This is a genomic window from Ralstonia sp. 24A2, assembly GCF_051783885.1.
In the GTDB taxonomy this organism is placed as follows: domain Bacteria; phylum Pseudomonadota; class Gammaproteobacteria; order Burkholderiales; family Burkholderiaceae; genus Ralstonia.
Genome location: NZ_JBPVZD010000003.1, coordinates 1815551 through 1864148, shown reverse-complemented (window position 1 = coordinate 1864148; position 48598 = coordinate 1815551). Strand labels below are relative to the sequence as shown.

37 protein-coding genes and 3 pseudogenes (1 of these 40 only partly in view) are annotated in these 48598 nt (G+C 59.9%); 30 read left to right on the top strand and 10 right to left on the bottom strand.

Features of this window, described 5'->3' with window-relative positions:
* Positions 1 to 96: 96 nt before the first annotated feature.
* From ACS13N_RS25870 to ACS13N_RS25855, 4 genes and pseudogenes are all read left to right on the top strand, one after another.
* Positions 97 to 480: pseudogene (locus tag ACS13N_RS25870) on the top strand (3-deoxy-7-phosphoheptulonate synthase); the annotation flags it as partial.
* Between the two features lie 184 nt (positions 481 to 664).
* Positions 665 to 895: a hypothetical protein gene (locus tag ACS13N_RS25865; protein WP_438934438.1), complete on the top strand. Its 231-nt coding sequence runs from the start codon at positions 665 to 667 to the stop codon at positions 893 to 895.
* Positions 896 to 1102: 207 nt separating this feature from the next.
* Positions 1103 to 1774, top strand: coding sequence for a response regulator transcription factor (locus ACS13N_RS25860; RefSeq protein ID WP_438934437.1), 672 nt, complete (start codon positions 1103 to 1105; stop codon positions 1772 to 1774).
* Complete coding sequence (locus ACS13N_RS25855) at positions 1771 to 3144, top strand: sensor histidine kinase (RefSeq protein ID WP_438934436.1); 1374 nt, start codon at positions 1771 to 1773, stop codon at positions 3142 to 3144. The genes ACS13N_RS25860 and ACS13N_RS25855 overlap by 4 nt, the downstream gene beginning before the upstream one ends.
* Before the next feature lie 65 nt (positions 3145 to 3209).
* Here the strand turns inward: ACS13N_RS25855 and ACS13N_RS25850 are convergent, their stop codons facing one another.
* From ACS13N_RS25850 to ACS13N_RS25840, 3 genes are read right to left on the bottom strand one after another with little or no spacing between them, the layout of a single operon-like run.
* Positions 3210 to 5054 carry a TRAP transporter large permease gene (locus ACS13N_RS25850; RefSeq protein ID WP_438934435.1) on the bottom strand — a complete coding sequence of 615 codons (1845 nt, stop codon included), beginning with the start codon at positions 5052 to 5054 and terminating at the stop codon, positions 3210 to 3212.
* Positions 5051 to 6088 carry a TRAP transporter substrate-binding protein gene (locus tag ACS13N_RS25845; RefSeq protein ID WP_438934434.1) on the bottom strand — a complete coding sequence of 346 codons (1038 nt, stop codon included), beginning with the start codon at positions 6086 to 6088 and terminating at the stop codon, positions 5051 to 5053. The genes ACS13N_RS25850 and ACS13N_RS25845 overlap by 4 nt, the downstream gene beginning before the upstream one ends.
* Positions 6089 to 6120: 32 nt before the next feature.
* The gene (locus tag ACS13N_RS25840) at positions 6121 to 7023 is read right to left on the bottom strand and encodes a TRAP transporter TatT component family protein (RefSeq protein ID WP_438934433.1); all 903 of its coding nucleotides are present in this window, start codon (positions 7021 to 7023) and stop codon (positions 6121 to 6123) included.
* Between the two features lie 346 nt (positions 7024 to 7369).
* Here ACS13N_RS25840 and ACS13N_RS25835 point away from each other — a divergent pair, with 346 nt between their 5' ends.
* The gene (locus ACS13N_RS25835; protein ID WP_438934432.1) at positions 7370 to 8248 is read left to right on the top strand and encodes a GNAT family N-acetyltransferase; all 879 of its coding nucleotides are present in this window, start codon (positions 7370 to 7372) and stop codon (positions 8246 to 8248) included.
* 237 nt (positions 8249 to 8485) lie between these two features.
* Here ACS13N_RS25835 and ACS13N_RS25830 read toward each other — a convergent pair whose 3' ends face one another.
* Positions 8486 to 9763 carry a serine hydrolase domain-containing protein gene (locus ACS13N_RS25830; protein WP_438934431.1) on the bottom strand — a complete coding sequence of 426 codons (1278 nt, stop codon included), beginning with the start codon at positions 9761 to 9763 and terminating at the stop codon, positions 8486 to 8488.
* A gap of 213 nt (positions 9764 to 9976) precedes the next feature.
* Between ACS13N_RS25830 and ACS13N_RS25825 the strand changes: the two genes are divergently transcribed.
* The 6 genes from ACS13N_RS25825 (at position 9977) to ACS13N_RS25800 (ending at position 17428) form a co-directional block, all read left to right on the top strand.
* Positions 9977 to 10606 carry a DUF2975 domain-containing protein gene (locus tag ACS13N_RS25825; protein WP_438934430.1) on the top strand — a complete coding sequence of 210 codons (630 nt, stop codon included), beginning with the start codon at positions 9977 to 9979 and terminating at the stop codon, positions 10604 to 10606.
* Between the two features lie 13 nt (positions 10607 to 10619).
* Complete coding sequence (locus ACS13N_RS25820) at positions 10620 to 10826, top strand: helix-turn-helix domain-containing protein (RefSeq protein WP_438934429.1); 207 nt, start codon at positions 10620 to 10622, stop codon at positions 10824 to 10826.
* A 590-nt stretch (positions 10827 to 11416) separates the two neighbouring features.
* Positions 11417 to 12793 (top strand): fosfomycin efflux MFS transporter AbaF, encoded by a 1377-nt coding sequence (gene abaF / locus ACS13N_RS25815; protein ID WP_438934428.1) that lies wholly within the window; start codon positions 11417 to 11419, stop codon positions 12791 to 12793.
* Between the two features lie 298 nt (positions 12794 to 13091).
* Entirely contained in the window at positions 13092 to 13772 is a 681-nt protein-coding gene (locus ACS13N_RS25810) for a GntR family transcriptional regulator (protein ID WP_438934427.1), read from the top strand.
* A gap of 647 nt (positions 13773 to 14419) precedes the next feature.
* Positions 14420 to 16012: an aldehyde dehydrogenase (NADP(+)) gene (locus ACS13N_RS25805; protein ID WP_438934426.1), complete on the top strand. Its 1593-nt coding sequence runs from the start codon at positions 14420 to 14422 to the stop codon at positions 16010 to 16012.
* Between the two features lie 474 nt (positions 16013 to 16486).
* Complete coding sequence (locus ACS13N_RS25800; RefSeq protein ID WP_438934425.1) at positions 16487 to 17428, top strand: dihydrodipicolinate synthase family protein; 942 nt, start codon at positions 16487 to 16489, stop codon at positions 17426 to 17428.
* 177 nt (positions 17429 to 17605) lie between these two features.
* On the opposite strand, the gene ACS13N_RS25795 is transcribed toward ACS13N_RS25800, so the two are convergent.
* Positions 17606 to 18970, bottom strand: coding sequence for a PLP-dependent aminotransferase family protein (locus ACS13N_RS25795; protein WP_438934424.1), 1365 nt, complete (start codon positions 18968 to 18970; stop codon positions 17606 to 17608).
* A 237-nt stretch (positions 18971 to 19207) separates the two neighbouring features.
* On the opposite strand from ACS13N_RS25795, the gene cyoA reads away from it, so the two are divergent.
* From cyoA to ACS13N_RS25755, 8 genes are all read left to right on the top strand, one after another.
* Positions 19208 to 20203, top strand: a complete 996-nt coding sequence (gene cyoA, locus ACS13N_RS25790) for a ubiquinol oxidase subunit II (protein ID WP_438934423.1) — start codon at positions 19208 to 19210, stop codon at positions 20201 to 20203.
* A 3-nt stretch (positions 20204 to 20206) separates the two neighbouring features.
* A complete protein-coding gene (gene cyoB, locus ACS13N_RS25785; protein ID WP_316682936.1) occupies positions 20207 to 22183 on the top strand; it encodes a cytochrome o ubiquinol oxidase subunit I in 1977 nt (658 codons plus the stop codon).
* Between the two features lie 2 nt (positions 22184 to 22185).
* On the top strand, positions 22186 to 22824 hold the full coding sequence (cyoC, locus tag ACS13N_RS25780; protein WP_438934422.1) for a cytochrome o ubiquinol oxidase subunit III: 639 nt from the start codon (positions 22186 to 22188) through the stop codon (positions 22822 to 22824).
* Positions 22821 to 23207: a cytochrome o ubiquinol oxidase subunit IV gene (cyoD, locus tag ACS13N_RS25775; RefSeq protein ID WP_438934421.1), complete on the top strand. Its 387-nt coding sequence runs from the start codon at positions 22821 to 22823 to the stop codon at positions 23205 to 23207. Before cyoC ends, cyoD begins: the two co-directional genes overlap by 4 nt.
* Before the next feature lie 686 nt (positions 23208 to 23893).
* On the top strand, positions 23894 to 24766 hold the full coding sequence (locus tag ACS13N_RS25770) for a putative bifunctional diguanylate cyclase/phosphodiesterase (protein WP_438934420.1): 873 nt from the start codon (positions 23894 to 23896) through the stop codon (positions 24764 to 24766).
* Between the two features lie 26 nt (positions 24767 to 24792).
* Entirely contained in the window at positions 24793 to 26193 is a 1401-nt protein-coding gene (locus tag ACS13N_RS25765; protein WP_438934419.1) for a glycosyltransferase family 9 protein, read from the top strand.
* 231 nt (positions 26194 to 26424) lie between these two features.
* Positions 26425 to 27351, top strand: a complete 927-nt coding sequence (locus tag ACS13N_RS25760) for a LysR family transcriptional regulator (protein WP_438934418.1) — start codon at positions 26425 to 26427, stop codon at positions 27349 to 27351.
* Positions 27352 to 27867: 516 nt separating this feature from the next.
* A complete protein-coding gene (locus tag ACS13N_RS25755; RefSeq protein ID WP_438934417.1) occupies positions 27868 to 28587 on the top strand; it encodes a response regulator transcription factor in 720 nt (239 codons plus the stop codon).
* Positions 28588 to 28633: 46 nt separating this feature from the next.
* Here ACS13N_RS25755 and ACS13N_RS25750 read toward each other — a convergent pair whose 3' ends face one another.
* Together ACS13N_RS25750 and ACS13N_RS25745 are read right to left on the bottom strand one after the other, a co-directional pair.
* Positions 28634 to 28933 carry a DUF7696 family protein gene (locus ACS13N_RS25750; protein WP_438934416.1) on the bottom strand — a complete coding sequence of 100 codons (300 nt, stop codon included), beginning with the start codon at positions 28931 to 28933 and terminating at the stop codon, positions 28634 to 28636.
* Positions 28930 to 29118 (bottom strand): hypothetical protein, encoded by a 189-nt coding sequence (locus ACS13N_RS25745; RefSeq protein WP_316682944.1) that lies wholly within the window; start codon positions 29116 to 29118, stop codon positions 28930 to 28932. The genes ACS13N_RS25750 and ACS13N_RS25745 overlap by 4 nt, the downstream gene beginning before the upstream one ends.
* A gap of 726 nt (positions 29119 to 29844) precedes the next feature.
* Between ACS13N_RS25745 and ACS13N_RS25740 the strand changes: the two are divergent.
* The 10 genes and pseudogenes from ACS13N_RS25740 (at position 29845) to ACS13N_RS25695 (ending at position 44728) form a co-directional block, all read left to right on the top strand.
* Positions 29845 to 35501 (top strand): annotated as a pseudogene (locus ACS13N_RS25740) (ESPR-type extended signal peptide-containing protein).
* A gap of 40 nt (positions 35502 to 35541) precedes the next feature.
* Positions 35542 to 36657, top strand: a complete 1116-nt coding sequence (locus ACS13N_RS25735; RefSeq protein ID WP_438934415.1) for a DUF2827 domain-containing protein — start codon at positions 35542 to 35544, stop codon at positions 36655 to 36657.
* A gap of 45 nt (positions 36658 to 36702) precedes the next feature.
* Positions 36703 to 37821, top strand: a complete 1119-nt coding sequence (locus ACS13N_RS25730; RefSeq protein ID WP_438934414.1) for a DUF2827 domain-containing protein — start codon at positions 36703 to 36705, stop codon at positions 37819 to 37821.
* Between the two features lie 20 nt (positions 37822 to 37841).
* Positions 37842 to 38996, top strand: coding sequence for a DUF2827 domain-containing protein (locus tag ACS13N_RS25725; RefSeq protein WP_438934413.1), 1155 nt, complete (start codon positions 37842 to 37844; stop codon positions 38994 to 38996).
* Positions 38997 to 39187: 191 nt separating this feature from the next.
* Positions 39188 to 39883 (top strand): response regulator transcription factor, encoded by a 696-nt coding sequence (locus tag ACS13N_RS25720; protein ID WP_438934412.1) that lies wholly within the window; start codon positions 39188 to 39190, stop codon positions 39881 to 39883.
* Positions 39884 to 39988: 105 nt separating this feature from the next.
* Positions 39989 to 40726 (top strand): class I SAM-dependent methyltransferase, encoded by a 738-nt coding sequence (locus tag ACS13N_RS25715; RefSeq protein ID WP_438934411.1) that lies wholly within the window; start codon positions 39989 to 39991, stop codon positions 40724 to 40726.
* Between the two features lie 236 nt (positions 40727 to 40962).
* Positions 40963 to 42045, top strand: coding sequence for an ABC transporter substrate-binding protein (locus ACS13N_RS25710; RefSeq protein WP_438934410.1), 1083 nt, complete (start codon positions 40963 to 40965; stop codon positions 42043 to 42045).
* 10 nt (positions 42046 to 42055) lie between these two features.
* Positions 42056 to 42970: an ABC transporter ATP-binding protein gene (locus ACS13N_RS25705; RefSeq protein WP_438934409.1), complete on the top strand. Its 915-nt coding sequence runs from the start codon at positions 42056 to 42058 to the stop codon at positions 42968 to 42970.
* Entirely contained in the window at positions 42967 to 43755 is a 789-nt protein-coding gene (locus ACS13N_RS25700; RefSeq protein ID WP_438934408.1) for an ABC transporter permease, read from the top strand. Before ACS13N_RS25705 ends, ACS13N_RS25700 begins: the two co-directional genes overlap by 4 nt.
* An 85-nt stretch (positions 43756 to 43840) precedes the next feature.
* Positions 43841 to 44728, top strand: coding sequence for an ABC transporter substrate-binding protein (locus ACS13N_RS25695; RefSeq protein ID WP_438934407.1), 888 nt, complete (start codon positions 43841 to 43843; stop codon positions 44726 to 44728).
* A 20-nt stretch (positions 44729 to 44748) separates the two neighbouring features.
* On the opposite strand, the gene ACS13N_RS25690 is transcribed toward ACS13N_RS25695, so the two are convergent.
* The 3 genes and pseudogenes from ACS13N_RS25690 to ACS13N_RS25680 form a co-directional block, all read right to left on the bottom strand.
* Positions 44749 to 45393, bottom strand: a complete 645-nt coding sequence (locus tag ACS13N_RS25690; RefSeq protein ID WP_438934406.1) for a methionine ABC transporter permease — start codon at positions 45391 to 45393, stop codon at positions 44749 to 44751.
* Between the two features lie 88 nt (positions 45394 to 45481).
* A pseudogene (locus tag ACS13N_RS25685) lies at positions 45482 to 46249 on the bottom strand (methionine ABC transporter ATP-binding protein); the annotation flags it as partial.
* Between the two features lie 44 nt (positions 46250 to 46293).
* Positions 46294 to 47106, bottom strand: coding sequence for a MetQ/NlpA family ABC transporter substrate-binding protein (locus ACS13N_RS25680; protein ID WP_438934405.1), 813 nt, complete (start codon positions 47104 to 47106; stop codon positions 46294 to 46296).
* Between the two features lie 216 nt (positions 47107 to 47322).
* On the opposite strand from ACS13N_RS25680, the gene ACS13N_RS25675 reads away from it, so the two are divergent.
* On the top strand, positions 47323 to 48598 hold the 5' portion of the coding sequence (locus tag ACS13N_RS25675) for an LLM class flavin-dependent oxidoreductase (protein ID WP_438934404.1). Its footprint extends 68 nt past the window's final position; 1276 of the gene's 1344 nt are visible here — the first part of the coding sequence; it begins with the start codon at positions 47323 to 47325; its stop codon lies beyond the right edge, outside the window.

Sequence of the window (48598 nt, the reverse complement as noted above, 5' to 3'; positions counted from 1 at the left end):
TCGGTTGTCGAACCGGGTGTTTAACCATGGACTTTGGTAACTTCCTGCGTGTTTTCGCATTTATCGTGAAACGCTTTCGCGTTTTTCGTGCGCCGCTTCAACGATGCGCATGTCATTCTTCGCGGTGGCAAGAAGGGGCCAAACTACGACGCGTCAGCGATTGAAGACTGCTGCGCGATTCTCCGAACGGCTGGGCTGCGCGAGCAAGTGATGGTCGACTGCTCGCACGCGAACTCGGGTAAGTCGCATGCCCGTCAGGTCGACGTGGGGCATGACCTGGCTCACCAATTGTCCTCAGGTGAGCAGCGCATCATCGGCGTCATGATCGAAAGCCATCTGGAGGAGGGGCGCCAGGACCTGAAGCTTGGCGTGCCATTGCTGCGTGGCGTGTCAATTACCGATGCCTGCCTTGGCTGGTCCCAGACTGAACCATTGCTGGATACGCTTGCTGCAGCCGTGCGCGCACGACGGCGCGGCTAAACGGCCCGCCCCGTCCGCTAGGGCCAGATGGTCAAATTGAGCGCAAGACTGGCTCCTTGCTCAAGGGAACATCAATCACGACTTGCGCAGGCGACATCACCGCGATCAGAGCGTACGGGCGAATGGTTTCGAGCGAACCGACATCATCACCAGTGATGTGTGTGGCAAGAGTCTAAGGAACTGGATGGCGATTGATGATTCGGCTTATGAGGCCGACCACTTTGGCTGCAAGCCCGGTGAGCTGCTCGATCGCTTCGTTCTCCTTGAGTTGTTGCGAGGCGTCAACGACGAAGAAGCACAGCGTCGCGTTCGAGCCTGGCTGGCTACTACTCATGTGGCCAACACTCCCAAGATGCTGGGTTGCCGCATCCTTCGCGACAGCCCGAATTTGTGGTCACGCATCTTGAAACAATGACCAAGCCCAAATCAGCGCTGGTGTCCGGACGGCTTCGAGTTCCGGTGCGGCGATGGCACACCGCCGTGCATCACGTTTGCGCCGGACTGCTGCGACCGTAAGGCCGTCGTCGGGCCGCCACGACTGGCCCGGCCAAGAGCGCCATGCTCGAGACAGGCAGCCTGTGTATAAGGTCTGCTACGAGCGTGCGAATTTAGGAAGGTCAATATGAGAGTGCTATTGGTGGAGGACGAGCCTGAAATGGCGTCTGCGCTCAGCGACGCGCTGGCTCGCCATAACATCCTCGTGGATCACGCGGCCAACCTTGCTCAGGCCACAGCTGCGGTTGCCACTTGCGCGTACAGCCTCATCGTGCTGGATAGGCAACTGCCTGATGGTGACGGGTTGACATTGATTCCAAAGTTGCGCGCCGAGAAAAATGTCGTTCCCGTGCTTGTGTTGACGGCGCGCGGAGATATTTCCGAGAAGGTGGCGGGGTTGAATCACGGCGCGGACGACTATCTAGCCAAACCATTTGCGGTCGAAGAGCTTCTTGCCCGGATACGCGCTCTGGTTCGGCGCCCGGCCAATTTGGAGAGCGACGTCATCACGGCTGGGCTGCTTTCCTACGAGCACGTCAACAGTGAAGCCAGGGTTGGCGAAACAGTGCTTGATCTGACGCGCAGAGAAATCCTCGTGCTCGAAGCATTGCTGCGGCGGTACGGCAGAATGGTCCCTCGCTCCGTGTTGATGGAGGCTGTTTTCGCGCTGGATGATGACGTGCAACCGAACGCGTTGGACACGCACGTCTCACGGTTGCGAAGGAAACTCGCAGACTCTGGGAGTGGCTTGGTTATCAGCGGTGTGCGAGGGGTTGGATATCTCTTGCGAGAGGCATGATGAGCCTGATTCAACCCAAATCCCTCCGCTGGCAGCTCGTTCGCAGACTGATTTGGACGCAAGCAGTGGTGGCCGTCACCATCAGCGTGGCCACATTCGGGATTGTCAGTGGGCTTTGGTTTAGCGGTGTATTGCTGGGCGGAAACTATGAGCTCACTACGATTGACGCTCTGAAGGACGCGATAGGGCGCGACGCTGATGGGAGGTTGAGTGTCGCAAACACTCAGCAAATCAACTACTGGCGCACGGAAACTCCAGATTTTTGGTTCATTATCCGAGACGCCGAGGGTCACGAAATTAGAGAAGGCACGCCTCCTTCTGAGATCTCCACAATTTACCCAAACCTACATAGCTTGATCGATGCTCGCTTCGGTGTCGATTCCAAGGGTTTGGTTTTGCCATCAAGCATTGTTAAGTGGGTCAGTACCCCAGTTGGTCGCGTTCAAATGATCACCAGCGGAAGAGGGCGAGCTTCCCTTTGGCAGGTGATTACCAGCGTGCGCCCGGCCTATGAGTTGACGGTGTACCTGATATTTCACATGACAATTGCCACGTTGCTGGTGACGCCGTTCGTCGTACGTAGGACGCTAAAGAAACTCGATGCCGCAGCTGATGATGCGAAAAAAATCAACATCAATGAAATTGTGGTGCGACTTAGCTCCGCAGGCGTGCCTCTGGAGGTGCTCCCTCTTGTCAGCGCCGTAAACGATGCGCTTGATAGATTGGAAAAGGGGTATGAAAGTCACAAGAGATTTCTGGTCGATGCAGCGCATGAGCTGCGCACGCCTATCGCGATCTTGACGACGCGGCTATCAGGCCTACCTCCAGGACAGATAAAAAATAGACTACTGGAAGATTCGGCACGACTGACGGCTTTGACGGGGCAACTGCTGGATCTGCAGCGCTTGGAGCAGCAGAACATTTCGTTCGACAAGATTGACCTTGTCGCACTCGCCGAGCGGGTGGTGTCGGACCTTGCTCCGTTAGCTTTTGGCGCCGGCTATGAGATGGATTTCGACGCAGAGGCAGCAGAGATTTTTGTGTCGGGCGACCAGATGGCCATCGAGCGCGCTTTGACCAATCTTCTGCAAAACGCGATCAACTACGGCGGGCGCCAAGGGACCATCACGGTACGTGTCTCATCTGCGGCCTGGATCGAGGTTTCAGACGAAGGGCCAGGCGTTCCAGCGGGTGCGCGCGAAACGATCTTTGAGCCTTTTCATCGACTCAAGCAGGATGGCAGAGGCGTAGGCCTCGGGCTTGACCTGGTGCAGAAGATCATGCGGTTGCACGGGGGACGCGTGGAGCTGGTAGAGGGGCGATCCTCGCCTGGAGCCTGCTTTCGATTGACTTTCCCCCAGCAGAACTGAGCTCTGATTCTCGATGTAGCGCCGCGCTGAGCCAACGACGCCTCCGGTTGGAGGCGTGCGTTGGCTCAGAGGCGCTTCGAGAGTAGCCAATCTGGCAGTGCAGTAGACAGGGCTGGCAGCATGGCGATGATCACGGTACCAACAAAGATCGCCAGCATGGCCGGCAGTACAGCCCGAGCCACGTACCGGATCGGTTTGCCAAACATCGCGGAGGCGAAGTAGATGTTCATCCCAGCAGGAGGGCAAAGAAAGCCTGCTTCCATGGCAGCCAGAAAGATGATGCCGAAGTGCAGTGGCGCAATGCCGTAGCTCAGGGCCAGTGGTAGAAGCAGGGGCACCAGCACCGCGATTGCGGCAAAGATCTCCATCAGGGCTGCCGCCACAAACAGGAAGGCGCATAGGATCAGGAGAAACAGGTACTTGTTGGGAACAGCAGCTTGAACCCAATCCACGGCACGCTCCGGGATGCTGGCATACACCATGAAGTTGGTGAGCGCTAAAGCCATGCCCAAGATCACCATCACGCCGCCGATGAGCTGAACGCATTCAACGAGGCAGCGCCCCAGAATTTTCCAGGTGAGCTCGCGGTGTATCAGCCCTTGCGTCAACACCGCATACGCAGCGGTCAGGGCGGCACTCTCAGTCGGCGTGGCAAAGCCGCTGACGAGAGCCCCGATGGCCACGAGAGGGGCAGCGATTTCCCATTTGCTGGTCCATATTGCTGAGGCGATCTTGCGACTTGCGGGCTGAGAGCTTGCAGATGTCGAGCCATCCTTGCGGAGATAGCCGCCGAGCAGCAGCAGACACCCCACCATGACCAACGCTGGAATCACGCCGGCAAGAAACATCGCCTCAATAGGTACGCGTGCGATCACCGCGTACATGATCAAAGGGACCGACGGCGCCAGCAACACACCCAGAGCACTGGAGCTGGTCACCATGCCGATCCCGCGTTGCTCTGGATAGCCAGCCTTGCGCAGCAAAGGCAGTAGCAAGCCGCCCAGTGCCAGGATGGTCACGCCGCTACCTCCCGTGAATGCCGTGAATGCCGAGCACAGTGCGGCGGTAGCGAGTCCTGTTCCACGCAAGCCGCTGCCAAATACTTGAACGAACAGATCTCCCAGGCGTGCCGCAGCACGCGTATGCGCAAAGATCAAGCCAGCCAAGGTAAACAGCGGCAGCGCCGGCAGCGACGGATTGACGGTGATCTGGTAGTGGGAAACGGCGATCGATGCCAGAGGGAGGCCTTCGCTCCAAAACAGGGCCAGTGCCAATCCCCCCAGAACTGCGAACACTGGAGCGCCTGCCAGCAGAAGTGCCGTCAGTGCCATCAACGCCGGGAGAAGAGGGACGGCGAGGCCTTCCCAGCAGAAGGCCACCATCCAGCCGGCAAGCGGCAGTAGGGCCGTGATCAACCTTTGTAGGGGAATGCCTCCAGACGCGCGTGCTCCCAATCGCAAGCCCAACAGTGCGAAGCCAACTGGCATGCTTAATTGCACCCACCAGGTTTGCACCCCGTATGCGAGCACCTGACCTGCCTGGCGCTCTGCCAAGACAAGCTGCCAGCCAGCATAGGCCAAGGCTCCGCACACCAGAGCCGAGCCACCTGTAGCAAACGCGCGTATCCGCGCTTGCGCGGAGGCACTGCCAATGCGATCCAAGCTACTACCCAGGGTAGCAAGATGACCGGTACGCTCGGCAGCGAGAGCACCGAACATCGCAAGGACAAGGCCCAGATGCTGCACAACCACGGGGGCGTTCTCTATGCCACGCCCCATAACCGGTCGCATGATCATTTCGATCACCGGTATGCACATCATCAAGACCAGCGCGGTCGCAGCAGGCGGGCTATCCAGCGCTGGAAGTTGCAGAAGTCTTTGTGACATCCAGCTTTGTTGGCGTGCTGTCATTTTGACTGACCTCGCCATGTCCGATAGACCTTGAGGTGCATGAACACCTCATCAAAAACGTCCGCGGGAACCATGGTGCCGCGAATGCGGGGGTATAGGTTTTCAGCCAGGTCGGTCCATTGGCGCCACTGTTCGGGGCTCGGCTTGTTGACCTTCAGGCCGCGCTTCTGCATGGCAGTCACGGCATCGTCGACTTCCTGTCGCGCTTTGATGCGCATCTGAATCGATGCTTTTTCTGCTTCCGTACGCAGGGTCCGCTGCGCGGCAGGCGTCATCTCGTCCCAGGCATTCTTGGTGACGACCAACGCACCGACGATGGGTGCCCAGTTGATGTCCAGCATGTTCGGCGCAGCGGTGTAAATCTGGCTCGCCAAAGCAAAGTAAGGGGTGGAGGGTACGACGTTGATCATGCCGGTCTGGATCGATGGCAATACATCAGCGGTTTCCAGCGGCACGGGCGTGTACCCGAAGCTTTTCATGATGGCCTGCTGCTCGGGTTCCGAACCCCAGGAAAAAAACTTCATCGGCTTGAAGTCATCGGGGGCAAAGGCGGGATCCTTGGAGAAGAAGCGAACCCAACCGGCATCTCCCCAGCCCAGGATCACAAATCCTTTATCCATGAAGCGTTTCTCGATCCCGGGCCGCATTTTCTCGCGCACGTAGTCCACTTCCTCCCAACTGCGGAACAGCAAGGGAAGGTTCTGCAGCGCGTAGATGCTGCGGTCGATTTCGCGCAAACCGACCACCGACATCAACGCACCTTGGAGCTGGCCGATACGCATGCGACGAGCCAGTTCCGTTTCACCGCCTTGGCTTCCATCGGTGAACACGACAAACTTTGCATTGCCGCCTTGCACGTTTCTCCAGGCCTCACCCATTTCCATCAGCTTCTGGTGATAGATGGAGTTCCTGGGCACCACCGTTCCGATGCGTAGCTGCATGGTTTGGGCCAAAGCCGTACCGTTCAGACCAAGGGCCAGTAACAGCCCGATCAAGCTGGAGCGGCGACGTTGAGACTGCAATTGAGAAGTCATAGGTTGTGATTTGCAGTGCATGGGGTTGAGGCTCAGAAGCGTTCGTCCATGGTTTTGAGGAGCCATGTACAGCGGTCATGGACGAGTTGGTTGGCAAGACTGGGGTGTTCTGTCGAAACACGAAGCGCCTCGCGTAGCAGTCGCTCGTATTCGTCACGGTCGGATTCGTGCAGGGCTTCTGCGCGAGCCACATAGATGCCCGCATTGCGTTCGCTGCCGATCTTTTCCGCTTGGTCAAAAATACGTTCCGCCTCCGCACGGCTGCCACCAGGACGTGCCATCTCCAGCGTTGCGACCAAACTGGCGAGCGAACCGTCGGCGTAGTTGGGTTCCCGTGCCCAGGCCAAGCGAGCCAAACGAACTACCAGAGGTAGGTCCGCCACGACATCCGGCTTGTCCTTGGACAGAGATATGTAAGCACCCCATGAGGCAGCGGCCCAGTACGCCAAGCCGACCTCGCCAACGTCGAGCGAGAGAGAGGATGTCGAGTCAGCGAGCGCCTGAGAGAAGCCACGGTGGCGATACTCCAACACTGACATAGCGTGCCTGTGCGCGCGCAGGTACAGCCGTGCAGCGCGTTGCCTCAGACGCAGGGCGGCATTCGCATCTCGGCCTGCTGTGCGTTCAGCGTCAAAGTTCACAAAGGCGTAGGCGTACTGCGTGAATCCGCTCGCGACCGATTCACCCAAGGCAACATGCCCGGGAGTCTGTTCGAGCAATGATTCGGAGAACTTCAAATAGAAGGCGCTTGCTTCTCGCGCCAAAACCAGATCGTCCTCCTGGGCCATTGATTGGGAAGACCATTCATCTGCAATTTTATTCACCACAAAATTCTTTGGCGAACATGCGGCAAGTGAGACGATGACTACCAGTGTTAACAATCGGAAAACTAACGGATATCTCTTGCTCGCCACGAGTCGATAGAAAAACACCATAAGCACTCCATGCCGACGACCTAGAAAATCGCCATTGCATTTTTTCTAAGGAGTGATCACCTATGATTGCTGCGAATGGCCGTCCATTTTTGTGCCAACACTCTGTCGCTAACATTGCGATACCAGAGTGTTTTGATGTTTTTATCGACATTTGACGACAGATTGCAGACAGCTTGATCGTGTATGGACGAGAAAGCTTCCTGGGAGAATGGATCCTGCCGTTGTATTTCTTAAGTTCGTCCTCGTAGGACGACTCAACTTCATGTCGTGAACATTGCGCCGACAGAGTTTTGGCTAGTCTTACCTCATCCGCTCCGACAGGTTGCTGACAGGAAGCGTGGCTAGCATGGATAATGGAAATATGACCGTTCTATGTGCTATTTTTGAAAAATACTCATATATGGGAACCTCAGTAAATTCTGTACAAACCGCAGGCGCCACTTTGTCTACGCAGGAGATCTACGAGCGTGTCGCCGAGTTCAAGAGCGCAAGTCCGGGTAATGGCATATCCGTCAGTTGGGCTCAGCATCTGGACGAGGTGAGGGAAGTACAACGACTTCGGTACGAAGTCTTTGCGAAAGAAATGGGCGCTCACCTGGAGACGCCCATTCCCAATCATGACGTCGATACCTTTGATGATTACTGCGAACACCTGATCGTTCGAGAGCCTCTTGGGGGCGCCGTCATCGGCACTTATCGCGTTTTGACCCCGGCACAGGCAAAGCGCTGTGGCAGCACCTACACGGAGACTGAGTTTGATATTTCGTCTTTGAGGCCACTGCTACCCAGGATGCTGGAGGTCGGGCGCAGTTGCGTGCATCGTGATCATCGACATGGTGGTGTGATCATGGCGCTTTGGCGCGCGTTAGGCGCATTCATGGCAAGCAATGCTCTCGATGCCATGATGGGGTGCGCAAGTATTCCTATGGTAGAAAACGGTCGAGTCAGTGGAGATGCAGCCGCAAGCCTTTGGAGAAAATTGCAAGCCACTCATTTGGCGCCCACCGAGCTTCAGGTAAAACCTCTGGTCAGATTGCCGATCGAGGAGTTCAACAGCACGCTGGATGTCAAACCTCCAGCGTTGATTCAAGGCTATCTTCGCTTGGGAGCCCAGGTGCTTGGCGCTCCGGCATGGGATCCCTGTTTCAATACGGCGGACCTGCCCATCTTGATGCGCACTCAGAATCTAGCTCCACGCTATCGCAGCCATTTTCTTGGTGAGTAGATGATTCTGAGCATGCGGTTCACACGGAACGCGCATCCTGGCAGCTGTGACCTCAGTTGGATATGGAATGTGCCCGCGCGCCATACCAAGAGGGCGCGGGTATAGCGAGATTCTGTAAATCGGGATTCTTCGACGGGTTTCTCGGCGGAGATCAAACTCATCATGTCCACCGCTGATGGAACTCAACCCCAGGGGGATGTCACCGAATTTCGCGACGCATTGAACGATCGTCTGAGTTCAGTGGTATCTATGTGTTGTTCTCCATTGCGCAAGTACGTCGAGCAGTGCGTTGCCGACAGCGGCGGCTGAGACTTCGTTGTTCACTGCAACAGCAACGTAGGCACCAATGGACACGTCATAAGCGACCATTGCGTTTGCGCTCGGGACGCCACCAAGATGGCCCAGCCATGAATGGGTCACGTTGGATCCGTCGATCCACTCCATCAACATGACGCCTTGCCCGAACCAGGTGCGCGCAATGTTTGGAGCTGCGCTTCCGCTGTCCAGGATGGGATACAACGCTGACCATTGGCGGGACACCGTCTCGCGTCGCAACAGCTTGCCTTCGAGAAGGGCACGCCAGACCGCCGCCACATCTTGCGCGCTGGCGACTACATTGCCTGTACCCAAGCGCAGCCACTCGCCTGGGTCGGCGGTCGGTTCGCGGCCATTGTGTGGCGTAGCCAAATTTGCGACCTGTTCTTCGTCTGTGCGCAGCGCGCGCAATTGCGCGAGCCCCAGTGGCGCAGCAATTCGTCTTTGCAGTACTGCATCAAACGGCTGCTTCTCGACCGCCTGCACAATGCGCCCCAGCAACGCGTAGCCGATGTTCGAGTAGCTGGCGATGGTGCCTGGGCATGCTACGGCTGGCGTGGCATTGGCGGCCGCGAGCCACGCATCCAAGGTTGCAGGCACTGGAAGTGTCGTCGCTGGGTTGGTGGCGAGACCACTGGTGTGCGTTAGCAGTTGCCCGATGGTGATGAGGTCGGCGTTCGGCACCTGCGGATACCACGTCGAAAGCCGGTCATCGAGTCTGAGGCGGCCCTCATCCACCAATTGAAGTACTAGGACCGCTGTCAGCGATTTGGCAACACTGGCCCAATAGAACCACGTTGCGTCAGTGGCTGCCTGCGGGGGTGAGATGCGTGCTAGACCGCGCGTCAATGTCCAATGACCGCGCCCAGGGACATCTATGGCGGCATTGATCGCCGGGGCTCCGGTCTGCAAAAGCAATTGGTCAACTCGCGCGTCCAGCGACGCGGCGAGGTCATGCGGCATAGGTTCGACCATCGGGTTTGGAGGCGTCGAAACCGGCATGACTGGTGGGAGGACGCCGGCAGGCAAAGGCGTATGCAGCGCTGGCCCCGCATACACATGGTCTGACGAGCACGCTGGTGCGCCTCCATGATCGACGGCGCTTGTTCCGCCGCACCCAGCTAGCACCAGTGAAGAGAGCAGCGCCAGAACCTTAGCTAGCTGGTTCATGTTCATGGCGAGATCGTCGGTGAGCTGCACTAGTCGGCTCCGCGGTTGCGTGCGATTGCTCGATCGGACTCGTATTCGCTATAGGCGGGCAACGTGGCGCAATGTGCCGTTGTCGGGTTATGCGACAAGCGGCAACTATCGGAGGACCTTCGCAACCCTTCATAGAAGCCTCTCTCCCAATTCACGCTCGCACAGCCTTGGAACACGAGCATCAAGCTCGCAACAGCCAGCAGTCTTCGCACCATGATCCCCATGAGTTCTGTAAAACAGAAAGAAATTATTGTTTTGCAGAAAGTTTATGATGGGATAAGATGTTGCGCAAGGAGTCATATGAGCCAGCTACACTCGCGCCCCGACATACGTGCCATCACAACGTCCAGGCTTCTCGCCTGGGCTTGCCGGCTCCTTGCTATCGCGTTGCCGCTGCTGTGCGGCTACGCCTTGCTCGATCTGCCTGCCCAGGGATGGCTTGCACGCATCAATGTTCAGCCGTCGATGCCCGTGGCGGTTTGGCAAATGCGCCTAGCAGGCGTGCTCGGCCTGCTGCCCGTGGGCGCGATGGCTTACGGGCTGCTGCGGGCAAGCCAGTGTCTGCAGGGTTTCGTACGTGGCGAGACATTTGCGCTGTCGACGGTCAAGCGTCTACGCAGTTTTGCGGCGGCCGCCTTGACTTCCGCTGTGCTTGGCTTGGTTACGCCTTCGCTGATCAGTCTTGTGCTGACCCTGCATGCCGCGCCTGGTCAGCATGCGATGACCCTGAACATCGGCTCAAGTGACCTGCTGATGGCCGTCGTGGCAGGCGTCGTTTGGCAGATTGCAGCCGTGTACACACGCGCGATTGAATTGGCGGAGGAGAACGCCCAGTTCATCTGAGCGCTGAGTTGCGATGCCTATTGTTGTCAAACTTGATCTCGTGCTCGCAGATCGCAAGGTCAAGTCAAAAGATCTGGCCGAGTACATCGGCATTACAGAAGCGAACCTATCCCTGCTGAAGCAGGGCAAGGTCAAGGGCGTTCGCTTTGACACATTGCAGCGGATCTGCGAATTCCTCGATTGCCAGCCTGCCGATCTATTGGTGTCGGTTCCAGATTGACTGGCCCTGGCTCTACACTGGAATTCGTACCGTCCAGAAGTGGAGATTCAGGCGTCGTTGAATCGACCGTCGAGGCGCTTTTCCTTGCCTGACGGGCGAGTTCGGCGGGTGTCGCCCACTGAGCCCGGGCATCGCCCAGGCTCAGGTCCGCCACCAAACGCCTGAGCGTCGCATTGTCTTCCTCGAGTTGCCGCATCTGGCACAACTCCGAAGGGCCGGCGCCCCTTTGCCTCTTCTTCCGGTTGCAGAGGGTCGCTTTGCTGATGCCCAGCTTGCGGCCCCCCCTTCGACCTTCGTGCCCAGCTTCGCTTGCTTGAACGCGAACGCTATCTGCGCTTCGGTGAACTTGCGCGTCTTCGTGACAGGTCTGCCATTTCAAATCTTGACGTAGGACCAAGATGCCTCGACTGGCGCGATGCCTCCCGGTCCCGCTTGTCCATCTCCTTGCTTCCGTTCTTGCGCATCGCCACCCCAAGAATCGATCCAAATTCATGTAGATTGTGTATTGGATATTGTATAAAATCTGGCGGCGGACACGTCCGTGAACAAGTCCATAAGGGTTGCGCAGAAGACCGTGAGAGGAGATGGAGATGACTAGTCAGACCGGCGAGGTGCTTTCGCCACGCAGTGCAGCAGAACAGGACACGACTTCAAAGAGGGAGTTGAAGCGTGTTGTCGCGGCCTCGATGGTGGGGTCGGTCGCGGAATGGTACGAGTTCTTCCTCTACGGGACAGCGTCGGCGCTGGTTTTCGGAACCCACTTCTTCAAGAAGACGGGTAACCCGATTGACGGCCTGCTCGCTGCATTTGCTCTGTATGCCGTGGGTTTTGCCGCACGGCCGATCGGCGGTTTGGTGTTCGGCTACTACGGCGATAAGTTCGGGCGGAAGTATCTGCTGCAGGTGAGCTTGGTTGTTGTCGGTATCACGACCTTCCTCATGGGGTGTCTCCCCACGTTCGATGCGATCGGCTACTGGGCGCCAGTGCTCTTGGTCACGCTGCGCTTGATTCAAGGCTTCGCATTTGGTGGGGAGTGGGGTGGTGCGATCCTACTGGTCAGTGAGCACAGCCCTGACAATCGCCGCGGCTATTGGGCAAGCTGGCCGCAAGCGGGTGTACCTGCCGGCAACTTGGTCGCAACCATCATCTTGCTGGTGCTCTCAAGCACGCTCTCCGAGACTGAGTTCCTGTCGTGGGGCTGGCGTGTCGCGTTCTGGTTCTCGGCTGTGGTCGTGCTGATTGGCTTCTGGATTCGCCGTAAAGTCGACGACGCGCCAATCTTCAAGGAGGCACAAGCTCGTCGCGAGAAGAAGCAAGAGAAGCAACTGGGTGTCGCCCACGTTCTGAAGTACCACTGGCGCCAGGTCTTGATTGGTATTGGTGCGCGTTTCGCCGAGAACATCCTGTACTACATGGTGGTCACCTTCTCGCTGACCTACCTGAAGCTGGTTGTTGGTGCAGATACCACGCGCATCTTGAAACTGATGTTCGTGGCAAACGCCATCCACTTCTTCTTCATCCCACTGATGGGTTTGATGTCGGACATCATTGGCCGCAAGCCCGTGTACCTGGTGGGTGCCGTGCTGACCGCGGGTTGGGGCTTCGTCGCGTTCCCCATGATGGACACTGGCAATGACGTCATCATCATGGCTGCAATTGTCCTGGGTTTGTTCATTGAGTCCATGACTTACGCACCATACTCGGCTCTGATGACCGAAATGTTCCCGACGAACGTTCGTTACACAGCGCTGTCGCTGTGCTACCAAGTGGCGCCACTGATGGCCGGTTCGCTGGCACCGTTGATCGGTTTGTCGTTGCTCGAGCGCTATCATTCCTCAACGCCCATCGCAATCTACTTGGTTGTCGCAGCTGCCATCTCGATTGTTTGTGTCGGCCTGGCCAAGGAAACGCGCGGCAAGTCCCTACGTGAAGTCGACGCCGAGGCAAGCCAGCGGACACGTGCTTGAGTCTGACAATCGAAGTCTGATTGCTTGCACTGAAGCCACCCGAAAGGGTGGCGTTTCATCTTGGGAGCTTTGTGGTAAGGCAGGATTGCCGGCAACAAAGAGCAGGGGAGGAGGAAGGAATGCTGAACCTGGCACTCGAGTTAGTGGCACTCCAGCGCGGGAGCCCTTAGCTGAGCGGAGAAAGTTCCGACTGGCCGTTCGTTCGGCTCTCGGGCTTCTGCTAACATTGTAGAAAATATGCAATGTTCACCATTGCGCCCACGCGTGCCTAACGGCAACCCCTAGTCAAACTGGAAAAATGAACGAGAAACGCCCTGTTCTTGCATACGCGACGCGTGCAGAAGCTGCAGCTAACGAATTGCGCCGCCGCATTTTGACAGGGGAGTATGTTGACGGCTTTCAACTCCGCCAGGACGCGCTGGCCACTGAGTTAGGCATCAGCCGCATCCCTCTGCGGGAAGCGCTCGTGCAGCTTGAGAGCGAGGGGCTTGTCAAGATCCTGCCGCACAAGGGGGCAGTCGTCTCGGAACTGTCTCCCGAGGACATCACAGAACTCTTTGAGTTGCGGGCGTTGCTGGAGCCGGTGCTGTTGCGAAAGTCGATTCCGAAACTGACGGCGCAAGACTTCGCCCAACTGGACGCAATCCTTGTGGAGTACAGCGAAGTGCTCCACGCCAGCCAGTCAGGGCGTTGGGGCGAGTTGAATACTGAGCTTCACCACCTGTTGCTCTCCCGCGCCGATCAGCCTCGAACAACGGCTATCGTAGCGTCACTGCTGCAGCAGACCGACCGCTACACCCGCATGCAGCTCTCTTTGTCTCAGTCGGCCCGTGACGTGGCTGAGTCCGAGCATGCGGAGTTGGTGGCGCTGTGCCGCAAAGGTGACACACGCTCCGCGGCATCGCTGCTGAAGCGCCACATCGAGCATGCAGGGGAAGAGTTGAACGCATTTCTCCGCGAACGACGTCTCGGACGCTAGCTCGCCGTTTCCGTCTAGCTCTCCCAGCAGAACCAATTCCGTTCGCCTCGCGGCAAAGAGACACATCGCTTGGCATGTCGACGCCCCGTCAAAGGGGCGGAGATTTCCTTCGTCATGACACCACTGGATCGATCGCGCTATCGCCTGGGTTGTCATGCACACCAAAACACCGTCATGCCTTCGCTGCTCCTGACCGGTTTGCATCACGGCTGCTTCCGGCTCGCTCAGCCGTAGCGACTTCGGTCGCGTCGATCGCGACGAGATCGCTGGGCGGCATGTTGCGTTCTCAAGGCAGCTTGCGTAGCTCCACGTAACGCTCGCCAGATTCCCTTAACGAACTGGAGATTGATTGACCTGCCTTGACTGTGCTCTTGGCACGAAAAATCTCGTCATCATCGACGGTGGATTCTCCGAATCTTCACGACGACGGTCAGTTCTCTGATTGACCCATATTGGATATTGTATAAAATATATGAGAATTTGCTTGAGCCCAAGATGTCGTCGTGTGTCTTGCATGGGGAGATTCGCGCAGGGCAGTCGCGCTGCACGACCAGAGGTTAGCTGCCTTCCTGATCAACGCATTCTTGCAAGCACGCTGAGCCGCTCAGGCGCTTGGCGATCTTTTACTTATCAATGGAGGGCATCAAATGACGCTGACAGGCGATATGCTCATCGGGTTTTCGGCCCATCGTGGCACTGACGGCGTTCGTTACGCTTTTAACCCGGCGACGAATGCGGAGATATCGGAACCTCTTTTCGGTATGGGCGGCGCCACGGAAGTGGACCGTGCCGCAAAGCTGGCATCTCGCGCTTTTGATGCCTACCGGCATCTGCCACTCGAGAAGCGCGCGACCTTTCTAGAGCAGATTGCCGAGAACATCCTGGCAATCGGCGATGAGCTGATTGCTCGTGCTCATCAGGAGTCTGGCCTGCCTGTGGCTCGACTGCAGGGCGAGCGTGCCCGTACAGTGAGTCAATTGCGTATGTTTGCCAAGGTGGTGCGAGATGGGCATTTCTTGGCTGCCGCGCTCGACCATGCGCAGCCGGAACGCCAGCCGCTGCCTCGCGCCGATTTGCGTTTGGCCAAGATGCCCCTCGGTCCGGTTGCCGTCTTCGGTGCCAGCAACTTCCCGCTAGCCTTCTCGGTTGCTGGCGGCGACACGGCATCCGCGCTGGCCGCAGGTGCACCCGTTGTCGTAAAGGCTCACAGCGCTCACCTAGGTACGTCAGAGCTAGTCGGTCGTGCCATCCAGAAGGCAGCCAAAGATCTGGCGCTGCCTGAAGGCGTCTTCTCTCTGTTGATGGGCGAAGGTAACGCGCTCGGCGAAGCCTTGGTGGCGCATCCTGCTATCAAAGCAGTTGGCTTTACCGGCTCTCGCCAGGGTGGGCTTGCACTGGTGCGTATCGCGAGCGCCCGCCCCGAGCCGATTCCGGTCTATGCCGAGATGTCCAGTATCAACCCTGTGTTCCTACTGCCTGGAGCGTTGGAGGTGCGTGCTGAAGCAATCGGTAAGAGCTTCGTGGATTCTCTCACCATGGGCGCCGGTCAGTTCTGTACGAACCCGGGGCTGGTGATCGCGCTGGATGGCCCAGATCTAAACCGCTTCATGCAATCCGCCAAAGAAGCGTTGGCTACCAAGTCGGCGCAAACGATGCTGACGCCCGGCATTCATGCTGCGTACCGTGCTGGCACCGGAACTGTTGATGATCTGGACGGAGTGAAGAGGGTAGCTCAAGGCCTGTCGGCTGATGGGCTACAGAATGCTGCCGAGGCGGCGCTCTACACGACGGACGTGCAACGGCTGCTGGCCACGCCGGCGCTAGAAGCGGAAGTGTTCGGCCCCGCCTCCCTGGTTGTCCGTGCTGCGAATATCGAGGAAATGCTGGAAGTCGCGGAGCATGTGGAGGGGCAGCTTACCGTGACGCTCCACATGGAATCGAAAGATCATGCGCTGGCTCAGCGATTGCTGCCGGTGTTGGAGCGCAAAGCGGGCCGCATCTTGGCCAACGGCTACCCAACCGGTGTCGAGGTATGCCACGCAATGGTTCATGGCGGTCCATTTCCATCGACCTCCAATCCGATGTTCACATCTGTCGGTGCGACGGCTATCGAGCGCTTCCTTCGCCCGGTCTGCTATCAGGACATTCCAGATGCGCTGTTGCCCGACGCGATCAAGGAAGGCAATCCCCTAAGCCTCTCCCGCATCGTTGATGGCGAGTTGATGCTTCCCCATCAGTGATTGAACCGAGCAACGGTGAGAGAGGGCACGCCGCGGTGCTCTCTGTTTCCCACACCTGCGAAGGGATGCTCGCAGAGAGAACAGCGGTTCCGAGCTTTCGCCAGGCAGCGTGATATCACTGCGGTAATCGCTGCGCTCTGATGATATGCGCGTGCTTCAAGCGCGCTATCCCGAGCCGCGGCTGCAGGCTGCAGCAACACCTTCCCCTCTATCCCCCAATTTCCGCCGACTCAGTCTATCTGCTGTCGCCCGTTAATTTTATATTGTATAAAATATTCAATGTAGATAGAATTTCACGGTCGATGTGCGACTTTGGGGCTGAGATCGAGGCGACGTTCCGGCACAGAGGCAAACATGCGGTGCGCGCAGTCGATCTGGGCGACCAGGCTAGACGGCGATGGGTACCGATAGATGTGCACGAGCCAAGTCGTGCGCAGTAGCAATTGATCCAACCTGAATGGACGAGGAATCGCGATGAGCAACAATATTTTTACTGGCACCATTCCTGCGCTGATGACACCGTGCACTGCTGATCGTCAGCCGGATTTCGATGCGCTGGTGAAAAAGGGCAAGGAGCTTGTGGAAATCGGCATGCGCGCAGTTGTGTACTGCGGCTCGATGGGTGACTGGCCGCTGTTGACCGAAGCACAGCGCCAAGAGGGCGTCGCACGCCTGGTGGCTGCTGGCGTTCCGACCATCGTGGGCACGGGTGCCGTCAACTCGAAAGAAGCCGTTTCGCACGCCGCACACGCCGCCAAGGTTGGTGCGCACGGCCTGATGGTCATTCCACGCGTGCTTTCGCGAGGCGCCTCTCCGGCTGCTCAGAAAGCCCACTTTTCAGCCATCCTGAAGGCTGCGCCGAGCCTGCCGGCAGTGATCTACAACAGCCCATACTATGGCTTCGCAACCCGCGCGGACCTGTTCTTCGAACTGCGCCGGCAATACCCGAATCTGATTGGTTTCAAGGAATTCGGTGGCGCCGCCGACATGCGCTATGCCGCAGAGCACATTACTTCGCAGGATGACAATGTCACCCTGATGGCCGGTGTCGACACACAGGTGTTCCACGGTTTCGTGAACTGCGGCGCTGCAGGCGCCATCACTGGCATCGGTAACGCCCTACCGCGCGAGGTGCTGCAACTAGTCAGCCTGTGTGAGAAGGCGGCTCAAGGCGATGCTGTCGCACGTGCACGCGCTCAGGAACTGGAGTCAGCGCTGGCAGTTCTGTCGTCGTTTGACGAAGGCTGTGACTTGGTGCTGTTCTACAAGTATCTGATGGTGCTAAACGGCGACAAGGAATACACCTTGCATTTCAACGAAACGGACGAGCTGAGCGATGCTCAACGTCGTTATGCTGAGTCGCAATACGGTTTGTTCCGCAACTGGTACGCCAACTGGTCCAAGAGCATCAACTAAGTTGGCCGCTCTTCGCAGCGTGACGGCAACTATGCAGCGAATTGGCTACTCAAGAAAAAACCACGGATCTCTCCGTGGTTTTTTCCTTTGTGCGATTGCAGCGACAAAACACGCTCACGCGATCCGCGTGTGCAATCGCTAGTACAAGAAAGTGGCTTATCGTTGTTTGGTGAGCGGTTAGACCACGATTTGGTGATAGGCGGGTTTCCGCTCGAGCAGCGTAGCGAGTTTGCGGAGCGCAAGCGACAGTTCGGCCTTGTCCTGTACGCCGCCCAGGGAAATGCGAATCGCATTGGGCGGCGTTGGGCCATTGTAGAAAACATCCGACGGCGTCACCCGCAGGGCTTCCGCCAGGGCGGCTTTGGTCAGCTGCTCCGCCGACCAGTGATCAGGAAGCGTGTGCCAGACGTGGATGCCCGTCGGCGGCAGTTGCCCGATGCCGCTCAACCACCGGTTTGCAATGTCTTTCCGTGCGCGGGCTTCGGTGCGGATGCCGTCGAGCAGTGCCTGCGCCGAGCCGTCGTGGATCCATTGCGTCGACAAGGCCACGGCCAGCGGCATCGACATGAGCGCGAAGGAGCGCAGCGCGGCGAGGAACCCCTCGCCGGTGACCCCATCTTCAGGCAACAGCACGTAGGCGGTACGCAAACCTGGGCTCAGTGTTTTCGAGAGCGTCGCCACGTAGCAGGTCAGTTCGGGCGCAATGCTGGCGATGGGCGGTGGTGCATCCGTCGATAGCAGCCAGTAGGGGTCGTCCTCGATGATCCGCGCCTTGTATTTCGCCGCGACCCGCGCGAGTTCTCTGCGGCGCGACATCGGCATGGTGTGCGTGGTCGGGTTCTGCATGGTCGGGTTCAGGTAGATCAGCCTGACGCCACCAGCGCATGCGGCCGCCAGCGCGTCCGGCCGCATCCCGGCGGCATCGCACTCGATGGCCACCACCTTGCGATCGAGCTGCAGCGCTGCCGAGCGCAGTCCGGGGTAAGCGAGGGGCTCGGCCGCGATGCCATCCCCAGGACGCGTCAGGCTCTGGATGAGCGCGGCAAGCGCCGCCTGCGCCCCTGGGCACACCACGACTCTGGACGGTTCGATCGGGCCCATCATCTGCCCGAGCCAGCGCGCACCCGCGACCCGGTCCGCAGGACTGCCACCGCCCAGGTGATACGTCATCAGCAGATGCGGGTCACTGCGCAGCAGAACTTGAGAGAGCCCGCGACGCAGCATGTCGTCAAAGTCGACCTGCGCGGGCGGGGGCGGTACGTTCATGCTCATGTCGACCACGGCGGCAAGCTCGGCACGTGGCGCGGCAATGAAGGTGCCCAGCGCCCCCCTGGCGTCGACCAGGTTGCGCCGCTTGGCCTCGGCATACGCCCGTGTGACGGTGGTCAGGTCGACGCCAAGCGTCTTGGCCAGATCGCGCTGCGGCGGCACGCGGTCGCCCGGTCGCAATCGTCCGTCGCCAATGGCCTGCTCGATGTAATTGACGATCTGCTGATACCGGGCCCCACGCCCTGGGGTGATTCGCAATGCCCATTGACCCATGGGAGTATCGACCGCATCTTGCATGGATTTCATTGCCGAAAATTACGTTCTTGTATGGGTTTTGTCTTCGATTAGCATGCCAGACATCGCCACAGGAATCCATACATTCAGCGTTGTCAGCACCAGCAGGGCGCCCAGCTGCAATTCACGATTGCGGGCAAGCGCAGCCAGTGCGTGTACGTGAATCTTCCGGAGTAGGGATACCTGGTGGCGGGTCACAACTCAGGTCATCCGAAGATGCACAACTCGATCGCGTGGCGCACAGGCGAGCCCCCAAGTCCTGCGCGCCCCCCAAGACAGGCTTTGATATCCCCGCGCCGGTTCGGCGCACTCGCACTCGGCATCCTGGCGAGCACGCTCATGAGCGGATGCACGCTCGAGCTGCTGTCGCCCAAGGGCAGCGTCGGCGAGCAGGAAAAAACGCTGATCCTGGTCTCGCTGGGCGTGATGCTGCTGGTGGTCATTCCGGTCATCGTGCTCACGCTGTGGTTTGCCTGGCGGTACCGCGAATCCAACACGCGCGCCACCTACGCGCCCAAGTGGTCGCATTCGACTGCCATTGAAGTGGTGGTATGGGGCATCCCGTGCCTGATCGTCGCCTGCCTGGGTGTGTTGATCTGGGACACCACGCACAAGCTGGATCCGTACCAGCCGCTGGCCGCGCAGGTCGAGCCGGTCGAGGTGGACGTCATCGCGCTCAATTGGAAGTGGCTGTTCATCTATCCGCAGTACGGCGTGGCGTCGCTCAACGAGTTGGCCATCCCGACCGGCACGCCGATCAATTTCCGCCTGACGTCGGAATCGATGATGAACGCGTTCTTCGTGCCGCAGCTCGGCAGCATGGTCTACACCATGGCCGGCATGCAGACGCGCCTGCACCTGATTGCCGATCACCCCGGCACTTACCTCGGCCAGTCGGCTGCCTACAGCGGCGCGGGCTTCTCCGACATGCACTTCAAGACGCTCGCCACCTCGCGCGCGGAGTTCGATGCGTGGGTCAGCCGGGCGAAGGCCTCCGGCAAGGTGCTCGACCGCAACGCCTATCGCACGCTCGAACAACCCAGCAGCAAAGACCCGGTCACGCTGTATGGCGCCGTCGCCCCTCGGCTGTTCGACGGTGTCGTCGACAAATACATGCTGGCCAACGGCCAGGTCTGCCGCGCAGATGGCACCGAAGCACTGCTGGCCGCCAGGCCCGCCGCGCCGGCATCCGTCTCCCGCACGGAGCAATAAGTCATGCTAGGAAAGCTCAATCTTCAAGCCATCCCACTGCACGAGCCCATCATCATGGTGGTGATGGTTGCTGTGCTGCTCGGGGGCGCCGCACTGGTGGCGGCCATCACGTACTTCGGCAAATGGAAGTACCTGTGGACCGAATGGATTTGCTCGGTCGACCACAAGAAGATCGGCGTCATGTACATCATCATGGCGCTGATCATGCTGCTGCGCGGCTTTGCTGACGCCATCATGATGCGCGCCCAGCAGGCCATCGCCTACGGCGATGCCGCGGGCTACCTGCCACCGCACCACTATGACCAGATCTTCACGGCGCATGGCGTGATCATGATCTTCTTCGTGGCCACGCCGCTGGTGCTCGGCCTGATGAACGTGATCGTGCCGCTGCAGATCGGCGCGCGCGATGTGGCGTTCCCGTTCGTCAATTCGTTGAGCTTCTGGCTCTCGGCCATGGGCGCGGTGCTGGTCATGCTGTCGATGTTCGTTGGCGATTTTGCCGCCACAGGATGGGTGGCCTATCCGCCGTTGTCGGAACTGGGCTACAGCCCGACACCCGGCGTCGACTACTACATCTGGTCATTGCAGATATCAGGCCTGGGCACCACGCTCACCGGTATCAACTTCATCGTCACCATCCTGCGCATGCGTGCACCGACGATGGGCCTGATGAAGATGCCGGTGTTCACCTGGACGGCGTTGATCACCAACATCCTGATCCTGGCGATCTTCCCGGTGCTGACTGCCACGCTCGCGCTGCTCACGGCAGACCGCGTGCTCGGCATGCACTTCTTCACCAACGAGCTGGGCGGCAACGCCATGATGTACGTGAACCTGATCTGGGTGTGGGGACACCCCGAGGTCTACGTGCTGATCCTGCCGGCTTTCGGCGCCTTCTCGGAGATCATCGCCACCTTCTCGCGCAAGCCGCTGTTCGGCTACAAGTCGATGGTGTACGCCACCTCGTCGATCGGCGTGCTGTCGTTCTTCGTGTGGCTGCACCACTTCTTCACCATGGGCTCGGGGGCCAACGTTAACGCCTTCTTCGGGATCATGACGTCGATCATCTCGATCCCCACCGGCGTGAAGCTGTTCAACTGGCTCTTCACGATGTATCGCGGCCGCATCCGCTACCACTCCGCAACGCTGTGGACCATCGGCTTTATGGTGACGTTTGCCGTGGGCGGCATGACCGGCGTGCTGCTGGCCGTGCCCGGTGCTGACTTCGTGCTGCACAACAGCCTGTTCCTGGTGGCGCACTTTCACAACGTGATCATCGGCGGCGTCGTGTTCGGCTGCCTGGCCGGGATCAGCTTCTGGTTCCCGAAGGTGTTCGGCTTCACGCTCAACGAGCGCTGGGGCAAGATTTCGTTCTGGTGCTGGCTGGTGGGCTTCTTCCTGGCCTTCATGCCGCTGTACGTGCTTGGCTTCAAGGGCATGACGCGCCGGATGAACCACTATGCCAATGTCGACTGGCATCCGTACCTCGTGGTGGCGCTGGTGGGCGCGGCTGTCATCGGCATGGGCATCCTCGCCATGCTGGTGCAACTGGTGGTGAGCATCCGCGATCGCAATCAGAACCGCGACCTCACCGGTGACCCTTGGGATGCTCGCAGCCTGGAGTGGTCGACCGCCTCGCCGGCGCCGTTCTACAACTTCGCGCACGTCCCGACCATCACGTCACTCGAGCAGCACTGGGACGACAAGGAATCCGGCAAGGCCTGGAAGCAGCCGGACCGCTACGAAGACATTCACATGCCGCGCAACACGGCCTCGGGCTTCATCGTCTCGTGCTTCGGCCTGCTGCTGAGCTTCGCGGTGGTCTGGCACATGTGGGCGATTGCGATTGCCGGCCTGGTCGGTGCCATCGCGACCTTCATCCTGCGCAGCTACGACCGCGACACCGACTACTACGTGCCGGCCGCCGAGGTCGAGCGCATCGAGCGCGCCCGCTACGTCCAACTGCAGAACGCTGCCTGAACATGACTGCTTCACTCGCCCCCAACGTCGACGCGGCCGGGCAGGGCACCGCCCACACCCACGCGCACGATCACGCCCATCACGACGCCAGCACCAACACCACGCTGGGCTTCTGGCTGTACCTGATGAGCGACTGCCTGATCTTCGCCGTGCTGTTCGCCACCTTCGGCGTGCTGTCGGAGAGCACCGCCGGCGGCCCCGGCGGACGCCAGCTTTTCGAGCTGCCCTTTGTGTTTGCCGAAACCATGCTGCTGCTGGTCAGCAGTTTCACCTTCGGCGTCGCCATGCTCGACCAGAGCGAGGCTGCCTGCGGTCGCGTGGTCCGCTGGCTCTTAGCCACCTTTGTGCTGGGTGCAGCCTTCGTCGGCATGGAACTGTACGAGTTCAACCACCTGCTGCATGAAGGCGCTGGCCCCGGCGTGAGCGCGTATCTGTCGGCGTTCTTCACGCTGGTTGGCACGCATGGGCTGCACGTGTCGTTCGGCCTGCTGTGGATCCTCGTGATGGTTCACCAGGTGCAGCGCTTCGGGCTGGACAGTGTCACGCGCCGCCGGCTGGCGTGCCTGAGCCTGTTCTGGCACTTCCTGGATCTGGTCTGGATCTGTGTGTTTACCTTCGTCTACCTCCGGGAGTTCGCATGAGCACGTCCCAACTGCATGCCACTCACGTGCTGCATGCCGATACGCCCGCCGTGCACGGCAGCCTGCGCAGCTACATCCTCGGGCTGATCCTGTCCGTCGCCATGACCGCCGCAGCGTTCGGCGTGGTCATGTACGGTGGGCTGTCGTCGGCCACGACCATGGCGGCGATCGTCGGGCTGTGTGTTGCGCAACTGCTGGTCCAGCTGGCGTTCTTCCTGCACCTGGGTTTCAAGCCTGGCCAGCGTAGCAACGCCGGCATCTTCATCTGTACGGCGCTGCTGATCGTGATCGTGGTCGCCGGGTCGCTATGGGTGATGCACAACGCCAACCTCAACATGATGCCGACCAACATGTCAGTCGAGCGGGCGCGCGCGAAGGATTGATGGAGCGCACGGAGAGGGCACGGCTTCGCACTGCAGCGAAGAGTGGCCCCCGATCTGCTGGCCTTGAAAGAGGGGGCACCTCGTCCGTTGCATCTGCAGAATGGCGGGTATGTTCAGCCGCACGCCCGATGTCTTGAGAACCGGCTTGCCACCGAAAGTATGTGCAAGTCGATCCGCTATTGCGGCATCAAACAAGGATTGCGAGAAACGCGCGGGGGCATCTACGTGATCGCGAGATACAGTTAGACACAGTACCTCGCGCTGATTACGTTATCGTTTTTTTGTCGGGGTTCCATGCGCTCCACTTCCCCGGAGCCCCGACACCCGCGTTGCGCCAGGTGACCTCCCGTCCGCCTGGCGTTTTTTTTTGTCCGGCCGCGTTGCCCGGCTTTGACACACCGGCAATTCCATTGCAATGGCTAGCCAGCGGCTTGCCATCACACCCCAACGTCCCTTGGTTTCAGAGAAGCGCAGACGGCCTCGCGACCTACAGCGGGCCGACTAGCGGGTTCCCGCGTGGCCCTATCGATGTCTGCATTGTGCTTTCGCGTCGTGTGGTAGCCACTGCGTGGCGCCCTCGTCGCTAAGCTGGCACGGCCCGACGTAACGATTGTTTTTTTGCTGCCGATCCGCTCTCCGATAACCTGCGACGGACTGCCAAAAGAGTCAGGAAATCGGGGTGAAAGATGCAGATCATGTCTCACGACATTGCAGAGCGCGGCGTCGGTTCGATCTATCAAAAGGATTTTGAAAAGGCGATCGAGAACGGGCAACTCTCGCTGATGTTTCAACCCAAGGTAAGACTCGCCGATGGAAGGAACGAAGGTTTTGAGGTGCTTGCGCGATGGACGCATCCTGAGCGCGGACAAATTTCGCCGGAGGTCTTTGTCCGGATTGCGGAAGAGACTGAGCTGATTCATCCATTCACGCGATGGGTGATGAGGAGCGCGTTCTCCCAGCTACAGACGTGGTGCCGGAATGGGTTCCGCACATCATTGTCGATCAATGTGAGTGTGCGAAATCTTGCCGTGCCGGGTTTCGTGAGCGAGGTCAGGGGGATCCTCGATGAATTTGAAATTTGTCCGGAGTTGGTCGAGCTGGAGATCACAGAGGGGGCACTCATACAAGACTCATGCACCGTGCTCAAGCGATTGCTGCTGCTTCAAGACCTTGGGGTCAGGCTTTCCATTGATGACTTTGGCGCAGGCTATGCCTCGCTCGCCTACTTGAAGATGTTGCCGGTAGATGTGCTTAAGATCGATCGGTCATTTATTACGGCATTGAGTAGCAATAGGGCAGACCAAAGGATTGTGGCTTGGACCATCCGGCTTGCGCACGACTTCGGCATGCGAGTGGTGGCGGAAGGGGTGGAAACCAAAGAGGTGGCGGACCTGCTACGGGCGATGGGATGCGATATGGCGCAAGGCTATTTCTTTGGCCATCCCATGCGTGCTGATGACGTTCACCCGTGGTGGGCGGCGCATGCATTGAGCCAAGCGCGGGTGGCGCCGCCGGCATGGTTCAGTTGGCTGGGCTCGCTCTTGCGAAAGAATCATTGAGTTCGTTTTGCGCTGAAGAGTCACGCATGAACGTAGATAACTACGACCAGTTGCAAGCGGCATTGCTCGGCGGTCACATTGATGCCTGCAATGCATTTCTCGCATCGCGCCATGATGCCGATAAAGGTAGCGCGGAGTACTGGTATTGGCTGGCCCAGATGTATTACCGGTCAAACCAACTTCTCAAAGCGCTGGACATCTGCTTCAAACTCACCCGGGAGGCGGGTGCTTTTGGCATGCACTTTCATTGCCTCGCAGACATCTGCGCGCATCTGGGCATCAAAGACATTGGCCTCTCCGCGCTCGAGACGCTGGCGTCCAAGGCGGATCTTCCTGGCGAGGCATCCTATTACGTGCGGCTGTACGGCCACCACTATCTTGGCGAGGATGAGAGCGTGCTAAGTGTGCAGCGTGACGCCTCCGTTCCCGCCTCTAGCATGAGCGAGCACGTTCGCGCGCGTAGCATGATGCGCAGCCGAGGTATCGCCGCTGGTGTCCATGCCTTCCATCAAGCCTATTGCAGTCCGCAGGCGGTTGCTGAACTGTGGCCAACACAGGATGTCGGGCGTTACTGGTACGGGCAGCGCGAGCTGCCACGGCAGTTGACCATCAGGGGGTTTTCAAGCGGGTTTGGTGACTTCATCCAATGGGTTCGGTACGTGCGCGCCTTAAAAGCGCTGGGCACTGAGATTGACTGGGACGTTCAGTTCGATGGGCTCTCAGGCGATTGCCGGATCAATGACCACGATCACCAGCTTGCTCGGCAGCTAATGTCCGCCGATTTCGTCATTGGACGTAGCGATGCGCATATGTGGACCACGCCGTTCACGCTATTGACTTCGCTATTTCCTGTTCTTGGTTACGGATCGACCGGTCGCTACATCGAGCCATCAAGCGATCCTGAAGTTGCGCGCATCCTGAGCGAAATACGCAAACGCGCAAAGGGTAGGCGATGCGTTGGCATTTTCTGGTCGTCGTGCGAATCCAACAACCTGTTTGCCCACAGGAGCTTGCACCATGAGCATCTCGCCCCGTTGTGGGTGGCTTCTGATGACATCCATTGGGTCGTCATGCAACGCGGATACCAAGGGGTGTCTTGGGCTGACGGACCGTACTCGAAAGACCCTGGGCGCTGCACGGTCCTCCCGGCGCAGACCAGCCTTGCACAAGTCATTGGAATCATCGATCAGCTGGATGGCTTTATTGGAAACGATGGGGTTCTCACCCATGCCGCAGGGGCACTCAACAAGCCTGGCTATCTGCTGCTGAATGCGCGATGCACCGATTGGCGCTACGAACAAAGTGTGGACACGACACCTTGGTACCCTTCACTGAAAGTGCTCAGGCCCGACACGATGGGCGATTGGGGCACGCTGATATTCGAGTTGGTTTCGAGCGTCAAAAGCGTCGGCAGCCATCCTCGTTAGAGTGATTGATTGCGCATTTGCCGGGTCGGCTGCGAGGGTGACTGCGAAGATCAAGTTCAGCGTGGGTGTGATCGACAGCACATACGGCGGGGCGGTTGATACTGATACGGGAATGCCGCCTCGACTGCGGTCGGCGGCGGTGAAAATTCTGCGCAGAAAAGCTCGTGTGGCACGACCCGGTGCCGATACTAGTATGGAGACGGCAGTTTGGATTCACCGGGGGGGCGAGCCATGACCTTGCAGCAATTGCATGTTTTCCTGAACGTGGTGACACAAGGCAGCATCCACGGTGCCGCTCGCGCACTGGGCGTGACACAGCCCGCGATTACCGCAAGCATGCGCGAGCTGGAAAAGACGCTGGGTGTGCCGCTACTGCTGCGATCGGTCAAGGGCGTGAAGCTGACGTCTTACGGGGCGGTTTTTTATCGTCGCGCGAAATCCATTACGGCGGATATGAAGCGCGCCGAGGACGAACTGCTGGAGATGCGAGGGGAGCAGGCGGGGAGTGTCGTGGTGGGGCTGTCTGAATTGGCAGAGTGCTCCATGTTGCAGAGGGTGTTCAGTGAGTTTCGGAGAGCGGGGCGCGGTGCGTTGCTGTCCTTCTATCAAACCAGCTTTTCCTCCGCGTTGGGCCGTTTGTTCGAAAACGCCATGGACTTCGCGATTGTCACGGGGCAGAGGGCAACGAAATTCCCGGATTTTGTGGAGGCAAGGCGGCTGTTCTCGATGCCTGTGGTGTTGGTTGCCAGGCCTTCCCACCCCCGGATTCACGAGCGCCGTATCGATGCACTGACCGATGAGGAATGGTTGCTGCCATGTGAGGTGGGCGATGATACCGACCGAGCGTTCACGCAGTACTTCGAGTTCATTGGATTGCAAGCGCCGCGGGTCTCTCGTTGCCTGACGGTCTCAGCAGCGACGCTCCTGCTGCAGGAGGCAGACCTGATCGCTCCCGTTCAGTACCCAACGTTCAAACTAAAGATGGAGAGTCACGGTCTTGTGACGATTCCGCTGGACGTAGAAGGGGTCAGCATGTCCGCCTATCTGCTGACGCGGCGCGACCATCGTCTGTCGGATGATGCCGAGGCGCTTCTCGCAATGTTCGAAGAGGTGGCCGAGGAAGTACCGTTCGTTGAGCGCGACGCTTTGACCGCCTGATCCTTTCTCCTTCCACACATAGAGCGGCGCTTGCGAGCAGCCGCTCTTACCGCATACCTCCTCCACTGAGCCGCCTGGCTCGTCTGCGAGCTTCGACTTCTTCATGGCGAACCTCACCTTCGGGTGGCGGCGTCGCCGGTTTCGTCCCCAGAACTTCAGGTGGAAGGGGCGGCTACGCCAGGAAAGGCACCATGAAAATCTGGAAATCGATTATAAGAATAATGTCAATAATAATATGTATTTATATTAATAAAAGCATCTTATCTTGTGGCTTTGAAATCGTCTTGGTAGATTTGCCTCGCGGGGCGCTGTCTCAAAAATAGCACCACGGTTAGGGTGTTGGAATTAAATAAATGTCTCCAATTAAGCATTGTTATATTTGTCGCACGGGGTGCGGCCATCGAATTTTCTGATGAAGAGGCCGTTGATTTTGTTTGACGTTGAATCGCCGATGGCGATGCATCAGCAAGTTGCGTCAGCGCGCGATATGAAGCCGTAGATGGTGGTGAGGTAAGTATGAAGATTGCTTTGGTGGAAGACAACGGAGACCAGGCCGCGTTGGTCTACAAGATCGTCCAATCCACTTCACATGCGTGCGAGTGTTTTTCAAACGGGCTATCGCTAATCCGTGCATTAAGAGATCAATCCTTTGATCTATTCATCCTGGACAAGAATCTGCCGGATTTAAGCGGCGATGAACTGGTGGTGTGGATTCGGCGGACTGTCGGGTTGAACGTACCGGTCATGTTCCTGACCTCGTGCCTGTCTGAAGACAGTCTGGTGGGGGCACTCAATGCCGGGGCCGACGATTACGTTTCAAAGCCCATTCGCTCTGCGGAATTGGCGGCCAGGATTGTGGCGCTGCTTCGACGCGCTTACCCATCAGACCGCGCTGACGATCCTGTCATGCAGCTCGGACCTTACAGCCTGGACTCAATCACAAAGACGGCACGCTTGCGCGGTGTTGACGTTGGCCTGGCTCCCAAAGAGTTCGAGGTCGCGCTGTACTTGTTCGGCAATCTCGGACGACTGGTGCCGAGAGATGTCATCGAGAAGGCTGTCTGGGGGCGCGTCATTGGTCCGGATTCAAGAACGCTGGACACGCATGTCTCGCGCGTGCGGACCAAGATGCTCATCAAACCGGAGCACGGGTTCCGACTGGTGAATGTCTATTCCCACGGATTCCGCCTCACGCAGTTGAGTGCGGAAGAGGGGCAGATGAGCGACGGCCATTAGGTGCAAGCGCACGTGTGTGTGCCGCGAGAGCTGGAGTCCGGGCTCGTCAGTGTGCCTGCCCGCCCAACTGGCGGGTGACTTGGGCGATGAGCTGTTCTGCTCCGAGCCGAAGGTCCAGTGCGATGTCGGCGCCGCGCTGATTGACGACACGCACCAGGTACCTCGCGCGATCACTGTCCTGCAGGCTTGCGACATGCACGGTTTCGCAAAGGCGCAGCCAGCTACCGCGGTGCGTTGAGCAGGCGGCTTTGCGCTCGGCCAGAAAATCGTTGAGAGCGAGCTGAATGTCGGCGCGCGACACCATGACAGAAACCTTTTGATGGACGACGTTGAGCAGACCGTTCATTCGCCGAGCCAGATGCCAATCCTTGCACCCAGTCCCGCCAGCATGATGACCGTCCCAAAGATCAGCATGAACCGCAGAATTTCTTTGCAAACGATCCCCGGGCAGTGCCGATTGATGAGTACGGAAGCGGCAATGGCTAAGAAGCCACCGAGCATCAATCCGAAAGCGAACGTGATTGTCTTCAAGGCGCCGATCCGTGTGTTGCGAGGTCTGGGCGGATAGTAGGTCGACAAACTGGCCAGGAAAAAAATGACTGTTACGGCGCGATTTGCACGGTCGGGTGACTCAGCGCATTGGGATGTTTGGAGCCTTTACCGCAGAACAGTTTTCGCGGCGAGAGGGCGCGAACCCGTGCTGGCCAAGCGTCGTGTGAGTGGTGGTTGGCACCGTTTGTTTGTCAAAACGATGCCGAGCAGCAGCGGCCGCTGGCCGGCTTTCAGAGCAAGTTTTGGCGGTGCTGTTGTCCTTCGCACACGCTGAGCGTTGCCTTACAGAAAAAGGCAGACACAGTTGTTTTTGGTCGTTCCGCAGCTGACGGCCGTTCGATCAATGCCTGCTTCACGGCGTTGCTGCGCCAGATACGGGAGGACGCAACCAGGCTGACACACCTCCGGTTACAACCGGGCTCTTGTTCTCGCTTAGAGGCGCAGGGATCCGGACACAGGAGTTTTTATTCCCCTGGCTACGCCGGGGCACGATGGTCGACAGATCGGGATTTAGCAACTCGCCTTTGACATCGTGTCCGACGTGCAAAACGCGGGCGGGCGGCGCATTTGTCCCCGCAACCATCGCATGCCTTTGATTGCAGTACTTGCCCTGGTGAATCTCATCACCTGGACACGTGCGCTGCACGCACTGCATGCCTTGCTTTTCTGACCAACCTGCTCGCGCCAAGAAAAAGAGGGATCCGTATGAACAAGACTTACAAAAGCATCTGGAGTGAGGCGCTTGGCACTTGGGTGGCTGTGTCGGAAGTGCAGTCTGCCCGAGGGAAGCGCAGCAAGGGTGGGCTGGCCAAAGGCGCTGCGGCGGTGCTGATTGGCTTGGTGTCAGGTGCGGCGCATGCGACGTTCTTCGCTCCTGTTAATACGAGTGCGACCAGCGGGGCAACGTGCCCTGGCGCTGGAACAATGGGCTCAGGTGCCGGACCAGATGGTGTCACCCCCACTATTGGCACCTCAACTGATGGCAATGGCTATTACTCCTCAGTGACAGGCTGCGGGGCTAACGGCGGCGGCTATAACGGCGTTACCCTTTTTGGCTTCAATACGACAGCGACTGCAGCCGGGGCCACCGCATTTGGATATGCGGCAAAGGCTGGACTGAACGCCTCAGCTTTTGGCGAGGATGCAACTGCAACTGCCCAGGGAGGCGTCGCAATCGGTTTGAAAGCGAACGCGGGCGGCACTCAAAATTCCGTCGCAGTTGGGCCGGTTGCCACGGCAACTGGGGTGAACGCCGTGGCACTGGGATGGAGTGCTCAGGCAGCGACCGACCACAGCGTTGCACTGGGAGACGGCGCAGTAACGGCGGCGGCGGTGGCCACAGCCAGTGCGACGGTGGGGGAAAAACGTATAGCGGATTTGCCGGTGCTACCCCGTACGGTGTGGTCAGCGTTGGGGCTGTAGGTAGTGAGCGAGAGATCACCAATGTTGCCGCGGGTCAAATTTCCGCGACCAGCACGGACGCCATCAACGGAAGTCAGCTCTACGTTGGCCTGAGCACAACGAACAGTTCGATCGCATCGTTGTCCACATCCGCGTCGACTGGGATCAGCACGGCGCAAAGCGGGGTGACGTCGCTGAGCACGGCCCTGAGCACGACGAATAGCACGGTGGCTTCGCTGTCGACGTCGGCCTCGACCGGCATCAGCACAGCGCAGAGCGGTGTGAACTCGCTGTCGACCGGCTTGAGCACGACCAACAGTAATGTCGCGTCGCTGAGCACGGGCTTGAGCACGACGAATAGCACGGTGGCGTCGCTGTCGACGTCGGCGTCGACGGGCATCAGCACGGCGCAGAGCGGCGTGAACTCGTTGTCGACGGGTTTGAGCACAACGAATAGCACGGTGGCGTCGCTGTCGACGTCGGCATCGACGGGCATCAGCACGGCGCAGAGTGGCGTGAATTCACTGTCGACCGGCTTGAGCACGACCAACAGCACGGTGGCGTCGCTGTCGACGTCGGCCTCGACTGGGATCAGCACGGCGCAGAGTGGCGTGAATTCACTGTCGACGGGTTTGAGTGCGACCAACAGCACGGTTGCCTCGCTGTCGACGTCGGCCTCGACGGGCATCAGCACAGCACAGAGTGGCGTGAACTCGCTGTCGACTGGCCTGAGCACGACCAATAGCACGGTGGCTTCGCTTTCGACGTCGGCATCGACGGGTATCAGCACGGCGCAGAGTGGCGTGAACTCGTTGTCGACGGGTTTGAGCACGACGAACAGCAGCGTCGCGTCGCTGAGCACGGGGCTGAGCACGACCAATAGCACGGTGACGTCGTTGTCGACCTCGGCGTCGACGGGTATCAGCACGGCGCAAAGTGGCGTGAACTCGTTGTCGACCGGTCTGAGCACGACGAACAGCAACGTCGCATCGCTGAGCACGGGCTTGAGCGTAACCAACAGCGCGGTGGCCTCGTTGTCGACGTCGGCCTCGACGGGCATCAGCACAGCACAGAGTGGTGTGAACTCGCTGTCGACCGGCTTGAGCACGACGAACAGCAGCGTCGCATCGTTGAGCACGGGCCTGAGCACCACCAACAGCGCGGTGGCGTCGCTGTCGACGTCGGCGTCGACCGGGATCAGCACGGCGCAGAGTGGTGTGAACTCGTTGTCGACCGGCCTGAGTACGACGAACAGCAACGTCGCATCGCTGTCCACGGGCATGAGCACGACCAATAGTACGGTCACCTCGCTGTCGACGTCGGCTTCGACGGGCATCAGCACCGCGCAGAGCGGTGTGAATTCGCTGTCGACCGGTCTGAGCACGACCAACAGCAATGTCGCGTCGCTGAGCACGGGCTTGAGTGTAACCAACAGCTCGGTGGCGTCGCTGTCGACGTCGGCGTCGACCGGGATCAGCACGGCGCAGAGTGGTGTGAACTCGTTGTCGACCGGCCTGAGCACGACGAACAGCATGGTGGCGTCGCTGTCGACGTCTGCGTCGACGGGTATCAGCACGGTGCAGAGTGGCGTGAACTCCCTGTCGACTGGTCTGAGCACGACGAACAGTAACGTTGCATCACTCTCGACGGGACTTGCGAACGCCGTACAGTATGACGACAGCACGCATAGCAAGGTGACGCTGGGCGGTGTTGGGTCGAGCACGCCGGTGACGCTGACGAACGTGGCAGCCGGCGCGGTGACCGCGACGAGCACGGACGCGGTCAACGGCAGCCAACTGGCGTCGCTTTCGACGTCTGCATCGACGGGCATCAGCACGGCGCAGAGTGGCGTGAACTCGTTGTCGACCGGTCTGAGCACGACCAACAGCAATGTCGCGTCGCTGTCCACGGGCTTGAGTGCAACCAACAGCGCGGTGGCGTCGCTGTCGACGTCGGCATCGACGGGGATCAGCACGGCGCAGAGCGGGGTGAACTCGTTGTCGACCGGTCTGAGCACGACCAACAGCAACGTGGCCTCGCTGAGCACGGGCCTGAGCACGACGAACAGTAACGTTGCATCACTCTCGACGGGACTTGCGAACGCCGTACAGTATGACGACAGCACGCACAGCAAGGTGACGCTGGGCGGTGTTGGGTCGAGCACGCCGGTGACGCTGACGAACGTGGCAGCCGGTGCGGTGACCGCGACGAGCACGGACGCGGTCAACGGTAGCCAACTGGCGTCGCTGTCGACGTCGGCATCGACGGGTATCAGCACGGCGCAGAGTGGTGTGAACTCGTTGTCGACCGGCCTGAGCACGACGAACAGCATGGTGGCGTCGCTGTCGACGTCTGCGTCGACGGGTATCAGCACGGTGCAGAGTGGCGTGAACTCCCTGTCGACTGGTCTGAGCACGACGAACAGTAACGTTGCATCACTCTCGACGGGACTTGCGAACGCCGTACAGTATGACGACAGCACGCATAGCAAGGTGACGCTGGGCGGTGTTGGGTCGAGCACGCCGGTGACGCTGACGAACGTGGCAGCCGGCGCGGTGACCGCGACGAGCACGGACGCGGTCAACGGCAGCCAACTGGCGTCGCTTTCGACGTCTGCATCGACGGGCATCAGCACGGCGCAGAGTGGCGTGAACTCGTTGTCGACCGGTCTGAGCACGACCAACAGCAATGTCGCGTCGCTGTCCACGGGCTTGAGTGCAACCAACAGCGCGGTGGCGTCGCTGTCGACGTCGGCATCGACGGGGATCAGCACGGCGCAGAGCGGGGTGAACTCGTTGTCGACCGGTCTGAGCACGACCAACAGCAACGTGGCCTCGCTGAGCACGGGCCTGAGCACGACGAACAGTAACGTTGCATCACTCTCGACGGGACTTGCGAACGCCGTACAGTATGACGACAGCACGCACAGCAAGGTGACGCTGGGCGGTGTTGGGTCGAGCACGCCGGTGACGCTGACGAACGTGGCAGCCGGTGCGGTGACCGCGACGAGCACGGACGCGGTCAACGGTAGCCAACTGGCGTCGCTGTCGACGTCGGCATCGACGGGTATCAGCACGGCGCAGAGTGGTGTGAACTCGTTGTCGACCGGCCTGAGCACGACGAACAGCATGGTGGCGTCGCTGTCGACGTCTGCGTCGACGGGTATCAGCACGGTGCAGAGTGGCGTGAACTCCCTGTCGACTGGTCTGAGCACGACGAACAGTAACGTTGCATCACTCTCGACGGGACTTGCGAACGCCGTACAGTATGACGACAGCACGCATAGCAAGGTGACGCTGGGCGGTGTTGGGTCGAGCACGCCAGTGACCCTGACGAACGTGGCGGCGGGCGCGGTGGCCGCGACGAGCACGGATGCGGTCAACGGCAGCCAACTGGCGTCGCTTTCGACGTCTGCATCGACGGGCATCAGCACGGCGCAGAGTGGCGTGAATTCACTGTCGACCGGTTTGAGCACGACCAACAGCAACGTCGCATCGCTGAGCACGGGTTTGAGCACGACCAACACGAACGTTGCCTCGCTGTCGACGGCCCTCTCGACGGGGCTTGGGAACGCCGTACAGTACGACAACAGCACACATTCGAAGGTAACGCTGGGTGGCGTTGGTGCTAGCACACCGGTGACGCTGACCAACGTAGCGGCGGGCGTGGTGAGCGCCACAAGCACGGATGCAGTCAACGGCAGCCAGTTGGCCTCGCTGTCGACGTCGGCTTCGACGGGCATCAGCACGGCGCAGAGTGGCGTGAATTCACTGTCGACCGGTTTGAGCACGACCAACAGCAACGTCGCATCGCTGAGCACGGGCTTGAGTACGACAAACAACAACGTGATGTCGCTGTCGACTGGGCTGAGCACGACCAACAACAACGTCGCATCACTGTCGACCGCGCTGTCGAGTGGGCTCGGCAACGCTGTGATGTATGACAACGCGTCGCACAACAGCGTCACCCTCGGCGGGGTGGGGGCAACCGCGCCTGTCCTGCTGACCAACGTTGCTGCTGGGGCGGTGGCGTCTGGCAGCACACAGGCGGTCAACGGCGGCCAGTTGTACAGCTTGTCGACGGCACTCTTCGGTGAGATCGCTTCGCTGTCGACTGGCCTGGGAGCAACGAACTCTCAGGTGACAACGCTGCAGACCGTCGTGAACTCTACGAGTGCTCCCGCTTCTGGATCGGGGGCGCCAGGTGCGGTTGGTGGTACGACGTCTAGCGGCGCGATTCTCACACAAGGGACTTCTGGGACAACGGTTACCCAGGTGACGGCTTCCTGCACCAGTGCGAACGGCATCGATTCGACAGCAACCGGGGTATGCGCGCACGCAACGCAAAACGGCTCCACCGCTTACGGTTCAAATGCGCAAGCCACATCTGAGAACACGACGGCAGTCGGCTTCCGTGCGGTGGCCTCTCAGGCTGGTGCCGTAGCCATTGGTTATAACGCCCAAGCGACCGGAGACCCGACGGTTGCCATTGGGTACAACGCCTCAACGACTGGCAACAACTCGGTTTCAATTGGCGCCAACGCATCGGCACCTGCGAATAACGCCGTTGCGTTGGGAGCCGGCTCGATTGCAGACCAGGACAACACCGTATCGGTGGGGGCTCCGGGCGCCGAGCGTCGCATTACCAACGTTGCACCGGGCGTCAACGCGACCGATGCCGTCAACATGTCTCAGCTTCAGGGCGTGCAGCAGAACGTCAACAACGTGGCAAGGCAAGCGTATTCCGGCGTTGCCATGGCCGGTGCGCTGGCGGGCTTGCCGCAGGTTGAGCCGGGTAAGACGGCTCAGATTGGTGCCGGCATCGGAAGCTATGGCGGTTATACCGCGCTGGCTATCGGCGGGAGCGTGCGCGCAGCACAAAACGTGGTGGTCAGGATGGGCGTCAGTGCCACGACATCTGGCCGCACGATGGTCAATGGCGGTGTGGGGTACTCATGGTAATAGCCCAAGATCTGTCGCCTTGCTTGTTGTGTGAGCGGATATGCGTGGCCTGAATATCGGGATCACCATCGGCCTTCGCGAAGCCAACGAGAGTCTGTGGGTCAACGGGATCAAACAGAACGCCTTGTTCCTCGCGAAGGTGTTGATGAAGTCCGCGCGTGGCCATCGGGTGACACTGGTGAACACGACGGCCGTTCCTGTGACGGATGCGTTGCCATGGAACCTGAGCGAGTTCGATACACGCGCATTCGCGGAAGTGAAAGATACGCTGGATGTGCTGATCGAGCTTGGCGGCCAGATCAGTGGCGAGCAAACCGCCTATTTGAAAGCACGCGGCGTCAAGATCGTGAGTTACGTCTGCGGTGTGGAGTACATCCACGTCACCGAGTCGGTGCTGTTTGGCCGTCGGATGTGGGACACGCTGTTCATCAACCGAGGGTACGACGAGGTTTGGGCGATTCCGCAGGTCGCCAAGTCATCACTGCCATTTTTGCAGTCGCTGCGTCGCTGTCCGGGCCGCGTTGTTCCGTTTGTGTGGGATCCCATGTTCTTGACGGAGCGCACCCGTGCGCTGCCGGCGCACGGCGAGTACCGGCCGAGCGGGAAAAGCGGCAAGCGACTGACCGTGATGGAGCCCAATCACGATGTCGTGAAGTGCTGCTTGTATCCGATGCTGATCATCGACGAGGTCTACCGACGAGCCCCAGATTCGATCGCATTCACGCACGTAACAAATGGGGATCACCTCGCGCATGCGAGTCCTGAGTTTGCGATGCTGATGAACTATCTGGAGATCGTTCGCGCTGGAAAAGCTAGTTTTGTGGGGCGGTTCGACACGCCAGCGTTTCTGTCAGAGCTGACTGACGTGGTTGTCTCGCACCAGTGGGAGAACCCGCTCAACTACTTCTACTTTGATGTCTGCTGGCAGGGTTATCCCCTCGTGCACAACGCAAGCCTTGCCCAGGACATTGGTTACTACTACCCAGACAACGACGTGCAGAAGGCAGCCGATCAGCTCGTGATCGCGCTGGAAGATCACGACGAGGACTGGGAGCGCTACACGCGGCAACAGCGGCAATTGCTGCGCCGGTTCACGCCGGAGAATCCGGCGGTCGTTTCCGAGTACGACGCACTTATCGATCACCTGTTTCGATAACGGTATGGCCTGGGCGGGGCTGCCGGGCAAGTGAAGGGTATTTCAGTGAAAAAAACCAACGACAGGCTTCGAGTTGGCATCTCTCTATTTGCGCGAGATGGCCAAAGCATCTGGGAAAACGGGATCCACCAGAACATCGCCTTTCTCGCCATGATGCTGAGTCGATCAAACCAGGTTGGCGAGATCTATTTCCTGAACGGCGGTGATGCGCTGTCGCTGCCGGCAGGGCTGGATCTTGGCGGGCTCAATGTGCCGCTCGTCAATCCGCGCGATGTCACGCACGAGCTCGACATTGTCATCGAGATGGGCGCGCAGCTACCCGTTGAGTGGATCAAGCAGATGAAGGCGCTCGGCAAGAAACTGGTCGCGTTCTTTGTAGGGAACCCCTATGCGGCACTGTGCGAGACCCCCATTTTTGAAAGACCGTCCGGACATATTTTCAACGGCGGCCCGTTCGACGAGATCTGGTTGTTGCCGCAGTATGAGAAGACCTCGAAAGCGCTACTGCAGACGCTAACGCGCGCACCTGTTTATGTGATGCCGCACATCTGGTCTCCATACTTTCTGGAGCGGCGCATTGCGCAACTTGCCAACGACGGCATCACATTCGGTTATCAACCCGAGCGGGGGAAGTGGCGTTTGTCGACGCTGGAGCCGAACATTTCGGTGGCGAAGACCTGCCACTATCCGATGCTGGTTTGCGAGGAGTTCTTTCGTGCAAAGCCAGATGCGGTTGAGCATCTGTTCGTCGTCAATGCCTTGCACTTGAAAGAGCACCCAACCTTCCTGTACTTCGCCAATAGCTTGAATCTTGTCAGGCAGCACAAGGCAACGTTCGAGCAGCGAATCGACTTGCCAGGCTTCTTGTCGCAGCACGCTGATGTCGTTGTTTCACATCAGTGGGAAAACGCACAGAACTATCTGTACTACGACGTACTGCATGGCGGCTATCCGCTCATCCACAACTCGCCAATGCTTGGCGATGCCGGGTACTACTACCCGGGCTTTGATTCTGAAGCGGGTGGGCGGGCACTCTTGCAGGCCTGGCAGCAGCACGATCTGCAACTTGATCACTATCAGGCAAGCGCCAATGCCTTGCTGAGATCCGTAGCGATCGACAATCCCGCAAACCTTGACGCATTCACTAGGCGTCTTCTCGCCTGATTCCCTTCTAGAGAGGACGTATGTCGATATCGAACACGCTTGACGTATCCGTTGGAAACAAGCGGCTGGTTGTTGGGGTCTCGCTGTTCGTGCGAGGAACAGGCCAGTCGTTGTGGGAGAACGGCATTTTTCAGAACTGCTTGCTCTTGATTCTTCTGCTGCGGCAGTCGCCGGTCGTGGCCGAAGCGGTCATGGTGAGCGGTGGCGGGAGTGTGGCTGACCCACGGATGATGCTTGACGAGTGGAATGTCCCGTTGCTCACGCAAGACGAGGCCATGCAGCGCTGCGACGTGGTGATTGAAATGAGTGCGCAGTTCAGCATCGAGTGGATTACGGCATTCCGCCAGCGCGGAGGGAAGGTCGTCACGATGCGCGTCGGTAACGACTACGTGATCGATATCGAGCGGGCCATCTTCAACAAGCCGTCTGGGTTCCTGTTTTCTGGTGCGACTTACGATGGCGTATGGACGATTCCGGAATTCGAGCATTCCTGTTTGCACTACTACCAAACCGGATTGCGCTCGCCGGTGACGGTCATGCCACATCTGTGGCACCCCGTGTTGTTCGATAAAGCGCGAGCTACCTTGGGCGCGGACCTATCGTTCGGCTATCGGCCAGGCAAATCACGTTGGCGTGTCGCCATGTTCGAGCCGAACATCTGCATGGTGAAGACCAGCTTCATCCCCATGCTCATCGCCGAGGAGGCGTATCGCGCCAAGCCTGATTTTCTTGAGTGCGTGCGGGTGTGTAACACGCTACACATGAAGGACCACACGACGTTCGTGCACTTCTCCAGAAGCCTGGACATTGTCACGCATGGGTTGACGACATTCGAGGGCCGATTTGCCGTCTATGAGTTCATGGCGGCACATGGTGATGCGGTGGTCTCCCACACGTGGGAGAACGCGCAGAACTATCTCTACTATGAGCTGCTGTATGGCGGTTACCCATTGATTCATAACTCGCCATACCTTGGGAAAGCGGGCTATTTCTATCCTGACTTTGATTGTCAGGCAGGGGGCAGGGCGCTGCTGGAAGCATTCTCCAAGCACGATGAGAATTTTGACGCGTATTGCGATGAAGCTGCGCACATTCTCGAAGCGGTGAGTATCGACAACCCCAAAAATATCACCGCGTATACGGAAGCGATTCTGCATCTCTATCGGCGAGGGTAGAGAAGATTGCGTTCCCAGGCCGCCCTCATAGCGACTCGGATAGCACCCGGCGTAACGATTGTTTTTTTCAGTTTTTCGTCCGCTGTGCGATAACCTTTCAAAGACCAGTGATCTATCAATGGTTGGGGCGGACGGATGAGACTTTTCGTCCTGAGGAGTTCTGGTCATTCTTTACCGAACCAATGTCAAGCATGAAAGTCGCTTCTATTGAAGATGATCCGGTGCAGGCTGCTTTGATAAAGAAGATCATTGAATCCGCCGGGCACGAGTGCGAGAGCTTCCGCGACGGAGTGTCGATCATTCGCGCGCTTCGGAGTCAAATCTTCGATCTCTTTATTCTGGATAGAAATTTGCCAGATATTGACGGCCAGGAATTGGTGCAGTGGATACGGAATACAGTAGGGTCAAGCGCGCCGATTATTTTTGTCACATCCTATATTTCGGAGTCCTTTGTGGTTGGGGCGCTAAACGCAGGCGCTGATGACTACATACCAAAGCCGATCAGAGAAAGTGAGCTGGTGGCAAGAGTCAGCGCGCTGCTGCGCCGATCGTATCCATCATCGCGACTTGATAGTGCCATCCTTCAGCTAGATCCGTTCAGTCTGGATGCCAAAACGAAGACCGCGATGTTGCATGGGAAAGATGTTGGGTTGGCGCCCCGTGAGTTCGACGTCGCAATGTACTTGTTCAAGAATATTGGACAACTGGTGCCAAGGGATGCCATCGAGAAGGCAGTTTGGGGGCGTGTGATTGGGCCGGACTCGAGAACACTGGATACACATGTCTCACGAGTCAGAATGAAGTTAAGGGTAAGGCAGGAGAATGGCGTGCGACTGATTAATGTCTACTCTCATGGATTTCGACTGGTAAGGGTAGGTGAGGAGTAGCGTGGAGCTTTCGAAGTGGTATGGCGAAAGAATAGTAGAGAACGAGAAGCCAAAGAGCTCCATTAGAAACCTGTTTTCTTATATTTGAGTTTGGAGGCTGTCGAAATGAAAGATATGCGCACCGAATTCTTCTCGAATGTTTATCAGAGTAATTTATGGGGTAGCGAACAGAGTCGTTCCGGTGAGGGTTCGGAGCTGGCGTGGACTGGCGACTTGGTTGAGAAGCTTCCGGCCTTGCTGCGTACACACGGCGTGCGGCGCCTGCTGGATGTGCCGTGTGGCGACTTCCACTGGATGCAGGCAGTTGACCTGGATGGCGTGGAGTACGTCGGCGGCGATATCGTGCCGCAGATCGTGGCGGCGAATCGAGAGCGATATGCCTCAGCCAACCGCAGCTTTATCGAGCTGGACATTGTTGCGGACGCTCTACCATCGGCCGACATGATCTTCGTGCGGGACTGCTTTATCCATTTCAACAATGCGTTGGTGATGGAGGCGCTGCGCAACATTGCTCGCAGTGAGATCCGGTACTTATGCGTCACCCATGATCTGAACGCGGCACGCTATCCAAACGGGCACAACATCGAGTTGGATCGCGCGCAGGCGGGCGTGAATTTTGAGTACCGACCGATTCACTTCGAGCTGCCACCGTACTCGTTTCCACCTCCTGTTGCTGCGTTAATGGATGGTGACAACTGGGCCGGGTCGGCTGGCGTCAAGACGATGGCCGTGTGGGATGTGGCGTCGGTGAGGGTTGCGCTAGCGGCCAACGGCGACGCCGTACAGCATGAGCCGCACCAATTTGCTGGGGAAGTAGCGCACAGCGGAACCCTTGGGGAGTGACGGGGCCGATTGCGCTCGTCGGCCTAGCCTGCCGCCTTTGTGGCCTCTTGATCCTGAAGCTCACGCCACATCAACCGCAAGCGAGAGCATTGCGGTATGCGCGCGCATAAGCCCATGCTTTTTCCTTCGTTGGCGCACACACAGGTTTCCCCAATACTAAGTTGTCGCGTCTGGCGGCGCGTTGAGGTATTGGCGTGCCGTTAGCTCCTTGCACGTCAAACTCGATCGAACTTCCGATGTCATTCCGCGCTTCCCACCGCACTTCGCGCCGCCGTGCGCTCAAGCAGCTCGCTTCCCTTGCCGCGTTGGGCGGCGCGGGTCTGGGGCTGATGGCCTGTTCGCGCAGTGGCGATGGGTCGGCCGACAAGTCGGCTGGCGCTTCGGGTGGCGGTCCTGCTGTCATCAAGCAGGCGGGTGACAAGATCCGCTTCAAATATCCGGACAACCCATCGTTCGACCTGATCTACCTGGCTGACCAACTGGGTTACTTCGATGGCACCAACACGCGCCCCAACTACATCGGCAAGGTGGCTGCACCGCAGATCATCCCGTTGGTCGGTACCGGCGAGATCGACTTCGGCTCGCGCATGGTGCCCCTGGTGATCTCCGCCTATGCCAGCGGTGCCGACATCAAGGTGGTGGCTGCCGGTGGCAAGACGTTGGAAGAAGCGCCGCACATGAAGTACTTCGTGCGCAAGGATTCTGGCATCCGCCAGCCCAAGGACCTGGAAGGCAAGACCATCGGTTTCAACAGCTTTGGCGCGTGCGCCGAGTTTGTGACCAAGACCTTCCTGCGGCAGAAGGGCGTGGACGTCAACAAGGTCAACTTCGTGGTCATTCCCGACGACCAGGCTGAACAGACGCTGGTGTCCGGCAATACCGATCTCGCCATCATCCATGCGCCGTTCTCCGGCCGTGCGGACCACGCGCAAAGCCTGGTGCGGCTGTGGAGCGATTACGACCTCGATCGCGGCCTGGGCGGCATGTCGCCGTACAGCGCACACGGCAAGTTCATCCGCGAGCAGCCTGAGGCGGTGCGCGACGTGGTGACGGCGCTGGCCAAGGCCGGCAACTGGGTCAACGCCAACCCGGAAGATGCGCGCAAGCTGGTCTCGCAGCGCATCAAGCTGGAGCTGCCGTTTGTCGACCGCTTTGCCTATGTGGATGACCTCGTCATCACCGAGCCGCCGATCCAGTACTACATCGACGTGCTGGAGCGCGAAGGCAAGCTCGCCAAGGGCAAGGTGGCCGCGCGCGACATTTACACCAACCAGTTCAACCCCTACGCGACCGGCGCCGCCGCATCCGCAAAAGCCTGAAGGTGCCGTCATGAGCAGCAAGATCGTGGCCCGTGGCGTGCGCATGGACTACACCGTGCGCAACGACGCAGGGCAGACGGAAGAGGTTGCCGTGCTGCGCGATTTCGACCTCGACATCCGAGACGGCGAGTTCCTCTCAGTACTGGGGCCTTCGGGCTGCGGCAAATCGACTTTCCTCAGCATCCTGGCGGGGCTGACCGAACGCACCGGCGGCAACATCCGCATCGACGGCCATGCGCTGGCGGGCATCAACCCGCATCAGGGTGTGGTGTTCCAGGGCTATGCGCTGTTTCCGTGGCGCACGGTGCTGGAGAACATCGAAGTCGGCCTGGAGATCCGCGGTGTGCTCAAGGCGGAGCGCCGCCGCATCGCGCAGGAGCATCTTGAGCTGGTTGGCCTGACCGGTGCCGGTGCGCGCTATCCGCATGAGATCTCAGGCGGCATGAAGCAGCGCGTGGCGATTGCCCGCTCGCTGGCCTACAAGCCCGACGTGCTGCTGATGGACGAGCCGTTTGCCGCGCTCGACGCGCAAACGCGCGAGATTCTGCAGGGCGAGCTGCTGCGCATCTGGGAGCAGTACCGCAAGACCATCGTGTTCATCACCCACAGCCTGGACGAGGCGATCTTCCTGTCCGACCGCATTGCCGTCATGACGCGCCGGCCCGGTACCGTCAAACAGATTCTGGAAGTGCCGCTGCCGCGTCCGCGCCTGCCGGAGTTGCGCAATTCCGAGGCCTTCGTCGCGCTGCGCCAGCAGGCGTGGGACATCCTCAAGGACGAAGTGCAATTCGCCAACCCGAGCACCACGCCGCGCCCGCTGGGCGCCACGGCTGATCCACGCGAGCGCGCCGAAGGCGAAGTTGTGCATCGCCCTTTGCAACACGACACTCCTGACGAGACCGCCATACCGGAGGCAGCACGATGAGCGCGCGTAGATTGGCTGTCCGCCGGGGCGATCGCGCGCTCGGCCTGGTCGGCGTAATCGGGTTCCTGCTGCTCTGGGAGCTGGTGCCGCGACTGGGCATCGTGAGCGACGCCTACCTGAGCCCACCCTCGCAGGTGGCCGATGCCATCTGGCAGCTTGCGCACAGCGGGGCGTTGCTCAAGCACGTGGCGGCCAGCCTGCAGCGCTCGTTGTGGGGGCTGTTGCTGGCCATCGGGCTGGGCGTGACACTGGGCTTGCTGATGGGCTGGTTTACGCGCTTTGAAGCCATCGTCGATCCGATCCTCCAGCTTTTCCGGCAGACCTCCGCGTTTGCGTTGTTTCCGGTGTTCATTCTCTTTCTGGGCATTGGCGAGCTGTCGAAGGTGGCCATCATCTTCTGGGCGTCGTTCTGGCCGGTGTTGCTGAGCACGATCGGCGGGGTGCGCCAGGTGGACAAGCTGCTGATCCATTCGGCCCGGTCGATGGGGGCGTCGAGCCTGTTCGTGTTCCGCAAGGTGGTGTTGCCCTCGGCCACGCCGTCGATCTTTACCGGCATCCGGCTGGCGGGCACCTATTGCGTAACCGCCCTGGTGGCGGCCGAGATGATCGGCGCGCATTCCGGGCTGGGCTTCCTCACGCTGAACTCGCAGGAGGTGTTCCAGATTCCGACGATGTACGCGGGCATCCTGCTGCTGGCCTTGCTCGGGCTGGTGCTGAACACCATCCTGGCGCGGATCGAGCGGCGTCTGACCCGCTGGCGCAAAGGGCTGACGCTCAATGCCTGAGCCGGCGCAAGCATGGCGCCGGCCAGATTTAACGGGCGGTGCACGCGTGCCGTCCAAGCGGCGCCGGTCGCTGGCGGCCGCAGCTGTGGCTTTTGCTGCAACAGGCGCGCTGGCATGGTTCGGTCTGCCGGTCCTCATCCACGATGTGCCCCACGTGCCCGAGCGTTTTCCGGCGCCTATACAGGCGTGGCTGGCGCAACATCAACCCGAGCCTGACTGGACGGCGCTGCCGCTAGGCCCCGCGTTGCGCGAGGCACAACGCCGCGGCGAGTTGGTGGTTGCCGTGCGCGCCTACGCACGCCCTGCGCCGCCCGGCGTACCAACGCCCCTTGAGCCTGACAATTTCGATGCGGATCTGGCGCGCACGCTGGCCCAGCACCTGCAGCTCAGGCTGCGGCTGATCGGCGTGCCGGCGGATGGCCATCTGCCGGACGATGCCCCTGTCGATCTGGTGATGGCCGGCGCTGGCGCGGCGCCGGCGGCATGGCAGCCTGTGCCCACCGCCTATACCGGCGGGCAGGGCGCCCTGGTGGTGTTGCGCAACACGGTGTATCGAACCACCGACGATCTACACGGGCGCAGTGTCTGCGTCCCCCAGGGCAGCCCGTACGCGGCGGCGCTGGTTGCACGCCATGGCGCTGTGCCTCAGGCATACCCGTCGACCATTCGCGCCATCTGGGCATTTTTGTCGGGCGACTGCCAGGCGCTGGCCGACGACGAGCGCGTGCTTGGGCGGCTGGTGCGGTTGCCCGAATGGCGCTTCTACCGGACGCTGGAGCAGGGCGTGGCGCCAGACAACGCCCAAGCGCAGATCGCTCTGCGTAGCCCGGACCCCGTCTCAGCTGAGTATCTGGACCAGGCAGTGCGCTTCTGGAAGACCAGTGGTGCGCTGGCCCAGGCGCGCGAACAGCGCGCGGGCGATATCGTCTTTGAGGTGGGGCAACTGCAGGATGGCCTGGTCTGCCACAACTAGGCTTGGGCGGTGAGGCCCGGTCAAAGACGATGATCGAACCGGCGTGCCAGGCGTTCCCCGCTCAGTTGCACCAGCGTCACCAGCACAATCAGGATGGCGATCACGTTGAACATGACCGCGGTTTCGTAGCGCTCATAGCCGTAGCGGATGGCCAGGTCGCCCAGGCCACCTGCGCCAACGGCGCCGGCCATGGCAGAAGCGCCGATCATGGCGATGACCGTGACGGTCGCACCACCAACAAGGGCCGGTAGCGCCTCGGGCAACAGCACATGGCGCACGATGTGCCAACGGCGGCAGCCCATGGCACGCGCGGCCTCCACTAGGCCGTGATCCACCTCGTTCAGCCCCACTTGCGAAACGCGTGCGAAGAACGGGATCAGATGGGCGCTCAGCGGCACCACTGCTGCCCAGGTGCCCATCGTGGTGCCGACAATCAGCCGCGTGACCGGCAGCATGGCCACCAGCAGAATGATGAACGGGATCGAGCGGAAGGTATTGACCAGTACCGACAGCGTCCGATGCAGACGGGGCTGTGGCCGCAGACCGCCCGGCGCCGTCAGCGTGAGCACGATGGCCAGCGTCAGGCCGACGACAAAGACCACCAGGCATGCACTGCTGACCATCAGCAGCGTCTCGCCCAGTGCGCGCAGGTATTTTTCAAGCATGGGCGTAGGTGCGTTCGGATCGGTCTTGTGGGTGAGTGTGCGGGGCCCGCGCAACCGATGCGCCATCGGCTGAAGCGGCCCATCGCTGGCGCAACGGGCGCAGCAGCGCCAGCGTGGCTTCGGCATGGGGTGCGGCAAAGATGTGGTTGACGGTGCCGTGTTCGACCACGCGGCCGTGATCGAGCACCAGCACGCGATCGCAAGCATCGCGGATCACCGCCATATCGTGCGTGACCAGCACCACTGTCAGTGCAAGGCGGTGGTTGATGTTGCGCAGCAGCGCCAGGATCTGCTCCGTGGTCTCGGGGTCCAGGGCGGACGTGGCCTCGTCGCACAGCAGGATCTCTGGCCGATGCACCAGCGCACGGGCGATGCCCACGCGCTGCTTTTGGCCGCCCGACAACTTGGCCGGATAGACGTGTGCCTTGTCCGAGAGGCCGACCAGTTCAAGCAGCTCCGTGACGCGAGCGGCGATGGCATCGCGCGGCACGCCTGCCACGCGCAAGGGCAGGGCCACGTTCTCGAACACGGTCTTGGCCGAGAGCAGGTTGAAGTGCTGAAAGATCATGCCGATGCGACGGCGCAGCATGACCAGGCCGTCTTCATCCAGTGTGCCGATATCGGCACCGTCGATGCGGACCTGCCCGGCATCGGGGCGCTCGAGCATGTTGATCGTGCGCAGCAGCGTCGATTTGCCCGCGCCGCTACGCCCGATGATGCCGAACACCTCGCCGCGGGCAATGTTGAACGAGATGCCATCGAGTGCCAATGCACTCGCCCCGGGATACGTCTTGTCGACACGCTCGAATGTGATGTGCGGCGGGCGGTCTGGCAATGCGGTGAGATGCGTCACGATGCTGGCTCTGCGAAAGGCGGCCGGGCGTGCCCCCGGTCCTGGTTTCAGAATGCCGGGATCACCGAGCCTTGATACTTGCTCAGGATGAACTGCCGGACTTCTTCCGACTGATAGGCCTTCACCAGCGGTGCCACCCACGGGGCGTTCCTGTCCTGCTCGCGCACGACGATGATGTTCACGTACGGGTTGCGCTCCTTCTTCTCCACCGCAATGCCGTCGCGTGTGGCGATCAGGCCGGCCTGGTAGGCAAAGGTGTTGACGATGGCGGCGGTATCCACATCCGGTAACGACCGCGCCAGTACCACCGAGGCGCTCTCCACCCATTCGAGCTTCTTCGGATTGGCAGTCACGTCTGCCAGCGTTGCCGTGCCGGTATACGGGTCGAAGCCGTCGCGCAGCTTGATCAGGCCGTGGTCACGCAGGATGACGAGCGCGCGGGTCTGGTTGCTCGGGTCGTTCGGCAGGCCGATACGGGCGCCGACGGGCAACGCCTCGAGCGACTTGTATTTGCGCGAATAGAAGGCGATGGGCGAGATGAGCGTATTGCCCACCGTCGCCAGCTTGTAGCCGCGCTGTTTGATCTGATCGCGCAGGAAGGGGATGTGCTGGAACGCGTTGGCATCCAGGTCGCCGTTGTTGAGCGCCTCGTTCGGGCTGGCCGTGCCGGTGATGACGATGGGCTGCACCTTGAGCCCCTGCTTCTCGGCCACGCGGGTCACCACTTCCCAGATCTCTTCATCGACACCGCCGCGCACGCCGACCTTGATCGGCTTGTCAGCCGCCAGTGCGGGACCGGCCCCGAGGGTGATGGTGGCCATCGTGGCCAGGAGTGCTTGGAGGAGCGAGCGTCGTTTCATGGTGATGGTGATGGCGATGTTCTGGACAAGGAAGCGAGTTGCCAGTCTAGGGTGGGGCGGTCTGATGGGTCCAAGAACAAAACCGAGCTTGCAAATTCATCGGATGCGGCTGCCCCGGGGCGCATGGGCAATCCGCATATCGAACCAAGGATTGCTTCGTTAGCGCTGTGCTGCATGGCCGGTATGGTGACTGCTTGTCCATGAGCGGAGCACGCCGTGAGCGACTCGCACGTCCGCCAGCTGCACCTGAACGTCAACATCCTGCACTCCGGGTTTGTGCCATCTGCCTGGCGGCTTGCAGAGAGTGACCCTGCTGCGTTTGTCGACGTGCAGCACTATGTGAACGTGGCGCGGATTGCGGAATCCGCCAAGTTTGACGCCGTGTTCCTGGCCGACAACGCGGCCATCGTCGATCAGATCCATTTCCGGCCCATCACCGCGCTGGAGCCGACCGTGCTGCTGGCCAGCATTGCGGCGGCGACCACGCACATCGGCCTGATCGGCACGGCCTCCACCAGCTACAACGAGCCCTACAACATCGCCCGGCGCTTTGCCACGCTCGACCACGTGAGTGGCGGGCGTGCGGGCTGGAACGTGGTCACGACGGCGGATCTGCCATCGGCACGCAACTTCGGTCTGGATGCCGTGCCGGACCATGCCGAACGCTACGCACGTGCAGATGAATTCACAGGCGTCGTCAAGGCGCTCTGGAACAGCTGGGCAGACGATGCCTTTGTCGGCGACAAGGCCGGCGGGCGTTTCGTGAATGCGGACAAGGTGCAGCCGCTAGCTCATCGTGGCGCGTTCTTCCATGTGCATGGGCCGTTGAACCTGCCGCGCTCGGCGCAAGGGCATCCGGTGCTTGTCCAGGCCGGCGCTTCGTCGGATGGCCGCGAACTGGCAGCACGTCATGCCGAGGCGGTGTTCTCGGCGGCGCAGAGCTTTGACGAGGCGCTGGCTTACGCACACGGCCTCAAGGCGCGCGCGCAGGCACTGGGGCGCGGTGCGGAGGCGATCCGCGTGCTGCCGGGCCTGACCACCATCCTTGGCGCCACCGAGGCGCAGGCACGCGCGCGGCGCGATCAACTGGTCGACCTGATCCCGTGGGACTACAGCCTCACGCGGTTGGCCGGCATCCTCGGTATTCCCGTGGATCGCCTCCAGCTCGACGCGCGCCTGCCAGACGATCTGCCGCTGCCCAACAACGGCAATGGCAATCACACGTTCTTTACTGTCACGCTGGCCCTGGCGCGCAAGCAGGGGCTGACCGTGCGCGCGCTCATCCGCGAACTCGCCGGCGGCGGTGGGCACCGTGTCCTGGTCGGCACGCCCGAGCAGATCGCAGACGAGATCGAACACTGGTTCCGCCATGGCGCGGCCGATGGCTTCAACCTGATGCCCGACGCGCTGCCCGGCGGGCTGCAGGATTTTGTCGACGGGGTTGTGCCCATCCTGCAGCGGCGCGGGATCTTCCGCACCGACTACGCAGGCC

What these genes read in the sequence shown, in the direction of transcription:
- ACS13N_RS25865 (WP_438934438.1), top strand. Translation starts at nt 665, where the DNA reads ATGGCGATTGATGATTCGGCTTATGAGGCCGACCACTTTGGCTGCAAG.
- ACS13N_RS25860 (WP_438934437.1), top strand. Translation starts at nt 1,103, where the DNA reads ATGAGAGTGCTATTGGTGGAGGACGAGCCTGAAATGGCGTCTGCGCTC.
- ACS13N_RS25855 (WP_438934436.1), top strand. Translation starts at nt 1,771, where the DNA reads ATGATGAGCCTGATTCAACCCAAATCCCTCCGCTGGCAGCTCGTTCGC.
- ACS13N_RS25850 (WP_438934435.1), bottom strand. Translation starts at nt 5,054, where the DNA reads ATGACAGCACGCCAACAAAGCTGGATGTCACAAAGACTTCTGCAACTT.
- ACS13N_RS25845 (WP_438934434.1), bottom strand. Translation starts at nt 6,088, where the DNA reads ATGACTTCTCAATTGCAGTCTCAACGTCGCCGCTCCAGCTTGATCGGG.
- ACS13N_RS25840 (WP_438934433.1), bottom strand. Translation starts at nt 7,023, where the DNA reads ATGGTGTTTTTCTATCGACTCGTGGCGAGCAAGAGATATCCGTTAGTT.
- ACS13N_RS25835 (WP_438934432.1), top strand. Translation starts at nt 7,370, where the DNA reads ATGGATAATGGAAATATGACCGTTCTATGTGCTATTTTTGAAAAATAC.
- ACS13N_RS25825 (WP_438934430.1), top strand. Translation starts at nt 9,977, where the DNA reads ATGATCCCCATGAGTTCTGTAAAACAGAAAGAAATTATTGTTTTGCAG.
- ACS13N_RS25820 (WP_438934429.1), top strand. Translation starts at nt 10,620, where the DNA reads ATGCCTATTGTTGTCAAACTTGATCTCGTGCTCGCAGATCGCAAGGTC.
- abaF (WP_438934428.1), top strand. Translation starts at nt 11,417, where the DNA reads ATGACTAGTCAGACCGGCGAGGTGCTTTCGCCACGCAGTGCAGCAGAA.
- ACS13N_RS25810 (WP_438934427.1), top strand. Translation starts at nt 13,092, where the DNA reads ATGAACGAGAAACGCCCTGTTCTTGCATACGCGACGCGTGCAGAAGCT.
- ACS13N_RS25805 (WP_438934426.1), top strand. Translation starts at nt 14,420, where the DNA reads ATGACGCTGACAGGCGATATGCTCATCGGGTTTTCGGCCCATCGTGGC.
- ACS13N_RS25800 (WP_438934425.1), top strand. Translation starts at nt 16,487, where the DNA reads ATGAGCAACAATATTTTTACTGGCACCATTCCTGCGCTGATGACACCG.
- ACS13N_RS25795 (WP_438934424.1), bottom strand. Translation starts at nt 18,970, where the DNA reads ATGGGTCAATGGGCATTGCGAATCACCCCAGGGCGTGGGGCCCGGTAT.
- cyoA (WP_438934423.1), top strand. Translation starts at nt 19,208, where the DNA reads ATGCACAACTCGATCGCGTGGCGCACAGGCGAGCCCCCAAGTCCTGCG.
- cyoB (WP_316682936.1), top strand. Translation starts at nt 20,207, where the DNA reads ATGCTAGGAAAGCTCAATCTTCAAGCCATCCCACTGCACGAGCCCATC.
- cyoC (WP_438934422.1), top strand. Translation starts at nt 22,186, where the DNA reads ATGACTGCTTCACTCGCCCCCAACGTCGACGCGGCCGGGCAGGGCACC.
- cyoD (WP_438934421.1), top strand. Translation starts at nt 22,821, where the DNA reads ATGAGCACGTCCCAACTGCATGCCACTCACGTGCTGCATGCCGATACG.
- ACS13N_RS25770 (WP_438934420.1), top strand. Translation starts at nt 23,894, where the DNA reads ATGCAGATCATGTCTCACGACATTGCAGAGCGCGGCGTCGGTTCGATC.
- ACS13N_RS25765 (WP_438934419.1), top strand. Translation starts at nt 24,793, where the DNA reads ATGAACGTAGATAACTACGACCAGTTGCAAGCGGCATTGCTCGGCGGT.
- ACS13N_RS25760 (WP_438934418.1), top strand. Translation starts at nt 26,425, where the DNA reads ATGACCTTGCAGCAATTGCATGTTTTCCTGAACGTGGTGACACAAGGC.
- ACS13N_RS25755 (WP_438934417.1), top strand. Translation starts at nt 27,868, where the DNA reads ATGAAGATTGCTTTGGTGGAAGACAACGGAGACCAGGCCGCGTTGGTC.
- ACS13N_RS25750 (WP_438934416.1), bottom strand. Translation starts at nt 28,933, where the DNA reads ATGAACGGTCTGCTCAACGTCGTCCATCAAAAGGTTTCTGTCATGGTG.
- ACS13N_RS25735 (WP_438934415.1), top strand. Translation starts at nt 35,542, where the DNA reads ATGCGTGGCCTGAATATCGGGATCACCATCGGCCTTCGCGAAGCCAAC.
- ACS13N_RS25725 (WP_438934413.1), top strand. Translation starts at nt 37,842, where the DNA reads ATGTCGATATCGAACACGCTTGACGTATCCGTTGGAAACAAGCGGCTG.
- ACS13N_RS25720 (WP_438934412.1), top strand. Translation starts at nt 39,188, where the DNA reads ATGAAAGTCGCTTCTATTGAAGATGATCCGGTGCAGGCTGCTTTGATA.
- ACS13N_RS25715 (WP_438934411.1), top strand. Translation starts at nt 39,989, where the DNA reads ATGAAAGATATGCGCACCGAATTCTTCTCGAATGTTTATCAGAGTAAT.
- ACS13N_RS25710 (WP_438934410.1), top strand. Translation starts at nt 40,963, where the DNA reads ATGTCATTCCGCGCTTCCCACCGCACTTCGCGCCGCCGTGCGCTCAAG.
- ACS13N_RS25705 (WP_438934409.1), top strand. Translation starts at nt 42,056, where the DNA reads ATGAGCAGCAAGATCGTGGCCCGTGGCGTGCGCATGGACTACACCGTG.
- ACS13N_RS25700 (WP_438934408.1), top strand. Translation starts at nt 42,967, where the DNA reads ATGAGCGCGCGTAGATTGGCTGTCCGCCGGGGCGATCGCGCGCTCGGC.
- ACS13N_RS25690 (WP_438934406.1), bottom strand. Translation starts at nt 45,393, where the DNA reads ATGCTTGAAAAATACCTGCGCGCACTGGGCGAGACGCTGCTGATGGTC.
- ACS13N_RS25680 (WP_438934405.1), bottom strand. Translation starts at nt 47,106, where the DNA reads ATGAAACGACGCTCGCTCCTCCAAGCACTCCTGGCCACGATGGCCACC.